Raw genomic sequence first — 57,671 nt, forward strand, 5'->3', positions numbered from 1 at the left:
ATTAAAGATGGGCTAGCTATTTCCAATGTATTAGCAGGTTTTATCACAACAATCCCACTGATTGCGTTTGCGATTATTTCACCGGTTGCACCTAAGATAGCAAGACGTTTCGGGATTGAGTTAACATTATTCCTCTCCATCCTTTTATTAGCTTTCGGAATTATCGTCCGGTCTTTAGGAAACACATCTTTACTGCTAATCGGTACAGCTTTAATAGGCACTTCCATTGCATTTGGCAATGTATTATTACCGAGTCTGATCAAGCTAAAGTTTCCATTACAAGTGGGTTTAATGACAGCGGCTTTTACATTATCGATGAACTTCTCTGCAAGCATTGGAGCAGGTATTAGTTACCCAATAGCTGAGAATACAACACTTGGTTGGCAAGGGGCACTAGGCTGTTGGGCAATATTATCCGCTATCGCAGCGCTCATTTGGTTGCCACAAATAAAAAATTCCAAAAGAATAGCGGAGAAAACGGAGTCCCTTGCCTCTTCTAGGTCAAAATCTATTTTATACAATCCAATAACTTGGACGGTTACGCTTTGTATGGGACTGCAATCACTTATTTTTTATACGACTGCAGCCTGGATTCCTGAAATCCTACAATCACAAGGAATAAGGGCGGATAAGGCCGGTTGGATGTTATCGCTCATGCAATTTGCACAATTACCGCTAACGTTTATCACACCAATTCTTGCGGGACGTATGAAAGATCAACGATTATTAGTGGCATTATTTACAGTGCTCTATTTGATCGGTTTTGGAGGGCTTCTATATGGAAATGCTTATTTTACCGTCTTATGGATGATATTCCTTGGTTTAGCTGGAGGCTCCTCCTTTAGTTTGGCGATGATGTTGTTCTCCCTTCGCACACATACCCCGATGGAATCAGCAGAACTATCAGGAACTGCGCAATCGTTTGGCTATTTGCTCGCAGCAATTGGTCCCGTACTATTCGGTTATTTACACGATGTGACGGCAAGTTGGTCGGTGCCTATTATTTTGTTTATGGTAGCGACGATACTATTATTCGTTTCTGGGATGCATGCTGGTAAAGAAGGATTTGTTTCAAGTGTTGAATAAAAAAAGGAATCAGCATGTGCGTTAGCTGATTCCTCTTTTTTAATAGGGGTCTTTTTGGTAAAAGTAATTGGGCATTTTCTTTTCATTTGGATAAGGTTTATGAAAAATATGAGTCGTAGCGGGAGATAACGGAGGAATTAGCCAGCTCCAGTTACCTGTTACATCCCGTCCCGCTTCGATTTCATTTGCCTCAAAGCGCTTAAATTGCTGTGCTGCAGTATGGTGATCAACGATACTCACCCCATCTTCTTTATACGAATATAAAACGGCAGCATTCAATTCTACTAATGCACGGTCTTTCCATAAAGATGCATTGGATCTCGTATTCAATCCCATATATTCCGCAATGGTCGGCAGCATATTATAGCGATTGTCATCCGCAAGATTACGTGCGCCGATTTCAGTTCCCATATACCAACCGTTAAAGGGAGCGGCCACGTAAGTAGTTCCGCCCACTTCCAGCTTCATACTTGAAATCATCGGAACGGCATACCATTTCAGCCCCAAATCCGCAAACCAGTCGAATTCTGGATGTCGAATAGGAACTTCTAGTACAGATGTTGTTGGTATCTCAAATAGTTTTGGTGGATTGTCTTTTACTTGAATAACGAGAGGTAGCACATCAAATGGTCCATTATTTCCTTTCCACCCGAGATTCTCACAAACTCTTGTAAACTTTACGGAATCCGGATCTCCAATTATGCCATTCTCTGTTTCGTAACCTGCATAACGGATCAATTGATGATTCCATATACGAATATCCTGAGCAGAAAATACCGTAATAGTTGGACGAATTCTGCCATTGTTCGTTGCGTATTCTATATGCGCAAGAAGCGCTTCAAAAATGGACTCCTCTGTATGTAAATCTCTTTTATCTAGCACATGCAAGCTTTGCCAAAAGAGTCGACCAATGCATTTATTGCTGTTGCGCCAAGCCATTTTTGCTCCGTATGAGAGCTCATCTAGTGTTTGTTCATAGGTACCTTGTGTTAAAATTTGTTGTTCTACTTCTATTAAACGAGTCGCCAATTCCTGCTCCGATCGACCCATTTCCTCATAATACGTTTGGATAAAATTTTTCGCTTCATTGAGCATGTCAAAATCCCTCCTGCTGTCTCCCTCCATCATAGAAGAAACGGTGCACCACATACAAGTGCCAATCCATCAGAAGTTGTGAGGGATTTATGACAGGAATAGGTTTGCTTGTTTCTTCAAGTAAGATATTTTTCTTTGAATATAGGGCTTAGTTCACTCCACACATCAAATTTGTTTCCAGCTAAATCATAGAAAACAAAATTCCTACCTGCATGTCCTCTGTTTTCTATTTCTCCAACTTGAATCTGTTTATCTATAAAGTCTTTGTGTATATTCTCTAATGCGCTCAATCCATTCACTTCAAACGTCATGGAGAATCGTTCCTCTCCGTTCATATCAACAAAATTAGAGCTTTGATTTTCATTTGACTTCACTAGAAAAAAACTTTGGTTGGCTAAGTTCAGAATGGCTTTGTCCTCGTCTTTATAGCTCAACTCTGCTCCTAATTTGTTCACATACCATTCTGATGCACTTTTAACATTAGTTATTGGAATATAAATAGTTCCTACTCTTAATAAATTCTCACCCATTGCTATCCCTCTTTCCAAAATAAAAGTAATGTTGTTATTGAATATATTTATCCCGCATTAACGGGCAGTAAGACTACCACTTCAAGATTTAAGAAAAGCGAAAAGATAAGTGGGAGATCAACTGCTGGCATTCGCCCGATAAAATGATCCCAGACTAAATACGCAACATCGTGTTGATCCTGCGCAAAGCTCATCGCAAAATAAAAGAGCGTTTGCAACGTCTGTGTGACCCACATCGTGTGGGTCACAACTAACAATCAGCGCGGGATGACGGCGACTAAAAGCGCGACGTCCATGTCGCAACGTCCCCACTAGCACGTCCTGTGCGTCGAAAAACCCCCACTGATTGAAGTTTCGCTTTATCGTTCAACTCATTAATCAGTTGAATTGCTTCATCTATATGATAAACATCAAAAATTTGAATTTCCTTGTGATGCTCCTGTTGAATTTTTGCTGCTTCCTCCGCATTTTCGCTCGGTATGATCATATAGGAAAAACCAGAAACTTCAGCGATGTGTATTTTTTCTTTGATGCCCTTTACCTTTAGTACATCTCCTGTTTTGTTAATTGACCCAGTAACCGCAAATTCTAAATTATTTTGAAAGTCCCCTTCGATAAAGAGTCCAGTTAGCGCTAGACCTAACTCTGCACTATTCGAATCTGTATGATCCCGATTGATAAACTTGTTTAAATTTGGATCTTCATGTCCTAAGTATTGATATACAAATTCCCGTAATCGTTCTCCACTATTCTTTCTGAGATGTAGCAACTCTAATAATTTTCGATTTTTACTTCCGTATAGTTCTCGATTCGTAATTTCGTGAATATCCAAATATTCCGCATTTTGTTTATTTAAAAGTTCCTCTACTGATTTTTTACTCTCCATATTCTCAAAATCTATCTTATTTACACCTATCAAATATATTCCTGAATTTACGTAAACAGTTTCCGGCTCGACATAAAAGGAAACCCGATGCGTATAACCCTCATAAAAAATAAGCAGAAATTCAAAACAAAACAACAAAAGAATCATGCAAGCAGCAACAGTAATTTTCCGTTTATAACTTTTTTTCCGAAGCACAATGCGAGTGATTAATAAGATAAGTAAGCTCAGCAATAGGAAAAAGAGAAATGTAACTCCACCGATTAAATCTTGGAGATACAGGATTAATAATAGACCGTAATAAAGAAATGAAAACAAACCAGTCAAAACGTAAGCTATATCGCTTCTATTAATAATGATTTCTTCTCCCCTTTCTTTTTGTAAAACTATTATCTAGCTATCTCTTATAAAGACTAGAATGAAACTTAAAGAAATCAATATGTTTCTACCTCATAATTTATTGCTTCGTCATCGTCATTAAACCAAATAACTAAGTACGTGCCATCCATCCTAATCCACCCCAGCTCAGCACCAAGGAAATAAGAAATAACATTTTCAGTTGTAGCGTAAGAATGATTTTCATCTGGTGCTCCTAAGAGTTTGTGAATGTCTTCTTTTGACTTACCCACCATTTCATATTCATCCAAAAAATCATAGACAAAATACACTCGATCATCCGGTTGATTCACCCATTTTTCTATCGTAAAGTTTAACTTTTCTTCATTTTTTCCTAACAAACCTACTAAAATAAGAGCTGGAATAAAACACAGAATTGCAGTAACCAGTAAAAGAAAATTGCCTTTTCGCTCATTCGACAAATAACTACGTTTCCAAAGAACAAATAATACTACTAGAAGTAAAATTAATGGCAATAGAACTGCCGAAAGACTTAATAAGCTATAGGTGGAATAAAAGAAAGTGATGAATAAAGCAAGACCGAAAAAAACCGATATATACACAAAACCACTGATGGCTAATATACCTAGTGCCCAATCTTTCTTAATCAATTTTTCACCTCCAGCTAATTATTAATGTTAGCCCTTAATTCTTAAAAAACTGTGCGATCGCTCTCGGAATCAAAAGAATGAAATCTATCATCGTCAATGATTTATCCATTTTATCAAATTTCTCATCAAAGGGATCTTTATAATCTAGTGGATTTACTACTGTATCCCCTTGGATTGGCTCATTTCCATCTTTAAACCGGATACGAATCGAGTTACCATTTCAAAATCAGGTGAATCCATTACTTGAAAATGAATATGAGGTTCAGATGAATTACCTGAGTTACCACATTTCCCAATCAGCTGCCCCTCTGTCACGACCTCTCCCACTTTCACTAAAATAGAATTCTGTTTGAAATGGGCAATCATACTAAATTCTTTATTGGCGTGCTCTATCACCACATAGTTACCTGCTAGATTATTCGTATCCATTTCACCGGGGATATTATCTTTTAGTCCATCTACTACTTTTACAATTTTCCCATCTCCCGGGGCTACTATATCTTCCCCAAACGCATAGAAGTTATTATTCCCAGTTTGTGTATTTCTGTAAGACAAACCATCCTGCACTTTGACGAGGTCATAAGCATAACGCTGACTTTCGTATGGATAATGACAATTAATGAATTCATTTGCCCACCCCAAAACACAAACCATTCGCCTTTAACCGGCATTGTGTACAAGTTGACTGTAAATCGATTATCACTCTGTTCATATGTAACAAATGGTTTTAAATATAAGCGTTGAATCCTCTTTTTCTCATCAAAAAATACAGATATCGCCTTTTCTTTTTGATCATCTACCCAAATGTAATGGGTCATATCTTGGAAAGGGAGATTAAATTCAATTTGATAATAATTAACTCCTCCATTAAAAGTAGCGGCTAGTTCAACAAATTGTTCTAAAGAAATTAGCTTTTGAAAATCAATTGAAGTGCAATAATAAATATTCTCATAGTCTTCGTTAAGAAATATAGTTCGAAAATCTTCGGGATCGGCTAAACTACCATACATTTGAATAACCTCCTAAGAAATCCACAAAAACCTTCTTAACGATTACTACGAAATTATAGTTGGAAAGTTTCAAAATAAAAAAATCTAATTGATCAGAAGTAATATGATATGATGAGTAATATAAGTTAACTTAATATGCTACCGTGGTTAACATAGATATTTCATTGATTGTATCTATATGATTAGGGGGGAAGTTATGTATACACTAAGAGGTCATCATCTTTTTTGCCTTTTGGGTTATCGTGGAATGGGGTATTCCGAAGAATATACAGAAAATATGACAGCTCTTCATCAAACATTGAGAGACAATCCGAAAACAATGATCAATATTATAAATGGTCCCGATTACTTGTGTGAAAAATACCCAAAATCAGCGGATTACCACTGCCAAAACGATGATATTTACAAAAGAGATACTGCTATTTTAGAAATAATAGGGCTTACAATAGGACAAGTTCTGAGATGGGAGGATATTGAATCACATATTCGCAACTACATCGTTCCCGCCGACATACAGCTTGTATGCGAAACATGTTCCTGGCGTTCATATGGAGTTTGTGAAGAAGGAATCAAAGTAATTAAAGAAGGGAAAGGGTTAAGGAAAATAAATTAACCCCTCCCCTTTCTATTAAGCCTAATTTAAAATGGACTAATCCTTTAAACCTTTTCCATCTAGAATTTTCTTTGTGTATTTTTCAACCCTTGCAGTTCGAGTTTTAGATTGTTTCGCTTCTGAAAAATAAAGAATGTAGGCTCTTTGCCGACCTGGTGTCAAAGCTTCGAAAGCTGATTTTAAGCCTGCAATTTCCTCGAATTTATCTTGAAGCTCATCTGGAATGATAAATTCTGTATGCTTCTTTAAGTTCACTTCCAAACCAGCTTGTTCCACTTCAATAGCTTCTTTAATATATTCTTTCAAGATGGCATCCATTTCAATTATTCCTTCCATATTCGTAAATCGAATCTGACTGGCCGCTTGTACATTCTCCGTTTGCTGAATTAAAATTCCTTGGCTGTCTTTTAATAATGCCCCTTTATGAAACAGGACTGCACAATATTCTTTAAACCCGTGTATTAACAGGATATTTTTATTCTCCAATGTGTAACAAGGATGCATCCACTTAAATTCCTCTGTCAGCCCACAGTCTAGGACAATACTTCTTAACTGTCCATATTCTTTCTTCCACTTATTTGATTTACCTATGAATTCATCTACTTTAGGATTCTTTTTACTCTTTTTCATTTAGGACACCCTCTAGTAATTTTACGATTTTCACTAAAAGTTAACTAGTAACGTAAGAAACGCCTATATAAAAGAGATTATTGCAACGATCATCGAAAAAGTTAATCCAACGCTCCATACACATCCTAGCACTTTTTGGTTATGTATATCTTTTCCCTGTTTTAGTTTTTCTAAAAGCTGGGCTAAATTCAGAAACCATAATACCGAAAAAAATGGTACTGCTAATAAATATATAAATTCCATATCATTCCGTACCTCCATTTTTCGTGCTTATCCCACTATAAAAAATATACTTAGAAAAGAAAATCGCTAAAGATCTTCTTTTCTAAGCATCACTAAAGAGCAACTAGCCGTCCCTAGCTTCGGACCAAATACTCCGAATCAATACCTAGCAGTAACGGACTTGGCTCTCCCACACTGTATAGCTGCAAGTAATGCATCGCCCGAGTGCAGGCTGTGTAAAACAATCTGCGTAAGCTCTCATTATCGTACACTTCAGCTGAAGCGTCATAGATGATAACAGCATCGAACTCAATACCTTTGGCTAAATAGGCAGGTATCACCACAACTCCTTGTTCATACTCCAAGGAGTTACTCTTCACAAGTTTTATTTCATCGATATCACCTAAAGCTTTGTATGCAGCGGCGCTTTCCTCAGCGGATTTACATATAATAGCGATTGTACTAAACTCTTGCTTTTGCAAACTGGGTACTTTAGAAACGATTTGTCGATGTAGCTCTTCCCTATTAGTCAATTGAGTCAATACAGGTACTTCGCCTTCGCGGTCGAAAGCGACAATCTGTTTCCCGTTAGGCACAAGTCGTCGTGTTAATTCAACGATTGGTCGTGTGGATCTGTAACTACGTGTCAGATTAATCGTATTCGTTTCATTTGGGCCATATAAGTTCGTAAGTGTATCAAAATCCACCGTTTCGCTTGCATGAGCGAATATCGCCTGGTTAAAGTCGCCAAGTACCGTCATTTTTGCGGAAGGAAACAATCGTTTCAAAAATTCAAATTGAAACGGAGAATAATCTTGCGCTTCGTCTATAAGCACATGTTTAATGGAGGTGTTCGTTTGAAAGCCTTGTATCAACTCTTTTAAAAGTAAAAATGGAGTAGCATCCTCGTAGAACAGCTTACCCTCATCTAGCATATTCAAAGTCAGCTGGCAAATACCCTCCCATTCTTCCTGTGTTTCTCCCTTCATCCACGTCAAGTTGGTGAACAGCTGTTTGTATATTCCCTTGATGTCTATGAAGTGGAGCATCTGAATCCCTTTTCGTATCGACTTAAATTTCTGGCGAACGATCAATTGTGCTAGGGCTTCCGGTTCCATCTCGTAATCGTCAGCGGATTCTCCTCTAAAACCACGCTTCTTCCGTAAGTAGTTATAAGCCTTTTGGTAGTCATCTTCACTGAGCAGCTCAATTTCTTCCTGTACCCAAGCCTTACTTCGCTCGCGCCTCATCGCTTCTTCGACCTGTCTATTTAGCCATTCCGTTAACTTTTCGATTCTGTTATGAAAACGAAGAGAGGTGTCCTTTCTGTAAAACCGTTCATTGATTTGCTTGGCAGTTACAATCGATTCCCCTCTAAATGTAATCCCTTTGAATAGCAATCCAGCTGCCTCAAGTGATTCTCGGTATGTTTTGATTGCCTCAAAAAAACGAACGGAAGCTTTGAAACGGATGCTCGCTGTTCTAACTTGGTATAAAGGCTGATCGGTTGCAGTCAACACGTATTCTAATTGTTTAAAAGGACCCTCTACTATAAATTCATCGCTTAACCGGTGATTCAAGTATTCTTGGAATGTGACCTGCTGCATATTCTCTTCCCCAAGTTCCGGCAATACATTGGAGACATAGCTGTTAAACATCGAATTAGGTGAAAATAAAATGATTTGGTCCGCTTTCAATTTATCTCGATATTTATAAAGTAAATAAGCAATCCGCTGAAGAGCAGCTGATGTCTTGCCACTTCCTGCCGAGCCTTGAACGATGAGCAGTCGCCCATGATCATGCCGGATGATCCGGTTTTGCTCCTGTTGAATAGTAGAGACTATACTATGCATATGTTTATCTGTACTTTTACCAAGTACCTGCTGTAAAATCTCGTCCCCGATTGTAAGACTCGTATCGAACATGGATTCCACAACACCACCACGGATAATATATTGCCATTTTTGCTCCAACATGCCGCCGATGACTCCTACGGGCGTAGTGTATTCAGCTGGACCCGGTGAGTAATTGTAATAAATACTCGAAATTGGCGCTCGCCAGTCATAGATCAAGAAGTCCTCTCCACTTGAATCCATCAGTGTAGCAGTGCCTATATAAATTCTTTCTGCTTCGGAAGTTCCATCCTCTGTGAAATCGATACGGCCAAAATAAGGTATCTTCTGTATACGCTGAAGTGCGGACAGTTTATTGGACGCTTGCCTATGTGTGCTTTGGCTGACGGAAAGGTTCTGAGCCTGCTGTCTTAAGCTAATAATCGTCTCCAAATAATCATCGAACGTATCCACATTAACCTTGACGTCATCCCAAAAGTGCTTGCGAAAACTAACCACTTCTTTACGGTGCGTGTCAGTTTCTTCTTGCAGCTTCTCCATTTGTTCCGCAATGACCTCCATTACGCTGTCTAATCGATCTTGTTCCTGGACAAGTTCAGTATTCATATCAAGCACTCCTTTATAAAAATAAAAAATGGGGGTTGACGAGAAAAAAATCTTGCGGTATACTTATAGTAGGGAAAATATAAGATAACGAACTAAAAATGTGTTTCTTTATAACTTTATCATGTTTTTTTCATATTATCAATCTATTTCAAACAAATATATTAGGTGGCAGATTCTTTCGTAAAGGAGAATCTGCCACCTTTCTATTTGTTGGTTTTTTACTCATTTGGCACAACCGGTTATGTTTAGGTAAGTAATAATATTATAAAAATAAATGTCATAATAATAATGCTGGCTAATGAAGCAAATTTTACATATCGAATAGCACTTGTCGAAATTTCTGGCTCTTCTTTATACATCCACCGTTTTCCCCATAGCATACTTTCTTTCGGACGAAAATAACTCCAGATCAACACCCCATAAATGGGAATCATTAAAATAAAACCCATAAGTATATCCGCCATTATCAGCATCTCCTCGAAAATCAGTAATTAATTTACGTTTGGATTTTCGAATAGTTTCAGTATACAGCCTTACTATTTATCTTAAATGGTGGAATGACAAAAAGGGAACACCCGTTAAACCAGGGAGTTCCTTTTTTTAATTTCTTCGTAACAATAAAAGTTCCACCGCAAAAATCCTGAAATCATCACATTGTTAAGCTCCCTAACCCCTATAAACACTATCACAAGTTCCAGGTGCTGGTTCATAAAAACAATGTTGCTTAAATTGACCAGTTAAAGGCTGATCGTACCATGTTGGAGGGCAAGGACCATAGGGATTAAAATACCAAAGTGCATATTTGGCTGGGTGATCTCTCCAATAATCTAAAACCTGTTTGGCTAATTTTTTCTCGACACCTCTAGCTCTTTCATAAAACAAATTACCTTTCTGGACAGCTTCAAAAGAATAATTTCCACCCTGCACTTGATAAATAACATCTTCAATGGATCTTAAATCTCTAAAGTCTGTACACTCGGCTAAAACGCGATTAACAATTACATTTCCAACATATAACATGCCTTGTTGCCCTTCCCCTTCGGCTTCCGCTCTCATCATCCTTGCCACTAAATCCACGTCTGAGTTTTTGTATTTTACTCTTGGCATTTATTCACCTCAACAATATAGTATGATAAAAAGTATCTATTGTTGTCATTGTAAAAAAATATGAAAGTATTCTTTATATATATGTATCTACGACTAAACTTTTGCCAAGGAAACTCCATATGAACCCATGGAACATGAGCCTATGTCTATACAGAAACGCCATACAATTGTGGAACCGCAGAAGCAGTTTCGCTTCACGCTGGATTATTACTTCATATATTTAGCAACTAACAGATAACATCTTTCTCTTGTAAGACCTGCTTGCGTAGCCACATACTCTAATGCTTCCATAGTACCACCTTTATACTTTAATGATGCTTCTTTAGCAGCTTCATCTCTGTATTTTATCCAATTCCGTTGTTCTTCTCTTAATTGATCCATCTGTTCAGCACTAAGCTGTTCTTTCAACACCCCGTAAATTTTGTTCAATTCCGCATCCCATTTTTTATATCTCTCCGCCTCTTGTTCTTCCAACTCTAACGTCGTGGTTCCAACCTCTGAAAATCTATCCGCTTCTTCCATCTCATTAAGCTTTTTAAGATACTCATCTTTATTACTTATTTGCATTTCGTCGTCACTATTACTGGATTTCAAAGGCTGTCCATCATCTGACTTTCTAGAGGTATCTTCAGCTGTATCTTCTTGATCATTTAGTTCAGTGTTGCCAGCTCCCTCAGAAGAGCTTTCTGTTTTATCCGTTAAATCCTTATTTGTTGCGTCATCTTTTGTACCCTGAGTAGAGTTCTCGGTCGATTCGTCACTTAATACATCAGAAGCGTTACCACAACCTGCTAATAGTGCTGATATTAAAGTAAACATTACTATTAATATTTTTCTATTCTTCCTCAATTTAAAGCCTCCCTTTTATTTTCTATATTACCTGCTCCTTAACTTTATAACGTTCGAGAGGAATGGAGGTTCCAGTTTATAGAGAAATCTTCCAGTTAGTAATAACTATGATTTCTTTTACTTATTTGCTTTATTAGAACAAACGTATCCAATACGGATCTTTTAAATCTGTTTTGGAAGGCTTTCTTACAAATTCCACACAATCTTCTTGGCATGCGCCAAACATGATGTAATTTTTTGCGCTTGCCTTAACGAAACAACATTTGCCCCTCCTTCATAATCCGGGTCCCGAAATTGAACCCCATCATCTTCCCAAAAACAAATCTTACAAATTTCATATGTATCAGTTGGTTCTTCGTCTAAAGTTTTATAACCACAGCAAGGACATGTATATTTCATGAAATCAGCTCTTTTCTAATAAATTTAATATAACTCTTTGCAGTACATAGCTGCCACTTAGTTAAACAAAAATTCACATTTTGCCAGATAAACCTCTTCATTATAATCAGCAAAGAATTCTTTCAAAACTTTTGCATCAGCTGGTAAGTTTTTTTCTAAGCATGTCCATCCTACGAAATGTATTTGCAAAGGTAGTTCAACAAGTCCAGTAATTGAATCCCACAAAGCATCCCAATTTTCTCCGTAAAAATTAGGAAAACCAAGTTTTTCTTTTAATAGAGAATGTAAATCTGCGGAAGATTTAATATTTGATACATCTATCCTCACAAAGGGCTTTCGTTCGTTTATCAAATAAAACACCTCGATCAATTTGTAATACGATACCTTCCACTATTTACGTAAATAACAATAAGAGCAGTCTCCTGACAGCTCTGTTCTGCTAAAGGCATAGCTAGCCTAGTATCTATATGCTTTCAATTTCTTCTGAGTAGATATACATATCAACGTCGATAGTTGTACCTGTTAAATAGCAAAATTCAATCACCTCTTCATTAAAGTTAATAAATGGTTGTTCTTCCCCATAAATACTAGGTACAATCATAATTACAAAATGCACATCATATTGTTCCTCAATTTCTTTCAGCAGTGATATTTTATTTTTAAGATTTTTAATAGTATCCATGCATTGTGCCGCAACATCTAACCTTCCTACATTTGATTTTTCAGCAGACCAATTAGAAAACAAATACTTTGAACCATTCTTTCTTACATCACCATAGTTCCAACTGCTAAATGGTTTTATTCCAAGTAGTCCCGTTATATCGTCTGGATTAAAAATAGCTCTTTTATCGGCAAATAAGCCCCCTGGTCCTATTTCCCCTTTACCCCCTATTGAAAAATAAGTATAACTATTTGTTTTCTCCATTTTTCACCTCTTAAAGTTTTGGACATCATTATGGATCATTGAAGTATGTTGCTGCATAGCTAATTCACTCATTTTTTCATAAAGCCATTTAATTCTTATGAACTTTTACATAAACGCTTCCAAATAGTCTGTCTCCAATATAAGCATCTAATTTCCACATTCCACTTTTAGAGAGCATCATATTTGTTGGTGAGTGCTGATCTGCACCATTATTAGGACTCAGAAAAGTATTTTCTATTTTAGGTACAATTATTATTTCCTCATTACTGTTTTCGTGCATTCCTAAAACTTCAAAGTCTCCAATTAGCTCATCTTCATTTCCCCAAAAGTGCCACATATACTTTTGTGTTTTATTTGGATAAAATCTAGACACCTCTCCATCATCGTAAATAAAACCCAAACGTCCTTCCTCACCAATCATCGTGTAATTTCCTGATTTAAAAAGAGGGCTTTCCTTCCAATCATGTTGAATAGATTCTACTCTTTTTTCATTTGGCTCATCGTTCTTACAAGCCGTACTCACTAAAGAAATAATTACTGCGAAGATTAACACTAAACTTTTTTTAAGCATAGACACACCTCCCACGCTCTCTTTTTAGAATATATTCCTCCTTAGCTTCAAATATCATTTTGTTGAACTGAGATTCTGCATTTGTTTAAGTGTAACATTTCCCTTTGCTCCTCCAAATCCTTTTTGATGTTTAGCTAAAGAACTCATTTGTAAAAAAGATTTAAATACGAAAATTTCCCTTTACCAAAGGTTAAAGTATAATTTTTCAAAGGAGACTGATAGCAGAGCTTTAAATAAATAAAAAGACTTAAATCCAATTATAAAAGGATTTAAGTCTACTATCGTACTTACTCTAACTGGTCTTTTTTGGCGTAAACCATGTAATGATGAATGCTATTGCAGAGATAACAAACATATAGATATACGTGTTACTCGCGCCACTAATATAACCTATCTTAGACTCTAAAGAAACATTCGATAATTGGATCGTATATATCGTCATGATAACTGCTGTACCAATTGCGCCAGCTAATTGGCGAATTGTGTTGTTAATAGACGAGCCATGAGAGGCTAATTCCCTTGGTAGTGCATTTAAAGCAGCTGTGTTTAATGGCATTGTTATAAATGCCAAGCCTATACGCAATAAAATTGTACGAACTAAAATATATACTGTTGTTGTTTCTGGTGATAAGTCAATTACTGCAAGCATCGATATCGCGATTAAACTTGTTCCTAGTATGAATAAAGGTTTTGCACCAAATTTATCGAAAAGCTTACCAGTTACCGGGGACAGCATGGCATTGAAAATAGCACCTGGTAATAATAACAATCCCGCTTCTAGCGCTGTAAACCCTCTTCCATCCTGCAAATAAATCGGCAGTAATATTAAGTCGGCATACATTAGAATGGTAATAGCGATATTAACTACTGTGGTCATTGTAAATGTGTTAAATTTGAAAACATTTAAATTCAATAAAGGTTCAGTAGACTTCATTTGTCGATGACAGAACATGATGGTTACAAGCAAACCGACAACAATGGATGTAAGGACAATTAAATCATCCCACCCTCGGCTGCCCGCACTACTAAAGCCAAAAAGAAGAAATCCAAAGCCAACTGTAGAATAGATCACACTGACTATATCGAGCTTTACTTTGGACGTTTCCGAGGCATTAACTAGATATTTACTTGCTAGCATGATAATTGCTGCGATGAATGGGATCATGATGATAAATAACCATCGCCAGGATAAATACTCTAATATAAATCCTGCTAATGTTGGTGCAATGGCTGGTGCAAATATAATAGCAAAGCCAATGTTCCCCATAATCGCGCCGCGTTTTTCCGCAGGATATAGATAAACAATTACAGTCATCATTAACGGAATGATGATTCCAGCACCTACTGCTTGAATCATTCTACCTGTTAATAGTACGCCGAAATTATTTGCACACGCGGCAATTAAAGAACCGATTAGTAAAAATAACATAGAGCTGATAAATAACTGCCTTGTTGAAAAACGTTTCATTAAGAAAGCAGTAATAGGTACTAACACACCATTTACAAGCATAAAGCCTGTAGCTAACCATTGAATCGTTGCCGTATTTACATGAAAAACTATCATTAAATCACTAAATGCCACGTTTAACAATGTTTGATTTAATGTAGAAAAAAAGGTTCCCGTTATCATGATGATGAGCAGCAACTTTTTGGTACTACTCGCTATTTCATTTTGCATATAAAATTCCTTCCCCTATAATATAGATTGTCGACATACTGTCTAGAAAATATAATAGCAGAAGTATAAAAACAACCATCTACAATCGGGTCATTTCTGTCGATTAAGAGACAAATTCATACGATAAAGGGATGATTTTCATGACTATTAAAGAAGATCCTCGCGCCATTCGCACACAGGAAATGCTTAAAGAAGCTTTACTAACACTATTGCAAGAGGGTAACTCGCTACATCAAATTTCTATTCATAAATTAACGCAAAGGGCTAAATTGAACCGTACCACCTTCTATTTACACTATCAAAATATTAATGAGTTAAAGGAACATTTAACTCATGACATCTTACAAGGGCTAACAGACAAAATAGAAAATTTAACTTCCATTTTTGATAGGAATAGATAAGAGCACTTGATACAGCTATTGGATTATCTCCTGGAACAAAGAAATCACCTACTTGCTTTAGTCCAGTTTGAAGAGGTCGAAAAACATTTACTAATGTTGATGAAGGATTTAATAGTAACCAGAAGAAGTCAATCAAAGAATGTAGGAAGAAAAGCTATTGTAGATCCAGACATTAAGACTGCTTCTATTATCGGCATCATTATGTGGTGGTTAAAAGATGGCTTACATCTGGATTCTGCATATATTGCGGAGCAAATTAATCTTATGTATCGGGCATGGATTTTTCTTTAAAAAAATCCATGCCAAAACATTGATTACACAACATTTTGGCATGGACTAGGCTTATTTTTTTAAACCCTCAGCGAGCCGCGGAAACCCCTTGCAGCATAGTAGGAATCTGCTCCATTATGATAAACAAAAACAGTATCGTAGCGCCAATCACAAAAAATGGCCCCGCCGAGTTTTCTAATATTAGCAGGTGTTTGCACCCAACTCGACGTTTTCTTATCAAAGCTTTCCAGTTCCTGTAGCTCTCGGTATTGCTCTTCCGATAAAATTTCGATACCCATTTCAGTCGCCATATCAATAGCGCTGTTTTCTGGTTTGTGTTTCTTTCTTGACTCCAGCGCCTCTCGGTCATAGCAAACACTTCTGCGACCTTTTGGACTCTCCGCAGAACAATCATAAAAAAGGTATTAGCCCGTCTTTTCATCATAGCCAACGACATCCGGTTCACCGCAAGTCACTTCCATTTCATGAAGGGACCATAATTTTTCAGGATTAGCTTCGAGCTTAGCTTGTACATCATTCCATTCTAGATCTTGATGACGGTGCATGTTTTTCTCAAAACGTAGTTTTAATGTACTGAGAAGTTCTTCAAGTTGTTCTAGTGATAACTCTTTGTTTCCGTTTGACATATTCGTTTCCTCCTTGGTATTTCGACTCCATATATAGAAATCCTCTCGTTAGTTCAATTTTAATAACTAATTCAGATTGTGTCCATCAATCTAAATATCATAAGCCTTAAAAATTCTTGTTATCCATATGTTTAGCCATATTCTAAAAGGGAATATTTTCATATAAGTCAAATGAAAAGGAGTTTGAATATGCTTAATCATACAAAACACTATATTAATGGTGAGTGGGTGGATTCTACTGGTTCGGACACAATAGAAGTGATAAACCCAGCAACTGAAGAAGTGATTGGAAAGATTAGCAGTGGAACGGAAGAAGATGTCAATCAGGCGGTTCAAGCAGCAAAAGAGGCTTTTCCTTCCTTTTCTCAAATGCCAGTGGACGATCGGGTAAAACTTCTAGAGAATATTGCGAAAGAATATGAAAATCGCAAAGATGATTTGGTCAAGATAATGACTGAAGAGCTAGGATCCCCAATAACAAAATCGGAGCAAATTCATTATCAAATGGGACTTGCCCACTTTAAGCAGGCTGCAGAGGAATTAAAAACTTTCCAGTTCACAGAGGAAAGGGATAACTCTTATATTATAAAGGAACCAATTGGCGTCTCTGGACTGATCACGCCATGGAATTTCCCTACCAATCAGATTTCTACGAAGCTAGCGAGCGCATTGGCAGCTGGTAGCACCTTAGTGGTGAAACCTGCATCTCAAACACCATTTGCAGCTATTATCATCGCGGAGATTTTTGACAAGGTTGGCGTCCCTAAAGGTGTCTTTAATCTTGTCAATGGTTCAGGTTCCGTCGTTGGAGAGGCCATTAGCTCTCATCCAGATATCGATTTTGTATCCTTTACTGGTTCAGGAGCAGTTGGAAGCAGTATAATGAAAAATGCTGCAGAGGATATTAAAAACGTTTCACTAGAACTTGGAGGAAAATCTCCTTTAGTTATTTTAAAGGATGCAGATGTGAAAGAAGCAGCAAGAACAGCTTTAACTCAAATCGCAACAAATACGGGTCAAGTTTGCGCAGCTGCTACACGAGTAATTGTACCGGAAGAAATGCATAAAGATTTCATCCAAGCAATGAAAGAATTAGTGACAGAGTTCCCTGTTGGAGATCCACAGGACAAAAATACATTTACCGGTCCTCAAGTATCCGAAGAACAGTGGAAAACCGTTCAATCCTATATCAAAAAAGGAGAAGAAGAAGGAGCCACCCTTGCTATCGGCGGTCCTGGTAGACCAGATGGAATCGATAAAGGATTCTTTTCCAAAATAACCGTTTTCACGAATGTGCAAAATGATATGACGATTGCACAGGAGGAAATCTTTGGACCTGTCATGTCGGTCATCACATATAAAGTTCTGGACGAAGCAATTGAAATTGCCAACGATACCGTATACGGCCTTGCCGGATATATAGTTGGAAATGATAAAGAAGAACTGAAAAAAGTTGCTTCCAGCATTCGAGCGGGTCAAATAAGAATCAATAATAGCAAATCAGATCTATCCGCTCCCTTTGGCGGCTTTAAGCAATCTGGGATCGGTCGTGAATGGGGTAACTATGGAATCGAAGAATTTATGGAGCCAAAAGCGATTATGGGAATGCCTTCTAATTAAATAGAAGTTAAGCTGTCCAAGAAGTGTTTGGGCAGCTTTTTTTAGTGTGTTCTGACTAAGAATGAAAGGATTCTTGTAAAACTAAGCATCTAGAAACACCTTGGTACTATTGAATCCACTCCATAACATACACCAATAAAAGCGGAATGAAAATACGAAAAAGAGACTGTTCACTTAAAACAGCCTCTTTTTCCGTTAATTATTAACCTTCTAGATAATCTCTTGAATATTACATTGGTGCCTTCGGCGGTGTCTCCAAAATAAAACAACCACTCTCCTTAACTTAGGAGAATACTGCAATTTTCCGTGCGATTGATTCAGTTAAACGAGATGCTACTTTAGGAACAGCCCATTTAATAATTGGCGTTAACATTGCGCCAGATAATCCTCCTGCATGAACTTCCACTGTACAAGTCATTTCAGTTTTTCCGTTAAGATCAGTAGCAGTAAAGTGACCGCTTCCTTTAAAGTTGTCTGTTAATCCTTTTAGTTCAAACATAATATTGGAAGGTTCATTCCATTCAGTGATGTCTACCTGTGCCTGTATGGTTTTCTTAATACCTTTCACGTTACCTTCAAATGTCCAAATAGATTGCTTATCATTAATAATTTCATGTTCTTTATAGGCTGGTACTGTTGTTGCCCATTTTTCAAGATCACTGACATAATCCCAAACTGCTTGTACATCTACTGGAATTTCAACTGTATGTGTTCCTGTTGCCATGATGATCCCCACTTTCACTACGCCAAAATTGTAATTATACATTTCTATGAAATAATTAGTAAGCGTAAGCTTACATCTCTCATTATACAGGATTGATCTTCGGTAAAAAGCATTAATAATATTTTTTCTATTAAAAAATGCACTATAAGAATCTATTGAAGAACAACGAAAAAAATCTAAAACTTAAACAAGGCTTACTAATTCAGGATTTAATATAACCATATGAAACGTCCAACAATCAGAGTATTCTGTACCAATTTCGTGATCATGGAGGCAGACCCTGTTCATTCCATCACAGCCGTCAAGACCACAACAACCATTTAATCTACTGCTATCTGAATGGCGATTTGAATTGATTAAATCTTTTATGTTTACAATGATCGAACCTTTTAATAGATTGTAAGCTGTTTCCTCCTGAATTAGATAAAATCCTCTCGGAATATAATCTTGACCATCCTTTCATTAATCAAATTCAGGTCCTTCAATTCCGATAATGGTTCAGAAATCTCTAAATTACATGCTTTACAAATTAGTTTCAACTTGTCGCTACCTCCTTTATACAATACTAAATTTTCGTTTCTCTTCATCTAAAACGCCCATTAGTTTAATAAGGGTTCCAATTTAAAGTACTCCGTTAATGGCACTTTTCTACCTTCTTTATGCCATCTATGATAGGTATCAAAAACCTCCTTCACATTATTATTCGCCCGAACTTCTACTAAATACTTTATAGAAAGATAACTTCGCCAATAATCAAACATAATACTTGATAAGCTACCCAGGTATGAACTGCTGCCAAAGTTATCTAAAGAATGATTTCCATATTTGTTCTTGAAAGCTTCAAACAACTCGGCTTCTGCATTTGTTATTTCATTGAATTCCTTCTCACTTAATAATATCTTTCGAGGTAGATAAAAACACATTCCTTCCTCGAACCATATACTATCTTCTCTTTCATCATCAAATTCATCTAAAAATAAATCAGAATGGTGAGTAAGTTCGTGTGCTAATATTATAAATACCTGATTTTCAGAGTAGCTTTCATAAAATTTTTGTACATTAGGAAGTGCTTTTCCGTCCAATTGTCTTACAAGAATTTTCCGCCAAGTTTCTAGATCTGGTGACATATAAATTAAATCTTTATTAGTGTAAGCTGGTATTGGTATATCGGAAAAAACCTTAGTTGCTAATTCTTCTGAAGTCCATAAAATACCTTTTGGTAGTTCTGTCAAAGAATAATGATCCTCAAGTATTTTTTGGTACGCATTCAGCTTCTTACCAAATCTATGTATAATATCTTGATACTTCTCATATTCCTCTTTGTTTTCAAAAGCATATACTTGTCTCATTAAGTTATCTCCCCTTCGTTTAAAAATGAACTAACCTGCCACGTTAGCACAATTTTAAAAAGCTTTACCCCTTCTTGAAGTGAAGTGCCTGTCAGTTTAAAAGAAAAAGCGACGTTTACTCCACAATCGCAATCGATTATTGTACAGGTTCGTACTTACTTTTTGGGCATAGTGTATGTCACAGAAAAACCATTGCTTTCTTCAATCTTTGTAAAAATTTCACGAAGAATTTCTAATGCTCTCTCATTTGATTCGTACTTACCTAAAATTTTACTCCAGTGAATTGCAGCACTACCAATTACTCCTTCTATTTTCTTTCCATTTACTGTAATCTCTTTAGCGTTTATCAAACTTTTATCATCTTGTGTTGCAATCCAAAGCATAAATAATCATCCTTTTTGTTTATTCTTTCTCATTTGTGAATACAACAATCTGGTCCTATTACTCCTCCATTTACCTGCTCATTAGTTAGAATTAAAGACTTATAGAATAATTGCATATTATATAAATGATGTGACAATAATTATTTATCTCTTACCTTTAAGCTCTAAAAGTATAGGTGCTATATTTAGTAAGATAGAAACAATTGTCAAAAACCATAATGCCCTTTCCATACCAGGTACTACATCCATTAAAGCTGACCAATCTTCCACTTTTACCCACCCAGATATAAGACTATATTCTGAACAAAGTGTTAATGCTGTAAATGATAAACCTATCGCCATAGCAAGCTTATAATCTTTTCCTGCTTTATACATATAGAGATTTATAATAGTTGCTATTATTGCGATAACCCCAAATATTATCCACATAACTATACCTCCATATAATTTAATTTATGTTGTATAATACTAATGTGCATCAACTCAATTTTTTGCATTACTTTTTTATTAGACATTAATACGTATAATCTTACTTTACAGTATATGCTCTTACTTTTTGATTTCTTATTTAACAAACCTGCCGTTTAGTTCAAGATGAAATTATCCTTTTCAAAATGACTAACCCTAAAAATTATTTAAGAAGTAATTATATCGAGAATCTTATTTGATAGATCTTCACTTTCTAAGTGGCTAAACGTTTTAGTATCCGCAGTTATAATAACCGAAATTTTTTCCATAGGATATATAAGAATTTGTTGACCACCTGTACCTAAAGCTCGATAAATCTCATTACCTCTATAACTTTTTAGCCACCAACCATATCCATAATCACCATAACTAAGATTTGTTGAAATGCGATTTTCAACAGAAGTTTTTATCCAATCATTCGAAATAATTTCATTGTTATTAACAAAACCATTATTGTTAAGTAGCTTTGATATTTTTATTAAACTTTCAAATGATATCTTTAAGCCTGTACTCCCAACAGTTACCACCTTGCGGGTCACTTTCCCATTCGACATCATTTATTCCTAGCTCTGAAAAGAGATTAGCCTGAGCATAACTGGACATCTTTAAACCCGTTGACTTACTAATAATTGCAGATAAAAGGTGATAATCAACGCCTTTGTATCTAAAATTCCCATACCCAGATAAGGGAAGATCCAATATACTCGTCACCCAATCTCTACTACTTAGAATTAATCCGTATAAGTTTTTATCATCAATATCGAATCCTGAGCTCATTGTAAGCAAGTCTCGTATTACTATATGACCAGGAGCATCAGATAAATAGTAATTAATTGGAGTTTCCAAAGACTTTATATGTTTTTCTTTAAAAGCAATCCCAATCAAAAGTGAAACTATGCTTTTTGTCATTGAACGAATGTTTATTAATTTAGAAACATTCTTTTGCTGAGTATTAAATATTTCTTTGTTTGAAACTGATACATATAAATTATGAATTGAGTCACTTTGTTCATATAATCTAAGAATTGCTTCACTCATACGACTCTTCCCCCCAGGAATATATCATTCTTAAATGAAAGCTTAATTACCTCCAAGAATTGTTACCTAACTTGTTGCTTACTTTTATTAATTATTGAAATGATAGTCTTGTTTAACCAAAAGCACTTCGTTAGTTTAAGTGCCATTCTCTCCAATGTATCTCAAATGTTGTCAATAACCCTTTTTATTGCACTAATTACTAGTTCTGGTTCATCATTCTGTATATAATGGGCACTATTTTCAGCAATCACAAATTCGCCTATCGAGGAAATTTTAAGAATCTCTTTTTGCATCTCATTCCATAACGCTTGTGAATCCTCCGAATAATGAGCTTTCTTGCCCGCTGAAAGAACAACTAATGGAATATTTAACTTTCTTATTGATACCTTCAACTGTTTTAAACTTTCCATAAATTCATCATAATTACCTTCGTATACAAATTGCTTATTATATGCTTGTTGAAATTCATGTGGCATCGTCGGTAGAAAAATCTCCCTATAATCCTCTGGGGTAGAATCGACCAGTACAAGACCACAAACCTCTTTTGGATATTTAGTTGCATACAAACGTGCATTAACTCCACCAAATGAATGGCCAACTAATATGTATGGGGGTTTTATTTTTGCTCCTTTAAGAAGTTCGTGCAATTCTCTTACCATCTCACGACTCGTCCTGGAATTAGAACTTGATTCACTCTTTCCAAGCCCTGCCCTATCATAAATGAAAACATCGGACAGCAGGGATATATCATCAACTACTGAATCCCAAACCTTAGAAGTATTTCCATAACCAGCATCCAGTACAATAGTTGGTCTTCCCTTATTTTCTCCAACCAATTTAGCGTATAGTTTACAATCACTTATCTGAACAAATATCTCTTTTGTCATTAAGTCCTTTCCCTCTCTTTTTATTAATCAGTTGGTTTAAGTACTTATCAGAATACCTCTAAACCTTATCTTATTCTGCTTAATACATTAACGTTTTTCTCGGAAAAAAGTTCATTTATCAGAAAGTTTGCACTTTATAAATATTTTCCCCATTAAGCTAAACTACCCCTTACTTCAATAAAAAAGACTTTACTTCTTCTTGAAGTAAAGCACCCTTTAGTTGAAGAAGAAACGTGAAGCTTATTCAACAATCGCGTATGAAAAACCGATATTATGCAACTCTGTATAAAAAGTTGCATAATATCGGCCTTTGTTACTTTAATAAAGCCTATCCAATTAAAAAATGATAGGAAAAGTAAATATTACGAAAGCTGCCCAAAGTCCGTAGATCGGCAAATACTTAGTGACAGCGTTTTGGATAGTGGAAGGTCCAGATTTGTTTTGAAGAAAACGGATATAGGAGAACATAATCCAGATTAGATTTGCCCATATTAGCATGTTTACTCCTAAAACAGCAATTCTATTAGGCGTAATCCCATAAGAAGATAGTCTGAACACGATGGCTGACAAAGCCACACTGTCAATGATAAGCGCAAGAACAATTAAGGCTACATTTATATAATCGGAAATGCTCTTTTTCTTGTCTGAGTCCTTCTCGATGATGGAAAATATAGTAACGGCCAATACACCAAGGAGTATTCCGTTGAAGGCTATCAGGAAATTACGGTCCAAGAATGGATTTTTTCCGACCCATACAACCGTTATAAGATAGACCAACAATGTGACCAGGACAAGAGGACTAAAAATTTTAGCTATATATGGTGTAATATTCTTAGCAAGTTTAAGATTCATGGATACTAGGTATGCAGCCACAATTGCGAGAGCGGCAGCACCAAATAAAACGACGTTGCTAAAATAGAAGTCTTCAATATCCAACCCAACAAAGCTAAATAACTGCATGGTTAATGCTGCTAGTACCATTCCGCTAACTGCCATGCTGGCATAGAGAATACCATATTCCAAATTAAATTTAATATAGGCTAATCTTGCACTGCCTTTTGCATATTCATTTCCTGTAAATGCAAGCCCTACCAATCCCCATAAGAATATGGGAAGGTGCAAATAAGCAAGGATAACACTGTCTTTATAATTCAATGGCAACATATTAAGATAAATCCCGGAAATTAGGAACAAGGCTACAAGGGAATAAATAACACTTTTTTTCGGAGTATTATTGTAAACAAAGTAGGCAGCGATAAAGGGAATTATACCAAAAGCCAGGTTAATTGGAGCAATTGCTTCCTGTTCTACAAAATGGAAAATGATCCGAGTGCTAATCCCAGCGAGAATGGCTAAAATGCCCATGAATAAGAATCCTTTTTGAAGCATGGAGGATTTTTCGTTATTTACCATCTCCTTGAAATGCAATCTTTCATACCAAACACCAAGAACCTGGGAATCAGGATTTAGTTCCCATGCCTGTGAGAATGACTTTTTAAAAGTTTTTGGATCTTTTCTATACATTCTCTCCAGCTCCTGAGGATTAGCGATATTTTCAATTATCAAATTGTTAATGTCCATAGTTATACCTCCCCTTTTTAACTGTCTTCGTCATTTTTGTATTCTAAAATATCTCCTGGCTGGCATTCTAAAGCCTTACAAATTGCCTCTAAAGTAGATAATCGAATCGCTTTTGCCTTTCCGTTTTTCAATATAGAAAGGTTCGCCATTGTTATTCCAACCTTCTCCGAAAGTTCAGTTACGCTCATTTTCCTTTTTGCTATCATTACATCAATATTGATTATAATTGCCATTGTTAGTCACCTCAGACCGTTAAATCATTTTCTGATTTCATATTGATTGCTTCTAGTAAAAGTTTTTGGAGAACAGCCGCAAATACTGCGATAACCATCGATGCAAAAGGAACAACCAATCCGACAAAGACAACTCCTGGTGCATCGTCTACTTCCGCAAAGATATAGAAGAGCGGCCAAACTAGCACATGCAAAATACTAATTGTGATGGCACAGTATTTGATTTTCTTTAAAGCATTTACAGATAAATCGGAGAAAGCTTTATTTTGGTCAATATAGCGTAAGAGTTTAAAGGCCTGATACAAAGCAATGTAAAAAGGAATAGCAGACGTATCAAAAACGATGAAAACGAAATATTTTATATAAGCAAACTCTGGAAGCAATTTTGCTGCAAGATTCGCCATCTCAGGCACCAAAAAGATGCACAGAGCAAGAACTGGGAGTCCTAAAAGAATAACAGCTATTTTTAAAAACAACGTTGTTACCTTTTCCATAAAAAGCACCTCACTTATTTTTTTCTGATTTGATTTTAATATAAATTTTATCGTTTTACAATATCTTTTTATTCATTTATATAATATTTTTATTGTATATTTTTGTTTTAAGCAAAATAAAAAGTATTCCTCATTTAAAGAAATACTCGATAACTTTAAAGCATTAAATTTTATAACTTGTACAGCTAACCTGTAACATTTCGCAATGAATTTCTATGATAGATCTACTCGATATTTTGGACAAAAAATAGACCATCGGAAATGATCGTCTAAATTACTAAAGGACCTAGTACATAACTACTTTACTTAAATTCGTTTACCCAAAACCAATATCGACCAGTGTTTTTTTATTATTTGCAATCAAGAGGATAAAAGGAATAATTCCTAAAATAATATATATAGTTATGAATATCGATGTTTGGAGAATTTTCATGTTCTCAACTATACTCATAAAAATTATTAACGTTCCTAAAACAAATAAGGAAAAACTAAATCTTTCTGATAAGATTGAAACTTTATCTCGCCTAAAAGAACTCTTGTTTTTTGAGACAAAAAAATTCACTTTCCATTAGGAGGCTAAACCCTATAATCATCACCGATATTCCAAATACCAATTAAATCCCCTTCCTCTTTATACTAACCAACTTCGTTAATGAAATAAGAAAAACTAACTGTCTTGGCAGCCCTACGTAAAGCACCCCTTAGTTTTACAAGGAATAAGTAGTATTTTACTTTTCGTTCAATCTTTTTAACAATTCAATTATTTGTTTGTTTTGTTCACTTGTTTTTCTTATCTTCACTTCAATAGATAAGCAAGTTATTGCTATTACAATAACACCCACTGTTATAATAAACTCCATTTTTTATTCCCCCTCACTCCCTCTAAAATACAGCATAATAACGAATACTCTTGTTTGCTGCTTAAGTTCATTAAGAGTAAAGCTTTATTCATTTTGAAGGAAAGCACCCAGTGCAAGCCCTCGTTACTCTATTAAGAATATTACTTATGTATACTAGTTACAATTCGAGAAACAAAGTAAGAAAAGCCACTTAGACCTACATTTCCTACTAAAATTAATAAAGGCTCTTGTTCCGCATACAACATACCTATACAAAACAGGATAAAACATACTAGTGAACCTGTAATATTTAATAAAATGTTTTTTATCATTGTTTAAAACCACCTTTTATTTCACTAAATTGCTGCGTTAGTTCGATTAGAAAAAATGACTTGTATTTATCGATAATTACTAATTTTTGTCTTAAATTTAGAAGAGAAATGAAACATTAATAATATTATAAATGCGATTATACAAGGATAGCCAATGAGCACCACTGGATTCATATGTTCGACTAAACTAAACTCCCCCCATTCAAGCCATAACCCCCATCCCATTCCTAAAACACTAAATATCAAAGAGAGTATAAAAACCAATGGCCGTCGTTGTTTAAATAGCCCTACAAATATATTGACAACTCCAAAATAGATCAAAAGTGCCGAAAGGAAGAAATACCATTTGAAACCTTGTAACCCAGGGATTACAAAAGTAAATGTGATACCAGAAAAAAATACAATTGCTAGAATACTATAAATCAAAAAGAATAGTGGTTTCTTTTGTACCTCTTCATAGAATTTTTCACCTAACATTATTTTATGCCTCCTTTGACTTCCATACTTTTACCATTAATCTTCAACTAGCCTGCTCCTTTATTTTATTAAAAAAGCTTTACCCCTCGAAGTAAAGAACCCGTATGTTACTTAAATGGTCCTCTATAGTTAGGCCTTGAAACATCCACAACTGTAAAAGAAAATAAGATAATATTTACAACTAATAACAAAAATGGAAAACATAATTTGAATTTCCCTGACATCATATAAAAGTAACTCCCCTCTTAAAACCATCAAGTTTTACCTAAAATTAAAATGAAGTAGGATTAAGTAACACCCTCGTTAATACAATAAGAACTGAGCTTCTATAAGTCAGCTTACCAAGCTTGATAAATCTGTTTAATTGTTATTCAGAATGGCTTCGAGTTTATTTACTAAACAAATTCGCGTAGGAATGGCATAACAACCCCCATGACAAACAAAGCGATGGCGATGTAAAGGATGGTTCCACCTATTGGTAGAATCCATTTTTGCTTCTTGTATTGGAACCAGTAATTAACTGCCCACATGACGAGCAGAAAACCAAAAAGACCTAATTTAAATATGTCAGAGATGGGGTCATGGACTGGAGGGCTAATATTTACCACAGAGAAAAACGCTAAAATACCAATAGCACCCAATAGGATCAAATTGACGACATGCACGAAAATATTATAATAATGGTTATTCATTAAATCTCCTCCCCGAACATTTATAGTTCACAATCTCAACTATTAAAGAACATTTCCTCATGATCTCCTCTCCTTCCCAGCTGTATTAAACAAACAAGCGCCTAAAAAATCCTTCGTATCCTGGTGAGTAAGTATATCTAACACATCGTCTTTTTCCATAAATTCTATGCTACTAATTTCATTATCCTTTGGATTAAGAGAGTCTATATCTCCTAAAAATTCAACTAGAAACATAGTTGTTTCCTGTTTAGCGTATCCGAGTTTGACTTTAAGTTCATCCGGAAATTCAAAACGAATTTTTTCAGGAAATTCTTTTATGATTTTATAATCTGTTGATCCCGTCTCTTCTTGCAATTCCCGCAACAGTGCATGGTATAGTCCCTTATCTGTTTCTTCTACTCCACCTTTTATGAAGTCCCACTCACCTTTGATATTCCGTTTTCCCTCTAAAGTATTTATATTCGTCTTATGTACAATTAAAAATTTATTTCCTTGAAAAACAACTGCACCGACAGCCCTTCTGAGCATTTCTATCACTCTCCTATTTGTCGATGGGATAAATCACCCTCTAGGACGATGTTATTTTCTTTACCGCTTAACTCGACGATCGTTAGACTTGTATCTTTGATATAAGGTGGTTCCCATAGCTTTTCTAAAGGATAGTCTTTGAAGAAAGCCAATAATGTTTTGATAACAATAGAATGAGTAACGATGAGAACATTTCCTTCCCTATTTTTCTCTTGAATAGAACTAATAGCTTGCAATACTCTCTTTTTAAGCTCATCAAAATTTTCACCATTTACTGATTTATATAGATGGGGAGTATGCCAAAAGGAGTAAAATTTTTCGGGGTACTTATCCTCTAGGGCAGAAAGAGTTTGACCCTCCCACTCCCCCATATTAATTTCTCTTAAATTTTCTTCGGGTATGATAGGAATCTCTCTTTCTCCTTTAATCAAGTAAGCCGTTGATACAGTTCTTCTACTTGGACTTGTATAAATGGCATCAAAGTGTATTTCTTTAAGCCTATTTCCTAAAGATAAAGCATTACTTATCCCATTCTCAGTCAGTTGCGAATCGCACCATCCTTGCATTCTTTTTTGCGTATTCCATACAGTCTCACCATGTCTAGTAATATATAAAGTTAACAACTAATTACCCCACTTTCATGTTATTTTTAACCCTAGTAGAGCAAATGCATGTCAATGTCGAATACTTTCTCGGTGGGTAGTTCGTCCGCCACAGCCCCCTTAGTAAAAAGAGTTTTTAATTCGAAAAAGTCTCCCCTTTATCTAAGTTCAAAGTGTGCTTGTTGATTGTAACAATGTGTTTGTTTACTCAAACCACTTCTGCCTTGTGCATAGGTTCATCAAAGTAGAAAGTCATATGAAACAAATGTGGACCAATTACTTTTCCAACTATACTAATAGAAGTAGCTGCTCCACCATTTGTTGAGTAAAATTCAGATGACGTTTTAGAATCAGGTAATTCTGTTGTTGCAATTGTTCTCTTGCGAGTTTACTCAAAAATTACTCCGTTTCAAATTTCATACCAGTTCATCTCATTTACCTGCCATAGGTCTTTCGGATTTCTTTATTTTTATTAATGAATACACACTTCTAAAAAAGTTGATGTACATAAGTAAAAGCAGTAGTAGCATGCCATATGCCTGTTTAGGGAAATGCTCGAACATATAATCTTTCTGAGTAATTCCAAAATAGTTTGTCATTATTAGTAAAATCAAATTAAAAACTAAGTAAACTAGTATCTTTTTATCTTTAAATAAGAATGCAAATAACAATATTAATACTGCTAAGAGTGTAAATAACTGCAAAAAATTGAAAACAAAATCAGCAAATTCCATATTTACTCCTCCTACCTTTCAATCCCTATTAAAAAACTTCCTTATACACCTAAACTTTTTCTTTACTTTAATACGTTCCCAAGAGAAAAGAAGTTCCAATATTCAGCAAAAAACCATTAGAAAAATAGAGCTGCTCTTAATTCAATCTTCCTTGAGTGTGAAAGTTGTTCTAGGAATTATATCGTGATTTGGGGGAAATTGATTTCTCTTATTCTATTTAGGAAAAAAAAGATATTTGTTTCTAATATTTGAATATTCAGCAAAGTAGTATACAATTAAAGCAGGAAACAATCTAAAAGGCGGTGGATGTTTTGTTCGTTCTCATTATTCTCGGAATATCAATATTAGTAACCGTTTTCGGTGTTGTATACGATTATTTGGTTCGCAAAAGCTTCACTGAGGCAAATAGAGGTCCTGCTAATCAAAACGACGGACGAGTAAAGGTTGATGTAGCAACAAACCAAGCTGTAAATACGATGAACATGCCACAGTAGAGTGACACTAACGTCACACTTTTTTGTCCTAGAAATAAAATCACAGTAAGTTATATCCTCAATCCACAGATCAGTAGTTCATTGAATGAAAAATGATTGCTACAATTCATATCCATTGCAGGTTTTCAAAAGGTATTTTCTAACTACTTTTAATATAATAAAGTACTTTATTAAACTACTTGCCGCATTAGTTTAGAAAAGTTGTCACCAAGCTATTCTGTTTTACTAAGACGGCACGATAGCCCTGCTTAACAATTTCTTAATTTATTATTCCTCTTCATCTCTATATATTCTAATTGTCTTGCCGTTTTTAACCTTAGCCCATTGTTCAATCTTGTCCTCTTCATTCAAGTATAATCGGTATTGTAAATCGCTTTGCTTATCATCTAACCGTTTCACGAGATACGTTCTTGTTGGCGCCTTCAATGTGCCATGTGATTGTCTATCCAGTACTTTAACCTCAAAACCTAATTTCAACTCGATTTGCTGAATTTCCTTAGACCTTTCATTCGAATCCCATATACAAAACTCTGCCACAACGAGAAGTACTATTCCTATGCCAATAAACGTAATCCACTTTAAAGAACTCCTTCTTTTTTTCATCCCTTTACCTCTCCTTTCTTACGCGATAAATCAACATGAAATCCCCTTATATATGCAACAGACTTTTTCACATAGTTTGTTTAATGCATTAGCTTGCTGCTTAATTCCAAAAAGATAAAAAGCTTTACCCCTTCTTGAAGTAAAGCACCCCTATCTTATTTAGTATCATTGGAAGAAGTCAATTTTATATATTCCTCCACATCTTTCACACATAATGCCATACCTTTTTTCCAGAATTCCTCTGAAGTAATATCTTCCCCTAAATGTTTTATCACTAAATCCTCTGCAGTCATGCTCCCTGAGTCTCGAAGTAAGTTCAGATAATCTTTTTCAAACTCTTTTCCTTTCTCCTTTGCCTTCGCAAAGATACTTAAAGCAAATAAGTACCCAAAAGTATATGGAAAATTATAAAAAGGAGATTTCGTAATATAATAATGAGGGGTCCATACCCAAGAGTATTTGGAAGGTTGCTCTAGCGATCCATCATATGATTCATATATTGCGTCTTCCATTAACTGATTTAGACGACTTGATGAGACAATGCCTTCATTACGTTCTTCATAAAACCTCTGCTCGAATAAAAATCTCGAATGAATGTTCATAAAGTTCATGACACTACGTTTTAATTTTTCATCTAATATAATCAATTTCTCTTCTTTCGATTTTGCCTTTTTCAGAGCAGCATCAAAAATTATCATTTCCGCAAAAGTTGAAGCAGTTTCAGCAATACTCATGGGATAGCTTTTATTCAACCCATTAACAGACTTCATCGCATAGTTATGGAAAGCATGACCCAATTCATGAACAAGCGTTAACACATTTAAAAAAGTACCCCCAAATGTCATAAAAACTCTTGATTCTCCTGTAAGTGGAAAACCAGCACAAAACGGAACTGCGGATTTATTAGCGCGGTCTTCAGCTTCGATCCAAGCTTCATGAAAAGCCTGCTTAACGAAAGCTTCTAATTCAGTTCCAAACTGACTAATATGGTTTATAATTAGTTCAGCCGCTTCGTCATATCCTATCTTTTGAACACTATTATTAATGGGAGCCCAAAAGTTATAAGCTTTCATGCTCGAATCACCCATCATTTCTGCTTTTCGATTCAAGTAATTGGAGAAGGGTCTTTTGTATTTACTAACTACTGACCACATAGCATTCATTGTTTCTTCCTTCAATCTGTTATCTTTTAAAGGCATTTCTAAAACGCTTTTTACTCCAGACTTTTTATATACTTGTAAACGGAAGCCAGCAATATGATTTAATATTTTCGCAAATAGCTCTTCTTTTTCTTTCCATATAGATTCTAAAGCATGATGAGATTCCTTTCGTACTTCTTCAATAGGATGAGAACGTAAGTTAATTGCTTGTCCTACTGACAGATTTTTTTCTTCTCCTTCCACTTGAACTTTTACGTTAATACTACCCACTAATGCAGTGTAAAAATGACCCCAAGCATGATATCCATCAGCCATTAAATCAGCTATTAGATTTTGCTCTTCATCTGATAAATGCATATCTGTATTTTCACGCCATTCATTTAATATAAATCTATAATCCTCTAATTCTCTGGCTTCTATCAAAACTTCCCATATATCCTGCTTTGTATTTGCTAGTACCTTTTTCACTTTAGATACTTCTTTCTCAAAATAAGAAACTAATTGAGCTACTTTACCTCGTAGTGATACAGCTTCTTGATCCTTTGTGTTTTGTGCAAGAAGACAAGTGATAAATGAATTTGCCTGTGACAAGTGAATACGAACTTCTCCAATATCTTCTACTATTTTTAACAAGTTAGCTACTTCATTTGTTGCTAATGGTGTAGTGAATGAGTTAACACATCGTTGTAAATCTTGTAGAAGTATTTCTAATCGCTTTAAATGAATAAAAAATTCATCGGATTTGCTTTCTCCCTGAAAAATCTCATCCAAATTCCAATTTTTTTGATACCCCATTTTCTCCATCCTCTTCCCCCTATAACAATAAACAGAACGTACATTCTTATCTTAACATATTTTGAAGTAGCAGAAGTCTGAATTTACTTCCTGATTACGGGTATACAACACTTCATTTCTGAAATCTATAAATACGCAGAAAAAATGACTGGGGGATCGCTTCCGGTATTGAATATTTATAATTTATTTCCAGGAACTATAGAAATAGACCTAAATTGTTCAAAGTGATAGCGATATAAGAATGATATAATGGAATTTCGATAATCAATTAGGTTATATTGGTTAAGTGTATAAATAAGGAGCTATAAAATAAAATGAATAAGCAATCACAAAAGACCTTATGGGCGCAAGTAGTTAAAACAGGGATCATTAAGTCAAATCTAATTCCGATGGTCGCAGGATTAATGCTTGCTTTGTTTACGTATCAATACAGTTTTGTAGATAATATTTGGAATATAATTTTTGCATTTTTAGGGACTGCAGCGGTTATTGCAGCAGCTGGTTCGTTCAATAACATTTACGATCGGGATATTGATGCCATAATGGCCCGTACAAAAGTTCGCCCGACCGTTACAGGTGCCATATCGATTAAGAAAGTTTTAATAGTCGCAATCTTGTTATTAGTAGTTGGTTTAATATTATTGTATCTAGCTTCTCCGTTAGCTTCTTTCCTTGGATTTTTAGGGGTATTTTTCTACGTAGTCCCTTATACCATGTGGACAAAACGCTATACCATTTGGAATACGGAAGTTGGAAGTATCTCCGGTGCTATGCCTCCTTTAATCGGTTGGGCAGCAGTTGCTCCAGATATTTGGCATCCTGCGTGCTGGGCATTATTTTTAATAATGGTCATTTGGCAAATGCCTCACTTTTATGCGATTGCTATTCGTAAGAAGGATGATTATGCTGCAGCAAAAATTCCGATGCTCCCTGTTGTAAAAGATCGAAAACGGACCTATATCCAAACTAATTTCTATTTAATTTTATTAGTGCTATCTAGCTTTTTATTTTTGCCGTTAAGTTTAGGTCTCACTTTGGTTTCGCTCGTTTTGGGTCTATTTTGGTTGGGCTTAAGCTTATTCGGCACGCGGAAAATGGATATGAAAGACTGGTCCAATAAAATGTTTATATTCTCCTTAGTGCATATGATGGTTATTTACTTTACGGTAATTATTTACTCTGCAATCGGCCTAATTTTACAAGCAATTTAAAGATAAGCAGGCTTAAACATGAGTTAGTGTATCATCTCAGAATGGATTTCTGAGCTACTGGATGTCTCATAAAAATAAGAATAACGAAATATTAGGCTTGTTTAACTAGTTGAGAAGAAGAGAACCTCTCTAACTTAAGGTAGATTGTGTTCCTTCCTCCTCACTGAAACCCCTAAAACCTCTTAAAGTTTTGTGCAAATATACGTCGAACCTTTGTTTAATAATTGATCAATATTTGAATGAAGGGTTTTCTTTTATATGAAGAAGGATTTCCCCTAAATCCACTGGATGTAAGGAGTTTGTATCATAGAAAAAGCACTTATCTATTCTTTTACTTTCAAATTCATGCACTAATTCCAAACATCTCTCACCCATCTGATGTTCTTTTATCCTTAAAGCATCTCTTCTTAACAGTTCATCTTTATCAACCCATAAAATAACATATCGAATTTCTACATTTTGAACCTCAGCAAAAATCCTTTGAGATAGTTTTTCTACTTCCTCTGGAAAAGCAACGTAATCAATGATTACATTCTTATTCGCCTTTACAAAATTGATACTAAGATCAGCTATATTTTCCCACACTAACGCAAGGGATTCTTCACTTTTCCAAGGTGGAAGATATCCACCCACAACCATATGATTAATTGAATCCCCTTCAATATAGGCACTTTGATCAAACTGTTCAGCAAGACCCTTTGCAGTTGTTGACTTCCCAACCCCTGCAGGTCCGGAGATAATATAAATTTTATTCATTGTTTCCACCTTTTTTATATGAAATAATTTATTGCAATTTTGTAACCACGAAGCCCTTCTTCAGCTTATGAGGAGTTTTTTCTTTCTTTTTTCTGTTTCCTCCGGTGAAAAAAACGCCATATATAAAAAATCGTCCAAAACACTAATAAAGGGATAAATTGATAGTTTTTTTCACTATAAAATATTAAGATACTTACTAGGATAATTGTTGGAATAGCCAAATAAAGATAGACTCTTACTTCCTTATTTTTAAAACTTAAATCAAATCGTTCACTCATATATAGCACCTCATTAATAAATACCAAACACCTTATATAACTCTAATACGTTTTAATTTGTTATAAGTTCCAATATTCAGATAAACAGTTAAAGCTAACAACTTTATATACTTTTTTGAAACCCCACCAAGTGAAACTGAGTAATCAAATATAAACCGAACTTTACATTTCATTTATAAATGCTAATTTTTATCAGAGATATTGCATAGGAAGTAACATGAGGATATAATTTTGGAGGATAATCATCAGAGGAATTACACTATTGTCGAATTAAAAATAGGATAAAAATGCTCAGAATTTTTCTCTGAGCATTTTCCTTTGTTTACAGTCCGTTATCTCTCCCAAAGTTCAATCAATCGTCCTTCAGGATCCTTGATCCAAACAAACTTACCATATTCGCTAACCTCTTTTTCCTTAGCAAGTGTTACACCAATAGATCCTAGATGCTCAATGGCCTCGTCTATATTTTGTACTTCAAAATTCAACATCACTTGTTGTTCTGCTGGAAAATAAGTATCATCTTCGGTAAAAAAAGAAAAGATTGTTTCGTTTCCTAGTTCAGGTTTAATAATCGTCCCATTCCAATTATCTATTTCAATTTGCAACACTTCACTGTACCATTTTTTCACAGCGTCCAGATTCTTAGTTCTCCAGAATACTCCTCCGAAACCTTTTATCATCGTTTTAAACTCCTGTCTGTCTTTAAATTTTAGTCTAAAAAGCTGACCAGCACTCCATTTTCGTTAATAAAAACACCAGTCATACACAAGTATTTTACAATCAAACCAGCCACCAGTTAATCTTAAAAACACTTTTAAAAGGTATTAAGTCAGTAAAAGTTTAATATGTAATAACCCCAGATCAACAGATGTCTCTACGTAACCAATTATCTGATCTAAAGTAAAAACATCAAGTTTTTCATTCACTACTTCCTTGTCATATTCCATATCGCCTAATACATAAGGGATAAACTTTTCAACATCTTCCGACTTAACCTCTTCCAAATCCAAGATTGCAGGTAAATTAGTTATTGCTACTTTCAAATCATTCTTGAAACCGTAATATTCTAACAATTTACCGTTCAGTAATCGGAAATCATTATGGTAAAGATTTAGTATTTCTTTATTTTCTTCCATCCTGTTTTTCAACCAAGGTAGATAGAAACCTTTCAGCCATATATCATCAGCAATTAAATGCGAAAAATATCCTAAAATATAGGGATTTTCTACATGGGAACTATATTTATGCATAAATCCTTTATAATCCACGCTTCTTGAATAATCCTGTACCTCACCTTTAAAGAAATGGGATATGTCTTTCGTGGTAACAGCATCTGCTGCAATGCCGCCAAGTAAAAAAGTTGGACGATCTTCTATTGTTAGACTCTCTGCAATTCTATTAGCTATAACTAAGTGCATTATCCTTGAACCCAAAACCCACTCACACCCTTTTGTAATTACTTTACTATTTGTCTGTCCTTCGTAATTCATCTGCCTTTTTTGTAATAGAGAATTGATTCCAAAACAATTAGTATGTGCAAAATACTAGGTTAATGAAGTGACACATTCATCACAAAAATTTGCATCATTTGAACTTAATTGTTTGCAACTACTACAAATCCGTCCTATTTTTTCTCCACATTCATTACAAAATTTTGCGTTAACAGTGTTTTGCTGTTTACAGTGCGGACATGCAAAATTATCTGTCGAGGCACTTTCCAACTGTAACGCATTAGAGATTTCTTTCACTCCGGAAGTAGTTTCTTTGGCTAAATAGTTAAATGTATCCTTTGCCACTGGAGCATATTCTCTGCTTTGATACTTCGCAATAAAACCACCAAAGCCTAAACCCGATAGTATAAATCCAAGAAATAGAAGCGGGATAGCTACAAAAAATAACCAAAAATATTTAGGTTCCTCAAAACCTTGCAATGTAAAAAAGTCTATGAAAGCCACAAGCATCATAGCTCCCCCTACAATTAAAAGTAAAGGTCCCAGAAAACGGAAGAATGAACGTGTTTTCCTGTGTTGTTCAGTAATAAACTTTTCTTGACCCATTATTACTATCCTCCTTTTTAATAACACTTAATTGGATACGTTTATATGATCCTTTTAGTTTCAAATAGCAAATTAGATATTTTCTTAAACTAACCTTTTCTAATAAGTAAAATTTAATCCTCCAAAAAATAACAATAGCTTTGAAAATATTTTATCTCTATACTTATAGTGAAATTCATAAAAGGGGTCAATTTATGTATATTTGGAATATTAATGCGCTTGTTAGAGCTTTAAAGGAAGATTCCTTTAGTGAACAACAGAAGAAGAGTTATCGAATAACCTTTTGGATTATAGTAGCTATTACTGTCTTTTCTTTACCGATAGTTGATAATCCTTTTTATATGAATAAATATGATATTATTGATTTCAAATGGGCTAGTGTGTTTTGGGGATTGATAGGTTTTAAGATGTTCTTAATTAGTGGTTTTATTTTTAATTCAGCTACCATTGGTGGGAAGACTTTTGAAAGTAAAGCATTCGTTAGCTGAAGATCGATTAAACCTTGGCGGTAATCGTTTTAAATATGCCGATTCCCGTAAGTTTCAACGTCATTTTTTCATTTGTTGAAAGATGTTTTTCCACAAAAACAGATAAATTGTCCACCTTAATTTCATGATATTTATGCGAATCTTTTGGCTTTCCTAGATGAGTCATTAATTCTTGGATAGGAGGAGCACAGCAACCATTAACTTGAATAGATTTTACTGTAATATGCTCACCTTTTGACTGAAGCCAATTTTTCACTTTTGTATCTAACTCTACATGCATGAAGATCACTCGCTTTCACCTTTTTTTTATTTCAACAAGAAAAAAGACTATACTCCTTCTTTAAGTAAAGTATCCTTTAGCTTAATAAGCTTCGTCTTTTTCTCCTTCAGATATAATACATTTCCTCACGTCTTTTGGTGTAATATCGTAACCTGTTGCTGTTTTTCCACTCCAATTAACTCCTGCATATAATCTATCTGCTTCGAGACCAATTAACCATTTGTTAAGAAAATGATTTAATGTGATTTCATGTACTTGAAAATTACGATATTCAGGTATATTTTTTAGATTTTTTCGGCTCTTGTTTTTAATGACCAGAACGGCATTGCCGTTTCGCCATTATTATTTGTGAAAGAAGGAAACCCTTGGTCATCTTTTATTGTCCATACTTTTTGATACTCTAATACTTCCCTTATAAAAGCATGATATTGGGCTGATGATTGACTCATTTAAATACCTCATAAACAATTATTTTTGTCTACTGCATTAGCATTCATTGTTCTTATTCTATAAAACACACCGTTACTTGTAGAGGTCATGAATTTATTCTGTTTCTTCTTTTGGGTTGCGTCTGCCGATTAAAAATCCTAAAATAAGTCCTGTTAAAAGCAAGCTATATCCATCTGCAGAAAAATCCTTCGTAAAAATCCCCCATATAAACCAGCCCACCAAAGAACCCAATATTAAATAAAATAGATATTTCACTTTCCTACCTCCTTATGCTAAAAGGATAAATTGCTGAATCCGGCAAACATTCAAAACCAGTCCGTCTTGCCAATAAAAAAACCTTGCTAGCTAGAAAGAAGAGCTTATTGCTGCTTACTCTCTTCCCAAAACCTAATGAGTAGTCTATCTATTATGAAGAAGATTGTTGCATAAGCAAATGAAATAAGTAATGCGGTGACTAAAAGATCAAAAACTGTTAAAGAGAAAATGAAGGCACAAACTAAGGCACATCCTAAATGCTTTAAATAAGACAAACCGATATTCTTACTTGAGCTAAAGGATTCAATTGCTATTGAAGAAAGAACTCCAACAATAAAAAGAACAGGAACTGTCACAATGCTCACTGCCAATCCTATTATAAAATATGAATTAGAAGCATCACGGAAAAATACTGGCACAATGAAATATCCAATTATGGAAGTGAAAAATGCTGCAAATAGTTTTCGGTCAAGCATACTTACATGGATACCTCCAAAATTTGAGCTTGTTTGTTCGGTTTGCACTATTTTTTATAACCTACAACTTTACCTTCACCTTCTTCCATTGGCAAAACTCCAAAATCTCTACTATCCGTCCCTCTCCACCATTGATCCACTAAAACAAAAATCTTATTTTCTCTCACCTCTACGGGATTCATATTATAGTCTTTAGGCGATTCAGGGTACGCTCATAGACAAGCAGCATGTGTTTTGTAGAAAATCACATCTCCGCGATCTATATCTGAATAAGCAAGGTTCACGACCAATTCACTATGAGCCAAGGTATTATAATTATGACTTCCTCTGTCCATAGCATCCGAACACCATTCCAATAAAAATGACTTTTCATCAGGTTCTACCACTTCAACTTCTAGTTTAGTATTTGTGCCTGTAATCGCTTCCACTTCGTTTGAAGCGTTATCTGATGAACTCGCAGTTAGTAATACAGCGAACCCGATTAAAAAAGTATTTTTTTACACTAGCATTTCCTTTACTAGATTTATTTAGGAGACGTTTTTGTTTGAGTCGATTATGTCTTAGAACTTCATCCACTGCCCAAAAGAAGAACGAAGTCATAATTCCAGCAATGAAATTTATTTTCCCTTCACCCAGCCAATAGTTCTCAAAGTTAGAAAATAGGTCACTTGATAAAAATATAAAGCCATAGATAAATGTGTAAAGCATCCCAAAAAATATATGAATGAACAGTGCTACACATACTCTTGTAAATCCTTTGAATCCTTTGGTTAAATAATCAGACAAAAAGGTTACCGGAACACCATAAGCTAATATAAAAGGTGAAAATAGTAAGCTATACATCCCAATCATAGGTATCAATTCAAATGGTCTTTCCCATTCGCCAAAAACAAAAATCAAAATGAAAGTAATCGACAAAATTGTGGCAAAGAAAAAAGTCAGTGCTTTCCTTTTAATCAACCACTTCCCCCCTTTCTATAGGAGTCCTAAAACCCCATATAACCAATGCACGTCGTATTCTTAAGTTTCCTTGTCACCATCTCTTCTCTTTTATTGTTGTAACCGGTGATACATAATAATACGTTTTCCAATCTACATAAGTTTCAACATTCAGTCTTTTCGGAATAGCGGTGCCCGTTCTCAAGAAATGAATGATAATATAAAACTAGCTATTTAAAGAACTCAGAGTCTTTATTTAGGTATCTCCTACAAATATATATTTTAATTTCATGTCATTCCCCAATGACATATGTACTAATTCTGTTCTTTCAGTCTTTTGATTAGAAATATAATAACTTATATCCATGCCATCCGTATTTTTAATTACCAAATATACCCATTTCATTAACTACTTCTATGTTTTAAATAGTTATAAATAATACTAAAAACCATAATACTCATGATTGGAATATAAAACCGAAAAGGGTAGTTTGGTATAAATATAGTAAATGAAAGTAATATTGCTACTATTATGGTTCTAAAATTCTTTTCTTTATAAGAGAGTTCATTGTATTTTTTCATTATCTAATTCGCTCCTCTATAGATAATCTGCTACATGAAACTTTAATAGAAAAGACATTTTAAATAAAAAGATTTTTTTTACTCGAAAATGCTTAACCCCTTCTTGAAGGAGAGCACCCGTTAGTGGAATAAAACTAACGAATAACTCCTAATAGTTCTGTTCGGCTAAAATCCCCGTTTTTTCAATAACTTCTTAAAAATCTTTATTATTGCTATACCAACTATCCCTATAATTCCTCCTATTAGACCTTGTTTAACTAAATAAAAATCGGTAGTTCCCAATCCTCTAAAAGTCCCCATGTAATTTCAGGATTTCCTTTTGAAGATTTCATTGATCCCACATATACTTTTTCAGATGATTCTCCTGTATTGCTGTAATGATTAACTATTTCGTTGGTAGTGGCAGAAACATTTTTGTTAGCAATATCCTTATAATCCACCCATACTAATGAACCTTCATCACTCTCAATTAGAGTAGAACTTTTAGATACTCTCCCAAAGAAAACATATTGTATTCGTACTTCTTGATTATCTTTCAGTCTAATTAAAATGTACCGAAGTGTTAGATTATCTATGTAATCACTCTTTAAACCCGTTTCTTCTTCTATCTCTCTAAAACATGCTTTTAAAGGTTCATTGATTTCATAACCTTCCATGTGTCCACCTATTGGTACTAATAGACCTGCGAGAAATGTGTCTTTTGGCTTTTTTTTGAAGAAACAAAACTTCTTGTTCCTCACTTAAAAGGAAAGCAACCGCCATTTGTCTAAGTTCCAAAAATCTCGACCTCCAATTATTTACTAACTACATATTCTGCATTTAATCTTCTTGTTCCTTCTTCAACTAAACTGTCGCGTTAGTTGAAGTGTAACATTTCACAATGGTTCGCCGAAATCTACATGATGTTTTTAACATAAAAATAGAGCATCGACAGCTGGTCTTGTTGACTATAGCCCCCTTTAGTTAAAGAAGACATTCTTATTTTTCAATTGCCTTTTTAACTGATTCAAAAGCATGAATTACTGTTGTATCAAATATTGGAACTTCGGAATCCTCTTGTTTTATTAATAATCCAATCTCTGTACATCCTAATATAATCCCTTCGGCTCCCTTATCAATTAGTTTTTTGATGACTTTTTTACATTCTATTGATACCACTTAGGTTTTAATCTGCTAAAGTAATCATGATCTTCTAAATACGTATAAACTTTATCTAACATCTCATTTATGTTGTTTGGAATAGTTTTTAAAGTCCATATAATAGTAGAAAAAACACACATTGCTAGGTAAAGTGAATACAACCTCCAAAAATCTTCATCAGGTTCTTTATTATTATAATATCCTCTGATTTGCCCTATTGAAAAAGGAATGCTTACTTCCCGGCTAAAAATTCCTATCTTTAGAAATTCATGAATTGGATCTCCCCAATCATACCTGTTAAAGTCTATAACTCCAGCGAATTCTTTATTATTCACAATGATGTTTCCTAGGTGAAAATCGTCATGTTGAAATAAGTTCGGGCGTAGTTTCATTAGATGGATATTCTCATTAATAAAATTTATTATTTTATGGTCATTTTTAACCTTTACCTCACATGCTAAGTAAGCATCAATATATTTCTTATGCTTTTCAACTTTCCTTGAATACCAAGAAGAAATATAGTCTGGAGCAGATAATTGATGCATTTTTCTTAGTTCTTTTCCTGCATCAATACCAATATTATATTGTTCTTGGTCCGAGTATTTTGAGATTTCATCCTCAGCATCATTACCTTCTATGTAGGATGTAATCATATACCCCCGATTTGCTACCTCACCAATTGAAATCGGTTGTGAACATGTGACGTTATAATCCTGCATCCTCTCCATAATAGAGTATTCTGTCTTCTTTAATTCCAACTCTTCTAAATTAAACATCCGAAGTAATAGCTTTTTGTTACCATCGTGCATATGTATTACATATTTTTCATCAGTGGAAAAACCCTTTTTAACTTCAATAACTTCTTTACAATTACTTATCAAAGGAATCTGCTTTACTAGTGTTTTACTCACACCCTCACCCCTATTATCAAATTTTGAAACAATTCAATAATCTTAAACTAGTATAATTCTATGAAAAAACTACATTTCCTTCTTTCACTAAACTGCTTTAGTTTAAGTTTAACATTTCACAATGGAGTTCTGAGATTTACTTTATGTTTTGTAGAAATATAGAGACCATCGAAAGATGATGGTCTTGTTCTGGCTAAAGCACCCGTTAGTTGAAGTACAAATATTTACACTGATTGTCAGTGGACTGCTATTGGGTAAGTACCTTACAATCGATAATAATACACCTCCATGAGTTTACAAATTCGTGGATTTTATTTTTTTATAAGAAAAATAATTGTATATAAAATCGAATATTGATACGAAATAGGCTGAACCAGCAAACAAGAATATAGGGGAATCATAAGGGTGGCTAATAAAGCGTTGTAAATCAATAAAGTCTTGTAGTTCTAGATAAAGTAACCAAAATGTTGTGATGACAAAAAGAGAAATATCGTAAGCGATACTTAGTGGGCGTTTAATCTTTTTTAGAGCGAAATTAAAAATGACAATTCTAAAAAAAACAAATAGAAGTAAACAAATTTGATACGCCAATGTAACATAAATGATTGATGGCTGTATTGATTCTGGTATCGTCGGCATCAGCATAAACCCCTTTGAATAATTTAATAAATAGTTTATCGATTGGAGTTGTTATAAAGTAGGAAACGAAATTATGATTCTATAATTGTTATATAATACAAAAAGGTGTGAATTTTGATATTGCATACGAATTAGACGAGTAAAAAGAATCATTATTGAACTAACGTGCCCCGTTAGTTTAAGTGTAATTATTCACAAACTCACTAAACCTTCCTTTAGCTGACTAATGTTGATACAACTTTGATATAAGTTTCCAATTATCAAAATCTTGCTCTTTAGCCATTGTATTCTTAAATTGAAGAAAGCTTAAATTGAAATTTTGTTTATTGAATAGCCAACCCTCGTTACAAAAAAGTTGGCTATTTAAAGATTTCCATTTAATTAATATCAATTTTTATTTTCTCTAACTCAACAGGAATATTAGCGCTCAATGATCCCATATTAACTCTTATTACATAGTCATTTAGGTTAAAATCATCAATTTCACTAATATCAAATTTGCTTGTAAAGCGTAATTTATCTTTGTTAATTACTTCGACTGAGTGTTTAATCGGCTTCTCATAAATATCTTTTTCAGATTCTTTAACCAAAGTGATATCATTGTGGGCAAAATTACTGAAAAACGAGAAGACTTGATTTATGTAATTACCATTATTTATTTGGAAATCAAAAGTAACACTCTTATCTGTTTTGATAATATTTTCTATTCCAACAGCTAAATCTTGCCTTTCAGCATTAACTTCGACAGGAGTTGCTTCATCTAATTTAATATAATGATACGGTTCACTTAATGCCACTTTAGGAAGCACCTCTATATAACTAGTTTCTCCCTTTACCGACTGTGGAATAATACTTCTGCCTTTAACAATAATTCTATTGTTCTCTTTGACTGTTTCTAGATCTATTCCGTCTATGGATATAGCGATTTCTTTACCTTGGTCATCATAAGTCTCTAGTCGAACTTGATCATGCTTCCCTTCAATTGGAAAAGTAGCTGTATAATTAATAGCTGTTGATGCTTTACCTTGAATAATTGAATCGAAATGAACATTTACTTCTGCATTTTCATCGTTAGTTCCTTTGTCAACATTTACTGTCTCATAAGGAATTTGGTTTATCGGAACGTCGAAACGCCAACTTCCTTCCTTTCCTCCTATCCTTTTGAATTCAAGTGGGAAAGAAGTTTCTGAAGGTAATTCTGTTTTTGGATAGCTTAATTGTATATGCCCAATATACCCGTTCACTGATGGCTCCATATATACTAGTTCTTTGCTATCAGAAATGCCACCCTTACCATCAAATATTTCATAAAATCCTTGAACACTTCCATCTTCTTCTGTCCTTACATTTCCCTTAACAGTAAAAGTAACTCCTACTACAGCTCCATCATAATAAGCATTTGTAATAAATACATCTACACCTTTATAATTAGAGGTTTGATTCAATTCTGTTATCAAATCTTGAGACTGTAAGTCTCGGCCTACGGCATCATTAAAAGCAGTATATACATTTCCGAGCAACGGTACTTCCGCCATAACGTGAGATATGGAAGGAGAAATGAAACTTGAAGAAATAAATATTGTTGCTGCAGCAACTGAAAACCATACAACTTTATTTGGACTTTTTGTATTTTTAGGTTCATTATGACCAGCACGTTCCTTTCCGGCCCTAATTGCATTTAAAACACCGTCTTTAGGTACTTCAATTTTCTCATATACTTCTCGAAATGATTTTTTCTCCATTATAGTTCATTCCTCCTAACAATTTTTTTAATCGTTCTTTCCCTCTACTCAAATAAGTTTTTACTGTATTTTCCGGTATCTTCATCACTTTTGCCACTTCACTTATAGGGAGATCATGAAAATAAAAAAGAATGATAGCATTCTTTTGCTTTTTATCTAGTCTATTAATAGCCTCTATTACGTCTAGAATGTCCTCTCTTTTTTCCCTTTTATCCGCAGTAAGCTCGATCATATTATTCAAAGGTAATTCTTTCTTGCTCTTTTTTAAAATATCATAAGAGCAGTTTATAAGTATTTTTGTTAGCCAAGTTAAAAAGAACTCTTCATTTTTCAATTGACCAATTGATAAAAAAAGCTTTGTAGGATGTCTCTTGAACAACATCTAAGGCATCTTCCCGATTCCGAACATACAAGTAAGCAGTACGGTACAATTGATCGCCGTATATAACAAGAAGTTCCTCTAGACATTCCTTGTTTCCCTTTATCGCCTTTTTAATTAGTTTAAGGTCATTCATCTATTTGACCTCCTTTCCGCTTATTAGAGCTAGATTATTATAAAAAAGTTTCAACTTTTTATTTTTCAAGGAAAAAACACGGTTCTGTCAACATTAAAAAAAGAGCGTCTCATGACGGCTCTTATTATATAGCATTCTATATCTTAAATTTTGGAGGTTAAGAAAAAATTACTTCAACTAACCTGCTGTGTTAGTTGAAGTGTAACATTCCACAATGTATCGCCAAAATCTATATGTTCTTTTGCACATAAAAACAGACCATCGAAATGATGGTCTTGTTTAGCTAAAGCACACGTTAGTGTCGAGAATTAATAAAGTTCTTTTAAAAATAATAAAGATTTATAAAATTGAAAGCTTCGTTAAGGCGATTGTTTATACTTTGTTCCCAATAGCATTATCTTTTTCTTCCAATATGCAAAGATACTGCACCATTTGCCGAACTATAAGTAGCAGTTACGGTTCTACCATTGGCAGTAAATTTCTCAGGAATGTCATTATTATTAAAGTAATTCCATACACGTTCCGCATCTTCTTCAAAATACAATTTAAATAATTCTCTTGTTATGACGGGAATTCGATAGGATTCCTCTAGGACTGGATCTGTCCAAAAGAGAAACATAAGAGATACTTCTTCATCTGACCATGGGCCTTCTCCAATAAAATGGATAGCTTTCGGGTAAGAAGGTATTGAATAAGTACCGTCTTTAAAACCCAGTTCATTATGTAATATTTGATAGTTTTTAATAAGATTAGGACTCCACTTTGATTTTAGTACTGGTGCTACCCAACCATCTGGAAAGGGTTTATCTAATGACTTTGTTTGGCTTTGTAACAAGGACAATTTCCATTTAGATGGCGTTTCATACTTTACTTTTGAGCTGTTCTTTTAAACAAAGCTTCCGCCACCTACACCATAAAGTCCCCCATGATTTTTAATACTATACTTAAGAACTAAAATAATTCAGAATGAACTCAATTAAGAGGAAGAAACTTAATTAATTATTCAACTATCCTGCCCCATTAGTTTAAGTGTAACATTTCACAATGGATCGCCGAAATCTAATTGATGTTTTGGACATAAAAATAGACCATCGAAATGATGGCCACATTTTGCTAAAGCACCCGTTAGTATAAGTAAAGCACTTCACAAACTTCGATAAAAAAGAGAGTTGCCAAGCAACTCCATAGATAAGTACAAAATCCTCGTACATTATACAATTTAAAACTTCACCACCACGTACTCTTCTTGAAGTAGTGGTGGTGAAGTTTTAAAATTATACAAGTCAGTCTTGTGAGTGACTCGTTTCGTTTACATATATTATATCGGAAGTGAAATGAGCTTACACATCCAAACTGTTGATGACAGCTAGTATTTGATGATCTGTCCATTTGCCATTAATCTTTAGATTTTCTTTAGCTATACCTTCTTTTTTAAACCCTCCTTTTTCTAATACACGAATAGATGCTGTATTGTCAGGCATAGCTCCTGCTTCAATTCTATGTAGTTTTAATTCTCTAAAAGCAAAATCCACAACAAGCTGAAGAGCTTCTGTTGTATAGCCCTTTCCATTATACTCCTTATCTAAAGTAAAGCCGGTATAACAGCTCTGGAGGTCTCCCCTAACAATTTGATTTAATGAAATGTCTCCGATAAGTTTATCAGTTGTTTTTAAAAAGATTCCAAAAGCATATAATTGCCCTTCATCTGTCTTTTTTAATGCCTGTTCAATGCGTATTTTTTGATGTTCTTCTGTATAAAAGGCTTCTGTAAGTAATGGGCTAACTCGTTGAAAAAATTCGCGATTTCTAATATGCAAGTTAGTTAACTCTCTGACGTCAGAAGTTTTGTAAAGTCGAAGATATATTTCTTCCCCTACTAGCTTCATAAAATACCCTCCAATATCTTTTTACTGCCATTATATTCAAATTAGGCAAAAGTATTCTTATTGCACTAAACTGTCCCTTTAGTTCAATAAGAAAAATGGCTTTACCCCTTCTTGAAGTAAAGCACCCGTTAGTTTAAGTAAAATACTTCACAATCTTTTATACAACTTTATAAACTTAATTCCTTAAATGCGTTATCAATGCAAAATTACGAAATCTTTTTGGGTTCTCACCAGATTTTTGTGGATTTACAACGATAAGTAATATGCAAAGTCGTATGCAATAACTGAGATTGTACAGCATTGTTCAAAATGCTTCCAAACCGTCGTTGTAACTGACTTTCAAAGAACTTGCATAAAAAGCTGTATAAAGAATGGGACAAAAAAAGAGACAAACACTGAACTAACAGTGTTTGTCGCCTTTTAGTGTATGTCCAAACTTGTATTTGGGAACGTTATTAGTTTAATTTTGTATGCTTTATAAATTCTTATTCAAATACAACCATTTCTCCTACATCTATAAATCCAAAGCGCTTATAGATATTTTTTCCATCATCTGATGCTTGTAAGACAACGGGTTTTTGTTTATCTTTTGTTTGTGTAAGAAGGTATTGAAACATTTCACTGCCATGTCCTTTACCTCTAAATGTTTCTTTTGTCATAACATCATAAATACCATAACTTTCTTTGCTATCTATTAATAAACCAGTAGATACAGCTATTTCACCAACACGTCCAATAAACATTTGAATTTCAGAACCTAAATTTACTTCAGAAAATTTATTAAAATATTTTTCTAACGCATCTTTTTCCGTTGTACCTTCAAATAGGCTTAAAAAAACCTCTTTATATTCATTAAGTTCTTCAAAATTTCCCACAGGAGTAATCATAAGCTGTTGAGATCTTCTTTGACCGACATTAAGCGTATTTTCAAGTTTCATCATCACATTACGTTCTGTTTCTTTTAGGTCGTATTCTTGCATCAGGTCTTGCCAGCGAGCGTTCAAATACCGAGAGTCAATCCACGTACTAAAGGGATATTCTTTAAGAGACATATTTTCGATGCTGCTTCTAATATTAGATGCATTTTTTATATGTGCAGACTTCGGCAAAAGTATATTGAATGTATCAGTGGGTATTTCTGTATTTGCCAAAACGAAATCTTCTTCTTCGACAAGATTTCCATTAACTGCATAAGTGAATATTCTTAATTTTTCTTCTAGATTATTTATAACTAATTGTTGATTTGCAATCATTTCTTTGCCCCTTCCCATTACATAGAGCGCGCGCTCTTTTTATTATAGGAGCAATTCAATAATAATAATACATTGTTCACAGTTTTTATATCCTCCCATAATTTTCAGAAAGCTTAAGGCACATTTGTTTATTTACTCCAAAGTCCCGTCTTGTATTAAACTTCTTCGTTGAAAAAAGTCCCCAAAGCGTCGTTTGGTAAAATTTCTTTACTTAGCGTTGTAAATCTGATGGTAGTCCTTGTTGCACTAACCTGCCTCTTTAGTTTAAGTGTAACAATTCATAATGCATATCTGATCAACTTAATGTTTTGGACATAAAAATAGACCATCGAAATGATGGCCATATTTTGCTAAAGCACCCGTTAGTTGAATAATAAAAGGGGCTCTTATTAAACAATCGCGCCCGATTGTTGAAGATTATTATAAAGTAAAGCTCCCATTTATTTTTATTTGCGCTATTGTATGTTTTTCTTTATAAGGGATGCAATTTGTAGATTATTTTGATTAGAAGTGTTTTCTAGACGCTTAATAATTAATTCTTGACGTTCCACAGGATGATTTTGACTTAACTTAGCTTTTACTTCCATTTTTGTTATGTTTATTTTGAATGCTACAATCCCATTATTCATTCCTTCGATAAATTTTGAATCCACATCTTTTAACTTATACGAGCTATCTGCTATTTCATATTTGTTTACCATGTCATTTAAAGAATTGAATATTACGTTTGGATTCTCTACAATCTCCATCTCTCCGTATAAATGGATAGACACATAATTCCAAGTTGGTACTGCTTTTGTTGTTTCGTACCAAGACGGTGAGATATAACAGTGTGGACCTTGAAAAACTACAAGAACCTGTTGGTCCTCTATATCCTTCCATTGTTCGTTCTGACGGGCGAAATGACCATATAAAACATGTTCAGATTTAATTAGTGTGAGTGGCAGATGGGTAGCGTAGGGTTATCCATTGTGCTGAGAAAATAAAGTAGCAAAGCTGTATTTTTCGATAAAATCATAAATTATTTCTTCATCATTCACTTGGAATTGTTTGGGGATATACACTCTTTAACGCCTCCTGAATTTGCCCTAATAATTGGGGTAATGTAGAAAATTCAAAAAAAAAGCTTCGATATGAGATAGTCTGCAATGCAATTTGACATCTACAAAGATACAAATACTTCTATGATGAGGAAACGTTATTTTCATAATGTGACTCCCTCTTTACCACGGATGCATTCTTCCCCATTATTACGCAAATCACAACTATAAAAGCTAAAACAATCGTTAGCCAATTAATCGATTCTCCTAAGAATAATACAGAAAATCCGATCATTAAAAAGGGTTGTAAGTATTGAATCTGCCCTACTCTAGCAATGCCTCCTAAAGACATCCCACCGTACCATGCAACATACGCTAAAAATTGACTTACAACACCTAAATAGAACAAACTGATCCAAGCTTCGATAGGCGCTTGTAACATATTAACTGAGATGCTGAAGGCAACAGGAACAATAAAAAACGGGGCGCCAATTAATATAGCCCAAGCAATCACTTGCCAACTACCAAGCTCTTTTGAGAGTTTTCCACCTTCTGCATAACTTAACCCGAGTAATATGACAGCCGCAATTAGTGCAAAATCTCCTTTTTGTAGTTGCCCTAAACCTAAATATACGGCATACATAAGCACTGTAATAGCACCCATTATACTCGCAATCCAATAGCGTTTCGAAGGTCGCTCACCTCCACGCCACATAGCAAAACCAGCCGTTGCAAGTGGTAGTAAAGCAATTTCTATTGCACCATGAGATACAGGCAATGATTTCATTGCAAATGTTGTTAATAATGGAAAGGCAAGTACAGCCCCTATAGCGACAATAACTAAGCTCATGAATTGTCTTTTATTCGGTAATGATTGCTTTTTTATAATAAAAATAGTCCCTACGATGATTGCTGCAATAACTGTCCTACCTAAACCAACGATTATCTCACCAAAATAAGGGACAGCAATACTTGTAGCTGGTAATGTAAGACTAAAACAAACTATCCCTATAAACCCTAATACCATTCCCCTTTTTATGTTGTTCTCCATACAAATCCCCCTTCACATTCATAAAAATATATCCCATAATCATAGTTAAAAGGATAAGCTAATTAAACATGATTGTACTGAATATCAACTCTTTTTAATATAAGGGAATTCCACATCTGTCATGGTACAGATAACCAAGGAGAGTATAAATGACAACAAAATTTAGAGGAATTTTAGAATGGGTGAAACAACAAATTGAGGAAGAGAAGTTAAAGGCAGGAGACAAATTACCATCGATTCGTCTGCTCGCTGAACAATTTCAATGTAGTAAAAATACGGTAGTTAAGGCATTATTTGAATTGGAAAAACAGCATATTGTGTATGCCAAACCTAAAAGTGGCTATTACGTTGTTGATGATTATCAAACACCTAGTACACATGAAAATGGTATTGATTTTTTATCGGCTGGTCCAGATCAACGAATCATGCCGTATGAGGACTTTCAGCATTGTATTAATCAAGCCATTGACCATTATAAAGAGCAATTATTTACCTATAGCGAGCATCAGGGACTTTTCTCTTTACGAGTGGAGCTTGTAAGGTATTTAAGACAATTACAAGTATTCACGAAACCTGAACGACTTGTTATTACTTCTGGGTCACAACAAGCACTTCATGTTCTGTCCAATATGCCCTTTCCAAATGGGAAAAAGAATATATTGATTGAACAACCTACTTATTTTGGCATGGTTGATATATTAAAGTTAAATCATATACCTACTTTAGAAATTGAATTATCAATGGAGGGCATTGACTTTGAAAGACTTGAGAACTTATTTCGAGCTAATGATATTAAATTCTTTTACATCATTCCAAGATGTCATAATCCACTAGGACATCATTATACAAATGATGAAAAGAAAAAAATCGTTGCTCTTGCAGAAAAATACGATGTGTATATCGTAGAGGATGATTATTTAGCAGAATTAGATCCGAATACAAAAGCAGACCCTTTGTTTGCTTACGAACCTAACGGAAGAGTTATTTATGTAAAGAGTTTCTCGAAAGTATTTCTGCCAGGACTACGGATTGCTACTGTTGTACTTCCTGAAAAAATGATTTCCTCATTCGTACGCTATAAATTTAGCACCGATTTTAATACATCTCCACTTTCACAAGGAGCATTAGAAATCTATTTAAAGAGTGGTATGTTTCAATATCATTTAGAAAGCGTAAAAGAATTGTACATCAAAAAAATGAAAACATTATTAGAAGCTTGTTCATTGTATTTACCGAACTATGTGCAATTTACAAAGCCAATAAGTGGTTTTTATCTCACCATCTTTTTGCCTTCCCATATAGATGTCGAGAAATTGATTTACCTATTACATGAAAAACATATATACCTAGACAACGCTTCAAGAATGTACTTAGCCGAAAATAAACAGAAGGCAATTAGACTAAGCATTTCACAAGTAAATGAAAATAAAATCCATTTCGGTATTCAACAATTAGCTACTTTTATAATCGATATGTGTGAAAAAAAGAAATACAATCCACTCTCGTTTAAATCCTATCATTAAAGTCAATAAGACATCTTTGATTCAATCTATCTTATTTATAATCAAAGCTTTAGCTATTATACAAGAAAAATAAAAAAAGTCGATTCCTTAATGTGCAGAAGGAATAGACTTTTTTAAGTTGAATTCTGCTTAGCTTACAAAGTTCCGAAATTGGTATTCCTTATAGCAGTTATTCAACAATCTGGCCCGATTGCTGAACAACACTCTTCAACTAAACTGCTTCTTTAGTTCAATTAGAAATAAGCTTTACTCTTTCTTGGAGTAAAGCACCCGTTAGTTGAATAAGTGCCTTTTTTTCTATTGCACATTTTGGCCGAAGTACGATTTAATCTTCTTCGCATACTTTTTTTGTTTTTTTACCTATCAAGATGGCTAGTATTGACTGGTTAAAACCAAGCTCGGAAAAGAGAATGAATCCCCAAAACGATATCTTCATTGCTTAATCCGCCAAAACCGATTTGTACCATTGACGCCTCAGCCTGGGTTTGATTCTCCCAATAAAGAGATACTGCGTAAACCTTGACTCCTTTTTGAGCTGCCGCTCTAATTAACTCCTCTTCACCCATACCATTATACACGCAATAAAATATGCAGCCCAGCACTCTCTCCTATTACCGTAACCTTTTCACCCATTAACTTCCGAACCGTCTCAATCAGAGTGGATTGTTTTTTATGATATACAATTCCGCATTTTACGAATGTGAGCTTCCCAAATGCCTTTACTCATAAACAGTTCTAGTGTCTTCTGATGAAACCATGATACTGTTTGATCATACAATCTATAATCTTGCTTATTATATAGTGCCATTAAGTCTGGAGGCAGTATCATATAAGCGATGCGCAGAGAGGGCAGAAGACATTTGGAGAAGGTTCCAAGATAGACAGTACGTTGATTTGCATCTAGACTTTGGAGAGAAGGAATTGGTTTTCCGACATATTTAAACTCGCTGTCATAATCATCTTCAATGATAATGCCATCTAGGTCTTTCGCCCATTTAAGTAATTGTATTCTTTTGGCGATTGGCATGACCATTCCGTATGGAAACTGGTGAGATGGGGTAATGTAGACAACCCTAGATTTGCTCTCATATAACTTGGAGATGTTAATGCCGTCCTTATCTAAACGTATAGGATGGATACTGAATCTATTATTACGAAAAATCGTACGAACTCCATCGTAGCCTGGTTCTTCAATCGCAATGTTGTTGTTAGTACTTCCAATTAAACTAGATAACATGTTAAACAGATACTGAATGCCTGCTCCTATAATAATTTGATCAGGTGAGCAGTTTACCCCCCTAGAATCATACAGATATTTAGCAATTTCTAAACGAAGACCATGTTCCCCTTGAGGATTCCCATAAGAGAACAACTCCACTTTTTCGGGTTGTAAGCTTAGATTAGATAATTTGCGCCAAGTAGCAAGCGGAAAGTGAGCTTTATCCACACCACCATATCGAAAATCATATTGAATCGGAGCAGTGTCCGGCTCGATTAATTCAACAAGCTTTCTTTTAATTGAATACAGCGTTGGTAACTTGTTCAACTCCAATTCGACTACATATAACCACTCCTTGGCCTACTTTGAACATATCCTTCGTCTATCAATCTGTGATATGCCGATTCAACCGTATTTCGGCTAATATGTAGATGTGATGAAAGCGCACGGATAGAAGGCAATCGTGTCTTAGCCTTCAGTTTGCCTCTTATAATATCTTTTTTGATGTGCTGATATATTTGGAAATATAACGGCTCTTCAGATTTTTCCTTTAGTAATAACGTAATTTCGATCATACTAGCCTCCTTACTCCCTAAACTGACCCCATAATAACATTTAGATTTGTCACTACTCACGGAGCCAGTTAATTTTAAAATTATATCATTACCAATGAAATATACGACTTTAGTTACTCTCGTATTGTAAAGGAACAGCGTGCCTGTAACTGATGATTAGTTAACCCATTGTTTAGGAAGAGAATGAATTGGAAACAAAATCAAAGAATAAAAAATCTCATCATGAGAGACAGCAATTAACTTCAACATCAGGAAAGTTCAACGAACACCCAGGCTATCGCCGGATGTTCGCCCCAAATAAACTCACAATCGGTTTTCCTGCCGATTAATTTCTATACAGGCCAGATGGATGATTTAAAAGACCAAGCTGATATCGTGGAAATGATTGATCAACGTAATTTTGCATCGATTTGGGTACGGGATGTACCCTTATTTGATCCTAATTTTGGGGATGCTGGACAGGTCTTCGATCCATTTGTCTATTTAGCATATCTTGCTGCGAGGACAAAGAATGTATCCTTAGCAACAGGAAGTGCAATTTTCACACTACGCCATCCCATGGACTTGGCAAAATCAGCATCATCTATCGATGTGCTGTCTGGTGGGCGTCTTATTCTTGGAATTGCTTCAGGTGACCGAGCCATAGAATTTCCGGCTTATGGAATCGATGCCAATCACCGTGATGTGCGGTTCCGTGAGACAGTTGAATTTTTCCGCAACTTCATTCAACATCCGCGACCATCAATTCAATCGTCCCTTGGGCAAGTAAAGGGGGTGGAAATGCTTCCTAAACCTGCAACTGGTGATATTCCACTTATTGTTACAAGATCAAGCCAACAATCGGATGGCTGGATAGCGGAAAATAGCGATGGTTGGCTAACTTTATCCGGGAGCAACAGCAGATGCATCTGGTCCCCAGAGGCTCTCAGAAAAAATAGACTCCTGGCGTAAAAAAATACCAGACGGATTATTCAAGCCGCACATGACTAACGAATGGATTGATCTTGTGGAAGATCCCGATTATCCAAGAACACCGATCCGTGGCGGATATATTTTACGGACAGGTCGAAAGGGTTTGATTGAACTTTTGAAAGAATGGCAGGCAGTTGGTGTCAACCACGCTGCACTCGGAATTCAGTTTTCGAGCCGACCACCTGCTGATGTGATTAAAGAGTTGGCAGAGGAAGTACTACCGCTCTTCCCATCGCATGAGGGGCCTAATCCTCTACACACTAAATGGTGATATATGTCTTTCCTGCTAGTAAGACAAACTAGAGACTTTTTTATTATACGTTTTGCGACCGTATTGTTATTTCAGTATAGGACCAAGATAAAAATTAAGCCATCTTGGTCTTTATCTTTACAGCTTGTGTTTTAACGCACTTTCCAGTTGATTTTCATAATCTATCACCTTAAACATCTTAGTTCTATACAAACTTGGAATCGTCCTTATTAAACTAACCTGCTACTTTAGTTTAAGTGTAACATTTCACAATGCATATCTGAGATCAACCTAAAGTTTTGAACATAAAAAATTGACCATCAAAATGATAGCCATATTTTGCTAAAGCACCCTTTAGTTTAAATACATTGTCTCATAATCTCACTTAAACTTCTTCTTTTGTATATTCAGTAAATGAATCGAAATCTCCACAACCCAATATAAGTTCACAACTCTCTGGGTGAAGCATAATCCCTTTAGATTGGACTACATATTCTTTGTTTATCGGTTCTATATGGAAGTGCTTTCCATTACCATAATCGTGTGCTAAACGAATTAACTCAGTACCTAATCCGAGCAAAGCATTTTTACTTAGAGTAATTTGTACTCTACAATTCGGCGTTATATCATTTCCGCCACTATCCATAACGGATACTAATGCAATGTTGTCTCCTTTTATTTCAAAAGCTTCTTCTTTATCAAAATCGTTATCTAAATCAATAATGTAATCAGACATAATTAACCCACATCCGTTCTAATATAAGTATATAAGTTTAATTTCCCCTAACCCGTTAATTCAATGAGAAAAAGCTACCCTTACAGGCAGCCACTTGCTTAACGCTGATTGGTCACATAGGAAAATAAACATAACTATGCTATGAATTTTAAACACCCCAAAGCACCTCATGAGGGATAGCTACCTTCGTTTAAGATTATTATGAAAAGGTAGGAGCAGGGAATTCATCAATTCTCATACGAAGTAAACTGTATGGTTTTTCCCGCAGGTCTCTTCCATAATGAAATCTCGCCTGTCGATGTAATTGATTCACTATGACATATAAGTATTGATCGGGGCCAATAGAAAAAGTATCCGGCCATAAAATTCTCGGGTCATGTGCGATGGTTTCCATCACGCCATTCGGCAATATCTTCCGGATACTGTTGTTTTCATAGTCTCCCGCATAAATGTTGCCTTTTGCGCAGGTGATCATTCCATCAGACGCGCCTTTTTCCCCCCAATACTGCACATATTGGGATAAATTAATGTCCTGTATCCTTCTGTCTCTTAGGGCTTCTGTTGAGATCGAGAACAGCTGACGGCTGGTTAGCGGAGCATAAAATAAAACGTTTCCATCAGGAGAAATTGCTAAACTATCGGAAGCCAATCTAAATGGGGAAGTCGAGCCGTCAGGGTTTCGATTCATCAAAATTTCACCTTCTACTTTCGGTAAAAAATAGGGATCTGGTGAAGTTGATGTTGCCCCATTTAACCGTCTAAACGCGTTCCCATTTTCTAAATCTACGACGATAATGCCCCCTGGTCCTCTGGAAGAAGAATCCGTTATATATGCATAGCCTGCTCTTCCAACCCGAAAATCCAAACGGACATCATTCAAATAAGTTGTTGGCAAGACAACATCTTCTGTAAAGGTATATACTCTCCTTATTGTATTCGTGCTTAAATCAACAGTAACTAATTTTGCTCCCCCCTGAACAGGTTCAGAAAAATTTGGTGCCCCTGTGTCTAGTACCCAAAGTGTTCCTCTTCCATCAGCAACGATACTTTGGACACTAACGAAAGACATCGAAATATTTCTAGTCTTAACCAAATTAACTTCTAAACTGGGATAAGGCTGCAATTCACCCTCAACAATTTCCGCCACAGTAAATTGAACGTTGTCTCCCCATTTCGGAAAGCAAACAAAAATACGACCAGTTTCGGAAACGCTGACACCTGTAGGCATAGCCCCATAAAAAGCATGCACCAGTTCAAACTGCCCAAAATATTTTTCCATAGGTAATATAGGTTGCATGATATCCTCCTCATCAAATTCGATCGAATATACCTATATATGTTGAGATTTTCTTTTAATGCCTGGTTCTTGATAATTTTTTCTATCGTGATTGGATGGGACAATCCATGTATACAAAAAATTACAAATGAATCGATTGCACTGATTAAATAATATTTCATTATATGCATGTTAAGGAATACAATTATTATTCTCTCCAAAATCTAAAAAAGCACCTCAAAAGAGATGCTCGAAAACTAACCCGCCATATTTACGGTTTTAATACAACTTTTATACAGTCTTCCATTTTGGTGTCAAATACTTCATAGCCATGCTTAGCTTGATCTAAAGGAAGTACATGAGTGATAATATCACTTGGATCAACCTTACCTTGGGCAATTAAATTATATAAATGCGGCATGTAGTGAATAACTGGAGCTTGACCTGTCCTAATATTAACATTTCGTTGGAAGATGTCACCTAATGGGAATGCATTATAACGTGCCCCGTAAACTCCTGTAATTTGAATTGTTCCACCTTTGCGAACAGCTTGACTTGCAATTACTAGAGCTCCCATAGCTCCTCCTTGTAATTTCAGACCAGATGCAAGAAATTCCAGTGGAGTCATTTTTCCACTCATTCCTACGCAGTCAATGACTACATCTGCTCCCCCCTGGGTTATTTCTTTTAAATATTCACCACAATTTTCATGATCTTCAAAGTTAACAATTTCCACTTTATTCGTACGTTTTGCAT

70 protein-coding genes and 5 pseudogenes (2 of these 75 only partly in view) are annotated in these 57,671 nt (G+C 34.9%); 12 read left to right on the plus strand and 63 right to left on the minus strand.

Annotation, left to right across the window (positions count from 1 at the left end):
* Positions 1–1,086, plus strand: the 3' portion of a protein-coding gene (locus OR571_RS15605; protein WP_282243999.1) for a CynX/NimT family MFS transporter. Its footprint begins 117 nt before the window's first position; only the last 1,086 of its 1,203 coding nucleotides appear in the window; its start codon lies off the left edge, out of view; it ends in the stop codon at positions 1,084–1,086.
* Between the two features lie 39 nt (positions 1,087–1,125).
* On the opposite strand, the gene OR571_RS15610 is transcribed toward OR571_RS15605, so the two are convergent.
* The 6 genes from OR571_RS15610 to OR571_RS15635 form a co-directional block, all read right to left on the minus strand.
* Positions 1,126–2,181: a nitric oxide synthase oxygenase gene (locus OR571_RS15610; RefSeq protein ID WP_282244000.1), complete on the minus strand. Its 1,056-nt coding sequence runs from the start codon at positions 2,179–2,181 to the stop codon at positions 1,126–1,128.
* Positions 2,182–2,297: 116 nt separating this feature from the next.
* Positions 2,298–2,711, minus strand: a complete 414-nt coding sequence (locus OR571_RS15615; RefSeq protein WP_282244001.1) for a VOC family protein — start codon at positions 2,709–2,711, stop codon at positions 2,298–2,300.
* Between the two features lie 277 nt (positions 2,712–2,988).
* Entirely contained in the window at positions 2,989–3,921 is a 933-nt protein-coding gene (locus tag OR571_RS15620; protein WP_282244002.1) for a S16 family serine protease, read from the minus strand.
* A 107-nt stretch (positions 3,922–4,028) separates the two neighbouring features.
* Positions 4,029–4,601 (minus strand): hypothetical protein, encoded by a 573-nt coding sequence (locus tag OR571_RS15625; RefSeq protein WP_282244003.1) that lies wholly within the window; start codon positions 4,599–4,601, stop codon positions 4,029–4,031.
* A 156-nt stretch (positions 4,602–4,757) separates the two neighbouring features.
* A complete protein-coding gene (locus tag OR571_RS15630; RefSeq protein WP_282244004.1) occupies positions 4,758–5,156 on the minus strand; it encodes a M23 family metallopeptidase in 399 nt (132 codons plus the stop codon).
* Positions 5,096–5,611 (minus strand): hypothetical protein, encoded by a 516-nt coding sequence (locus OR571_RS15635; protein ID WP_282244005.1) that lies wholly within the window; start codon positions 5,609–5,611, stop codon positions 5,096–5,098. The genes OR571_RS15630 and OR571_RS15635 overlap by 61 nt, the downstream gene beginning before the upstream one ends.
* Before the next feature lie 196 nt (positions 5,612–5,807).
* Between OR571_RS15635 and OR571_RS15640 the strand changes: the two genes are divergently transcribed.
* A complete protein-coding gene (locus OR571_RS15640; RefSeq protein WP_282244006.1) occupies positions 5,808–6,224 on the plus strand; it encodes a DUF1284 domain-containing protein in 417 nt (138 codons plus the stop codon).
* A gap of 36 nt (positions 6,225–6,260) precedes the next feature.
* Here the strand turns inward: OR571_RS15640 and OR571_RS15645 are convergent, their stop codons facing one another.
* From OR571_RS15645 to OR571_RS15695, 10 genes and pseudogenes are all read right to left on the minus strand, one after another.
* Positions 6,261–6,854 (minus strand): YdeI/OmpD-associated family protein, encoded by a 594-nt coding sequence (locus OR571_RS15645; protein WP_282244007.1) that lies wholly within the window; start codon positions 6,852–6,854, stop codon positions 6,261–6,263.
* 356 nt (positions 6,855–7,210) lie between these two features.
* Positions 7,211–9,535 carry an RNA polymerase recycling motor HelD gene (gene helD, locus OR571_RS15655; RefSeq protein WP_282244009.1) on the minus strand — a complete coding sequence of 775 codons (2,325 nt, stop codon included), beginning with the start codon at positions 9,533–9,535 and terminating at the stop codon, positions 7,211–7,213.
* Between the two features lie 245 nt (positions 9,536–9,780).
* Positions 9,781–9,999 (minus strand): hypothetical protein, encoded by a 219-nt coding sequence (locus tag OR571_RS15660; protein WP_282244010.1) that lies wholly within the window; start codon positions 9,997–9,999, stop codon positions 9,781–9,783.
* Positions 10,000–10,201: 202 nt separating this feature from the next.
* Complete coding sequence (locus OR571_RS15665) at positions 10,202–10,642, minus strand: cell wall hydrolase (protein ID WP_282244011.1); 441 nt, start codon at positions 10,640–10,642, stop codon at positions 10,202–10,204.
* 207 nt (positions 10,643–10,849) lie between these two features.
* Positions 10,850–11,491, minus strand: a complete 642-nt coding sequence (locus tag OR571_RS15670) for a lysozyme inhibitor LprI family protein (RefSeq protein WP_282244012.1) — start codon at positions 11,489–11,491, stop codon at positions 10,850–10,852.
* 133 nt (positions 11,492–11,624) lie between these two features.
* A pseudogene (locus OR571_RS15675) lies at positions 11,625–11,890 on the minus strand (CPCC family cysteine-rich protein).
* 57 nt (positions 11,891–11,947) lie between these two features.
* Positions 11,948–12,241 carry a barstar family protein gene (locus OR571_RS15680; protein WP_282244013.1) on the minus strand — a complete coding sequence of 98 codons (294 nt, stop codon included), beginning with the start codon at positions 12,239–12,241 and terminating at the stop codon, positions 11,948–11,950.
* A 112-nt stretch (positions 12,242–12,353) separates the two neighbouring features.
* Positions 12,354–12,815: a DUF4279 domain-containing protein gene (locus OR571_RS15685; RefSeq protein WP_282244014.1), complete on the minus strand. Its 462-nt coding sequence runs from the start codon at positions 12,813–12,815 to the stop codon at positions 12,354–12,356.
* Between the two features lie 88 nt (positions 12,816–12,903).
* Positions 12,904–13,386, minus strand: coding sequence for a hypothetical protein (locus OR571_RS15690; protein ID WP_282244015.1), 483 nt, complete (start codon positions 13,384–13,386; stop codon positions 12,904–12,906).
* Between the two features lie 292 nt (positions 13,387–13,678).
* Positions 13,679–15,064 carry a DHA2 family efflux MFS transporter permease subunit gene (locus tag OR571_RS15695; RefSeq protein WP_282244017.1) on the minus strand — a complete coding sequence of 462 codons (1,386 nt, stop codon included), beginning with the start codon at positions 15,062–15,064 and terminating at the stop codon, positions 13,679–13,681.
* A gap of 140 nt (positions 15,065–15,204) precedes the next feature.
* On the opposite strand from OR571_RS15695, the gene OR571_RS15700 reads away from it, so the two are divergent.
* Positions 15,205–15,465, plus strand: a complete 261-nt coding sequence (locus OR571_RS15700) for a hypothetical protein (protein WP_282244020.1) — start codon at positions 15,205–15,207, stop codon at positions 15,463–15,465.
* A 6-nt stretch (positions 15,466–15,471) separates the two neighbouring features.
* Positions 15,472–15,756 carry a TetR-like C-terminal domain-containing protein gene (locus tag OR571_RS15705; protein WP_348775050.1) on the plus strand — a complete coding sequence of 95 codons (285 nt, stop codon included), beginning with the start codon at positions 15,472–15,474 and terminating at the stop codon, positions 15,754–15,756.
* Between the two features lie 59 nt (positions 15,757–15,815).
* On the opposite strand, the pseudogene OR571_RS15710 reads toward OR571_RS15705, so the two are convergent.
* Positions 15,816–16,382: pseudogene (locus tag OR571_RS15710) on the minus strand (DUF4256 domain-containing protein).
* Between the two features lie 189 nt (positions 16,383–16,571).
* On the opposite strand from OR571_RS15710, the gene OR571_RS15715 reads away from it, so the two are divergent.
* Positions 16,572–18,002: an aldehyde dehydrogenase family protein gene (locus OR571_RS15715; RefSeq protein ID WP_282244022.1), complete on the plus strand. Its 1,431-nt coding sequence runs from the start codon at positions 16,572–16,574 to the stop codon at positions 18,000–18,002.
* A gap of 283 nt (positions 18,003–18,285) precedes the next feature.
* On the opposite strand, the gene OR571_RS15720 is transcribed toward OR571_RS15715, so the two are convergent.
* The 16 genes from OR571_RS15720 to OR571_RS15795 all read right to left on the minus strand — a co-directional run bounded on the left by OR571_RS15720 (position 18,286) and on the right by OR571_RS15795 (position 29,363).
* Positions 18,286–18,768, minus strand: a complete 483-nt coding sequence (locus tag OR571_RS15720) for an SRPBCC family protein (protein WP_282244023.1) — start codon at positions 18,766–18,768, stop codon at positions 18,286–18,288.
* Between the two features lie 557 nt (positions 18,769–19,325).
* Entirely contained in the window at positions 19,326–20,075 is a 750-nt protein-coding gene (locus tag OR571_RS15725) for a hypothetical protein (RefSeq protein WP_282244024.1), read from the minus strand.
* 155 nt (positions 20,076–20,230) lie between these two features.
* Positions 20,231–20,458 (minus strand): hypothetical protein, encoded by a 228-nt coding sequence (locus tag OR571_RS15730; RefSeq protein ID WP_282244025.1) that lies wholly within the window; start codon positions 20,456–20,458, stop codon positions 20,231–20,233.
* 144 nt (positions 20,459–20,602) lie between these two features.
* On the minus strand, positions 20,603–20,887 hold the full coding sequence (locus tag OR571_RS15735) for a hypothetical protein (RefSeq protein ID WP_282244027.1): 285 nt from the start codon (positions 20,885–20,887) through the stop codon (positions 20,603–20,605).
* 206 nt (positions 20,888–21,093) lie between these two features.
* Positions 21,094–21,453 (minus strand): serine hydrolase domain-containing protein, encoded by a 360-nt coding sequence (locus OR571_RS15740; RefSeq protein ID WP_282244028.1) that lies wholly within the window; start codon positions 21,451–21,453, stop codon positions 21,094–21,096.
* Positions 21,413–21,964 carry a serine hydrolase domain-containing protein gene (locus OR571_RS15745; protein WP_282244030.1) on the minus strand — a complete coding sequence of 184 codons (552 nt, stop codon included), beginning with the start codon at positions 21,962–21,964 and terminating at the stop codon, positions 21,413–21,415. The genes OR571_RS15740 and OR571_RS15745 overlap by 41 nt, the downstream gene beginning before the upstream one ends.
* A 161-nt stretch (positions 21,965–22,125) precedes the next feature.
* Complete coding sequence (locus tag OR571_RS15750) at positions 22,126–22,851, minus strand: alpha/beta fold hydrolase (RefSeq protein WP_282244031.1); 726 nt, start codon at positions 22,849–22,851, stop codon at positions 22,126–22,128.
* 336 nt (positions 22,852–23,187) lie between these two features.
* Positions 23,188–24,432, minus strand: a complete 1,245-nt coding sequence (locus tag OR571_RS15755; protein ID WP_282244033.1) for a DUF4153 domain-containing protein — start codon at positions 24,430–24,432, stop codon at positions 23,188–23,190.
* 17 nt (positions 24,433–24,449) lie between these two features.
* On the minus strand, positions 24,450–24,665 hold the full coding sequence (locus OR571_RS15760; protein WP_282244035.1) for a helix-turn-helix domain-containing protein: 216 nt from the start codon (positions 24,663–24,665) through the stop codon (positions 24,450–24,452).
* 11 nt (positions 24,666–24,676) lie between these two features.
* Entirely contained in the window at positions 24,677–25,159 is a 483-nt protein-coding gene (locus OR571_RS15765; protein ID WP_282244037.1) for a DUF2975 domain-containing protein, read from the minus strand.
* Between the two features lie 728 nt (positions 25,160–25,887).
* Complete coding sequence (locus OR571_RS15770; RefSeq protein WP_282244039.1) at positions 25,888–26,019, minus strand: hypothetical protein; 132 nt, start codon at positions 26,017–26,019, stop codon at positions 25,888–25,890.
* Between the two features lie 377 nt (positions 26,020–26,396).
* Positions 26,397–26,807 (minus strand): ABC transporter permease, encoded by a 411-nt coding sequence (locus OR571_RS15775; protein ID WP_282244041.1) that lies wholly within the window; start codon positions 26,805–26,807, stop codon positions 26,397–26,399.
* Positions 26,808–27,202: 395 nt separating this feature from the next.
* Positions 27,203–27,499, minus strand: a complete 297-nt coding sequence (locus OR571_RS15780) for a hypothetical protein (protein ID WP_282244042.1) — start codon at positions 27,497–27,499, stop codon at positions 27,203–27,205.
* A gap of 57 nt (positions 27,500–27,556) precedes the next feature.
* Positions 27,557–28,027, minus strand: coding sequence for an NUDIX domain-containing protein (locus tag OR571_RS15785; RefSeq protein WP_282244218.1), 471 nt, complete (start codon positions 28,025–28,027; stop codon positions 27,557–27,559).
* Between the two features lie 5 nt (positions 28,028–28,032).
* On the minus strand, positions 28,033–28,650 hold the full coding sequence (locus tag OR571_RS15790; RefSeq protein ID WP_282244044.1) for a histidine phosphatase family protein: 618 nt from the start codon (positions 28,648–28,650) through the stop codon (positions 28,033–28,035).
* A 410-nt stretch (positions 28,651–29,060) separates the two neighbouring features.
* A complete protein-coding gene (locus tag OR571_RS15795; protein WP_282244046.1) occupies positions 29,061–29,363 on the minus strand; it encodes a hypothetical protein in 303 nt (100 codons plus the stop codon).
* Between the two features lie 311 nt (positions 29,364–29,674).
* Here OR571_RS15795 and OR571_RS15800 point away from each other — a divergent pair, with 311 nt between their 5' ends.
* A complete protein-coding gene (locus tag OR571_RS15800; protein WP_282244048.1) occupies positions 29,675–29,857 on the plus strand; it encodes a hypothetical protein in 183 nt (60 codons plus the stop codon).
* 267 nt (positions 29,858–30,124) lie between these two features.
* On the opposite strand, the gene OR571_RS15805 is transcribed toward OR571_RS15800, so the two are convergent.
* Together OR571_RS15805 and OR571_RS15810 are read right to left on the minus strand one after the other, a co-directional pair.
* On the minus strand, positions 30,125–30,460 hold the full coding sequence (locus OR571_RS15805; protein ID WP_282244050.1) for a hypothetical protein: 336 nt from the start codon (positions 30,458–30,460) through the stop codon (positions 30,125–30,127).
* 155 nt (positions 30,461–30,615) lie between these two features.
* Complete coding sequence (locus OR571_RS15810) at positions 30,616–32,424, minus strand: M3 family oligoendopeptidase (RefSeq protein ID WP_282244052.1); 1,809 nt, start codon at positions 32,422–32,424, stop codon at positions 30,616–30,618.
* Between the two features lie 305 nt (positions 32,425–32,729).
* Here OR571_RS15810 and cyoE point away from each other — a divergent pair, with 305 nt between their 5' ends.
* On the plus strand, positions 32,730–33,626 hold the full coding sequence (cyoE, locus tag OR571_RS15815; protein WP_282244054.1) for a heme o synthase: 897 nt from the start codon (positions 32,730–32,732) through the stop codon (positions 33,624–33,626).
* 228 nt (positions 33,627–33,854) lie between these two features.
* On the opposite strand, the gene OR571_RS15820 is transcribed toward cyoE, so the two are convergent.
* The 4 genes from OR571_RS15820 to OR571_RS15835 all read right to left on the minus strand — a co-directional run bounded on the left by OR571_RS15820 (position 33,855) and on the right by OR571_RS15835 (position 36,717).
* The gene (locus OR571_RS15820) at positions 33,855–34,382 is read right to left on the minus strand and encodes an AAA family ATPase (protein ID WP_282244056.1); all 528 of its coding nucleotides are present in this window, start codon (positions 34,380–34,382) and stop codon (positions 33,855–33,857) included.
* Between the two features lie 610 nt (positions 34,383–34,992).
* Entirely contained in the window at positions 34,993–35,340 is a 348-nt protein-coding gene (locus OR571_RS15825; protein WP_282244058.1) for a VOC family protein, read from the minus strand.
* Positions 35,341–35,484: 144 nt separating this feature from the next.
* Positions 35,485–36,093 carry a hydrolase gene (locus OR571_RS15830; protein ID WP_282244220.1) on the minus strand — a complete coding sequence of 203 codons (609 nt, stop codon included), beginning with the start codon at positions 36,091–36,093 and terminating at the stop codon, positions 35,485–35,487.
* A 111-nt stretch (positions 36,094–36,204) separates the two neighbouring features.
* Positions 36,205–36,717 (minus strand): zinc ribbon domain-containing protein, encoded by a 513-nt coding sequence (locus OR571_RS15835; protein WP_282244060.1) that lies wholly within the window; start codon positions 36,715–36,717, stop codon positions 36,205–36,207.
* 194 nt (positions 36,718–36,911) lie between these two features.
* Here OR571_RS15835 and OR571_RS15840 point away from each other — a divergent pair, with 194 nt between their 5' ends.
* Entirely contained in the window at positions 36,912–37,205 is a 294-nt protein-coding gene (locus OR571_RS15840; protein WP_282244062.1) for a hypothetical protein, read from the plus strand.
* A gap of 7 nt (positions 37,206–37,212) precedes the next feature.
* Here the strand turns inward: OR571_RS15840 and OR571_RS15845 are convergent, their stop codons facing one another.
* From OR571_RS15845 to OR571_RS15925, 18 genes and pseudogenes are all read right to left on the minus strand, one after another.
* The gene (locus OR571_RS15845; RefSeq protein ID WP_282244064.1) at positions 37,213–37,485 is read right to left on the minus strand and encodes a CC/Se motif family (seleno)protein; all 273 of its coding nucleotides are present in this window, start codon (positions 37,483–37,485) and stop codon (positions 37,213–37,215) included.
* Positions 37,486–37,566: 81 nt separating this feature from the next.
* Entirely contained in the window at positions 37,567–37,803 is a 237-nt protein-coding gene (locus tag OR571_RS22970; protein WP_481900405.1) for a DUF2750 domain-containing protein, read from the minus strand.
* Complete coding sequence (locus OR571_RS15850; protein ID WP_282244066.1) at positions 37,770–37,934, minus strand: DUF2750 domain-containing protein; 165 nt, start codon at positions 37,932–37,934, stop codon at positions 37,770–37,772. Before OR571_RS15850 ends, OR571_RS22970 begins: the two co-directional genes overlap by 34 nt.
* A 94-nt stretch (positions 37,935–38,028) precedes the next feature.
* The gene (locus tag OR571_RS15855; protein ID WP_282244068.1) at positions 38,029–38,190 is read right to left on the minus strand and encodes a tRNA U-34 5-methylaminomethyl-2-thiouridine biosynthesis protein; all 162 of its coding nucleotides are present in this window, start codon (positions 38,188–38,190) and stop codon (positions 38,029–38,031) included.
* Positions 38,191–38,294: 104 nt separating this feature from the next.
* Positions 38,295–38,714 carry a hypothetical protein gene (locus OR571_RS15860; protein ID WP_282244070.1) on the minus strand — a complete coding sequence of 140 codons (420 nt, stop codon included), beginning with the start codon at positions 38,712–38,714 and terminating at the stop codon, positions 38,295–38,297.
* Between the two features lie 164 nt (positions 38,715–38,878).
* On the minus strand, positions 38,879–39,052 hold the full coding sequence (locus OR571_RS15865) for a hypothetical protein (RefSeq protein WP_282244072.1): 174 nt from the start codon (positions 39,050–39,052) through the stop codon (positions 38,879–38,881).
* A gap of 55 nt (positions 39,053–39,107) precedes the next feature.
* Positions 39,108–39,626, minus strand: a complete 519-nt coding sequence (locus OR571_RS15870) for a hypothetical protein (protein ID WP_282244074.1) — start codon at positions 39,624–39,626, stop codon at positions 39,108–39,110.
* An 818-nt stretch (positions 39,627–40,444) separates the two neighbouring features.
* Positions 40,445–40,927: an NUDIX domain-containing protein gene (locus OR571_RS15875; RefSeq protein ID WP_282244075.1), complete on the minus strand. Its 483-nt coding sequence runs from the start codon at positions 40,925–40,927 to the stop codon at positions 40,445–40,447.
* Positions 40,928–41,165: 238 nt separating this feature from the next.
* Positions 41,166–41,327: pseudogene (locus tag OR571_RS15880) on the minus strand (aspartate/glutamate racemase family protein); the annotation flags it as partial.
* Positions 41,328–41,332: 5 nt separating this feature from the next.
* Positions 41,333–42,238 carry an aminoglycoside phosphotransferase family protein gene (locus OR571_RS15885; protein ID WP_282244076.1) on the minus strand — a complete coding sequence of 302 codons (906 nt, stop codon included), beginning with the start codon at positions 42,236–42,238 and terminating at the stop codon, positions 41,333–41,335.
* Positions 42,239–42,532: 294 nt separating this feature from the next.
* On the minus strand, positions 42,533–42,877 hold the full coding sequence (locus OR571_RS15890; protein WP_282244078.1) for a hypothetical protein: 345 nt from the start codon (positions 42,875–42,877) through the stop codon (positions 42,533–42,535).
* A gap of 377 nt (positions 42,878–43,254) precedes the next feature.
* Positions 43,255–44,619 (minus strand): DUF4179 domain-containing protein, encoded by a 1,365-nt coding sequence (locus tag OR571_RS15895; RefSeq protein ID WP_282244080.1) that lies wholly within the window; start codon positions 44,617–44,619, stop codon positions 43,255–43,257.
* A pseudogene (locus OR571_RS15900) lies at positions 44,588–45,134 on the minus strand (sigma-70 family RNA polymerase sigma factor). Before OR571_RS15900 ends, OR571_RS15895 begins: the two are co-directional and overlap by 32 nt.
* A 394-nt stretch (positions 45,135–45,528) precedes the next feature.
* The gene (locus OR571_RS15905) at positions 45,529–45,969 is read right to left on the minus strand and encodes a hypothetical protein (protein ID WP_282244081.1); all 441 of its coding nucleotides are present in this window, start codon (positions 45,967–45,969) and stop codon (positions 45,529–45,531) included.
* Between the two features lie 505 nt (positions 45,970–46,474).
* Positions 46,475–47,020: a GNAT family N-acetyltransferase gene (locus OR571_RS15910; RefSeq protein WP_282244083.1), complete on the minus strand. Its 546-nt coding sequence runs from the start codon at positions 47,018–47,020 to the stop codon at positions 46,475–46,477.
* Between the two features lie 485 nt (positions 47,021–47,505).
* Positions 47,506–48,273, minus strand: a complete 768-nt coding sequence (locus OR571_RS15915; protein ID WP_282244084.1) for a GNAT family N-acetyltransferase — start codon at positions 48,271–48,273, stop codon at positions 47,506–47,508.
* Positions 48,274–48,728: 455 nt separating this feature from the next.
* Positions 48,729–49,337, minus strand: a pseudogene (locus OR571_RS15920) (FMN-binding negative transcriptional regulator).
* 118 nt (positions 49,338–49,455) lie between these two features.
* On the minus strand, positions 49,456–50,364 hold the full coding sequence (locus OR571_RS15925) for a DMT family transporter (RefSeq protein ID WP_282244085.1): 909 nt from the start codon (positions 50,362–50,364) through the stop codon (positions 49,456–49,458).
* Positions 50,365–50,513: 149 nt separating this feature from the next.
* Here OR571_RS15925 and OR571_RS15930 point away from each other — a divergent pair, with 149 nt between their 5' ends.
* Positions 50,514–51,887 (plus strand): aminotransferase-like domain-containing protein, encoded by a 1,374-nt coding sequence (locus OR571_RS15930; RefSeq protein WP_282244086.1) that lies wholly within the window; start codon positions 50,514–50,516, stop codon positions 51,885–51,887.
* A gap of 386 nt (positions 51,888–52,273) precedes the next feature.
* On the opposite strand, the gene OR571_RS15935 is transcribed toward OR571_RS15930, so the two are convergent.
* From OR571_RS15935 to OR571_RS15945, 3 genes are all read right to left on the minus strand, one after another.
* Positions 52,274–52,465: a hypothetical protein gene (locus tag OR571_RS15935; RefSeq protein WP_282244087.1), complete on the minus strand. Its 192-nt coding sequence runs from the start codon at positions 52,463–52,465 to the stop codon at positions 52,274–52,276.
* Between the two features lie 92 nt (positions 52,466–52,557).
* Positions 52,558–53,433, minus strand: a complete 876-nt coding sequence (gene pdxR / locus OR571_RS15940; protein ID WP_282244088.1) for a MocR-like pyridoxine biosynthesis transcription factor PdxR — start codon at positions 53,431–53,433, stop codon at positions 52,558–52,560.
* Between the two features lie 11 nt (positions 53,434–53,444).
* The gene (locus OR571_RS15945) at positions 53,445–53,681 is read right to left on the minus strand and encodes a GntR family transcriptional regulator (RefSeq protein ID WP_282244089.1); all 237 of its coding nucleotides are present in this window, start codon (positions 53,679–53,681) and stop codon (positions 53,445–53,447) included.
* A 188-nt stretch (positions 53,682–53,869) separates the two neighbouring features.
* Between OR571_RS15945 and OR571_RS15950 the strand changes: the two genes are divergently transcribed.
* From OR571_RS15950 to OR571_RS15960, 3 genes are read left to right on the plus strand one after another with little or no spacing between them, the layout of a single operon-like run.
* The gene (locus OR571_RS15950) at positions 53,870–54,010 is read left to right on the plus strand and encodes a hypothetical protein (protein WP_282244090.1); all 141 of its coding nucleotides are present in this window, start codon (positions 53,870–53,872) and stop codon (positions 54,008–54,010) included.
* A gap of 16 nt (positions 54,011–54,026) precedes the next feature.
* On the plus strand, positions 54,027–54,632 hold the full coding sequence (locus tag OR571_RS15955; protein WP_282244091.1) for an LLM class flavin-dependent oxidoreductase: 606 nt from the start codon (positions 54,027–54,029) through the stop codon (positions 54,630–54,632).
* A 31-nt stretch (positions 54,633–54,663) separates the two neighbouring features.
* The gene (locus OR571_RS15960; RefSeq protein ID WP_282244092.1) at positions 54,664–54,924 is read left to right on the plus strand and encodes an LLM class oxidoreductase; all 261 of its coding nucleotides are present in this window, start codon (positions 54,664–54,666) and stop codon (positions 54,922–54,924) included.
* 364 nt (positions 54,925–55,288) lie between these two features.
* On the opposite strand, the gene OR571_RS15965 is transcribed toward OR571_RS15960, so the two are convergent.
* The 3 genes from OR571_RS15965 to OR571_RS15975 all read right to left on the minus strand — a co-directional run.
* Positions 55,289–55,639 carry an Imm32 family immunity protein gene (locus tag OR571_RS15965; protein ID WP_282244094.1) on the minus strand — a complete coding sequence of 117 codons (351 nt, stop codon included), beginning with the start codon at positions 55,637–55,639 and terminating at the stop codon, positions 55,289–55,291.
* 199 nt (positions 55,640–55,838) lie between these two features.
* Positions 55,839–56,936 carry an L-dopachrome tautomerase-related protein gene (locus OR571_RS15970; protein ID WP_282244096.1) on the minus strand — a complete coding sequence of 366 codons (1,098 nt, stop codon included), beginning with the start codon at positions 56,934–56,936 and terminating at the stop codon, positions 55,839–55,841.
* A gap of 250 nt (positions 56,937–57,186) precedes the next feature.
* Positions 57,187–57,671, minus strand: partial view of a zinc-dependent alcohol dehydrogenase gene (locus OR571_RS15975; protein WP_282244098.1) — the 3' end only. The gene runs 652 nt beyond the window's last position; 485 of the gene's 1,137 nt are visible here — the last part of the coding sequence; the start codon falls outside the window, past its right edge; the stop codon is at positions 57,187–57,189.

This window comes from Psychrobacillus sp. NEAU-3TGS, assembly GCF_029955155.1.
GTDB lineage: Bacteria > Bacillota > Bacilli > Bacillales_A > Planococcaceae > Psychrobacillus.

Bases quoted from the DNA above. Each gene is read 5' to 3' on its own strand.
- OR571_RS15610 (WP_282244000.1), bottom strand. From the start codon at position 2,181: ATGCTCAATGAAGCGAAAAATTTTATCCAAACGTATTATGAGGAAATG.
- OR571_RS15615 (WP_282244001.1), bottom strand. From the start codon at position 2,711: ATGGGTGAGAATTTATTAAGAGTAGGAACTATTTATATTCCAATAACT.
- OR571_RS15635 (WP_282244005.1), bottom strand. From the start codon at position 5,611: ATGTATGGTAGTTTAGCCGATCCCGAAGATTTTCGAACTATATTTCTT.
- OR571_RS15640 (WP_282244006.1), top strand. From the start codon at position 5,808: ATGTATACACTAAGAGGTCATCATCTTTTTTGCCTTTTGGGTTATCGT.
- OR571_RS15645 (WP_282244007.1), bottom strand. From the start codon at position 6,854: ATGAAAAAGAGTAAAAAGAATCCTAAAGTAGATGAATTCATAGGTAAA.
- helD (WP_282244009.1), bottom strand. From the start codon at position 9,535: ATGAATACTGAACTTGTCCAGGAACAAGATCGATTAGACAGCGTAATG.
- OR571_RS15660 (WP_282244010.1), bottom strand. From the start codon at position 9,999: ATGGCGGATATACTTATGGGTTTTATTTTAATGATTCCCATTTATGGG.
- OR571_RS15665 (WP_282244011.1), bottom strand. From the start codon at position 10,642: ATGCCAAGAGTAAAATACAAAAACTCAGACGTGGATTTAGTGGCAAGG.
- OR571_RS15685 (WP_282244014.1), bottom strand. From the start codon at position 12,815: ATGGAGAAAACAAATAGTTATACTTATTTTTCAATAGGGGGTAAAGGG.
- OR571_RS15690 (WP_282244015.1), bottom strand. From the start codon at position 13,386: ATGCTTAAAAAAAGTTTAGTGTTAATCTTCGCAGTAATTATTTCTTTA.
- OR571_RS15695 (WP_282244017.1), bottom strand. From the start codon at position 15,064: ATGCAAAATGAAATAGCGAGTAGTACCAAAAAGTTGCTGCTCATCATC.
- OR571_RS15700 (WP_282244020.1), top strand. From the start codon at position 15,205: ATGACTATTAAAGAAGATCCTCGCGCCATTCGCACACAGGAAATGCTT.
- OR571_RS15715 (WP_282244022.1), top strand. From the start codon at position 16,572: ATGCTTAATCATACAAAACACTATATTAATGGTGAGTGGGTGGATTCT.
- OR571_RS15720 (WP_282244023.1), bottom strand. From the start codon at position 18,768: ATGTATAATTACAATTTTGGCGTAGTGAAAGTGGGGATCATCATGGCA.
- OR571_RS15725 (WP_282244024.1), bottom strand. From the start codon at position 20,075: ATGAGACAAGTATATGCTTTTGAAAACAAAGAGGAATATGAGAAGTAT.
- OR571_RS15730 (WP_282244025.1), bottom strand. From the start codon at position 20,458: ATGCTTTGGATTGCAACACAAGATGATAAAAGTTTGATAAACGCTAAA.
- OR571_RS15735 (WP_282244027.1), bottom strand. From the start codon at position 20,887: ATGTGGATAATATTTGGGGTTATCGCAATAATAGCAACTATTATAAAT.
- OR571_RS15745 (WP_282244030.1), bottom strand. From the start codon at position 21,964: ATGAGTGAAGCAATTCTTAGATTATATGAACAAAGTGACTCAATTCAT.
- OR571_RS15750 (WP_282244031.1), bottom strand. From the start codon at position 22,851: ATGACAAAAGAGATATTTGTTCAGATAAGTGATTGTAAACTATACGCT.
- OR571_RS15755 (WP_282244033.1), bottom strand. From the start codon at position 24,432: ATGGACATTAACAATTTGATAATTGAAAATATCGCTAATCCTCAGGAG.
- OR571_RS15760 (WP_282244035.1), bottom strand. From the start codon at position 24,665: ATGGCAATTATAATCAATATTGATGTAATGATAGCAAAAAGGAAAATG.
- OR571_RS15765 (WP_282244037.1), bottom strand. From the start codon at position 25,159: ATGGAAAAGGTAACAACGTTGTTTTTAAAAATAGCTGTTATTCTTTTA.
- OR571_RS15770 (WP_282244039.1), bottom strand. From the start codon at position 26,019: ATGGAGTTTATTATAACAGTGGGTGTTATTGTAATAGCAATAACTTGC.
- OR571_RS15775 (WP_282244041.1), bottom strand. From the start codon at position 26,807: ATGTTAGGTGAAAAATTCTATGAAGAGGTACAAAAGAAACCACTATTC.
- OR571_RS15780 (WP_282244042.1), bottom strand. From the start codon at position 27,499: ATGAATAACCATTATTATAATATTTTCGTGCATGTCGTCAATTTGATC.
- OR571_RS15785 (WP_282244218.1), bottom strand. From the start codon at position 28,027: ATGCTCAGAAGGGCTGTCGGTGCAGTTGTTTTTCAAGGAAATAAATTT.
- OR571_RS15795 (WP_282244046.1), bottom strand. From the start codon at position 29,363: ATGGAATTTGCTGATTTTGTTTTCAATTTTTTGCAGTTATTTACACTC.
- OR571_RS15805 (WP_282244050.1), bottom strand. From the start codon at position 30,460: ATGAAAAAAAGAAGGAGTTCTTTAAAGTGGATTACGTTTATTGGCATA.
- OR571_RS15810 (WP_282244052.1), bottom strand. From the start codon at position 32,424: ATGGAGAAAATGGGGTATCAAAAAAATTGGAATTTGGATGAGATTTTT.
- cyoE (WP_282244054.1), top strand. From the start codon at position 32,730: ATGAATAAGCAATCACAAAAGACCTTATGGGCGCAAGTAGTTAAAACA.
- OR571_RS15820 (WP_282244056.1), bottom strand. From the start codon at position 34,382: ATGAATAAAATTTATATTATCTCCGGACCTGCAGGGGTTGGGAAGTCA.
- OR571_RS15825 (WP_282244058.1), bottom strand. From the start codon at position 35,340: ATGATAAAAGGTTTCGGAGGAGTATTCTGGAGAACTAAGAATCTGGAC.
- OR571_RS15835 (WP_282244060.1), bottom strand. From the start codon at position 36,717: ATGGGTCAAGAAAAGTTTATTACTGAACAACACAGGAAAACACGTTCA.
- OR571_RS15840 (WP_282244062.1), top strand. From the start codon at position 36,912: ATGTATATTTGGAATATTAATGCGCTTGTTAGAGCTTTAAAGGAAGAT.
- OR571_RS15845 (WP_282244064.1), bottom strand. From the start codon at position 37,485: ATGCATGTAGAGTTAGATACAAAAGTGAAAAATTGGCTTCAGTCAAAA.
- OR571_RS15850 (WP_282244066.1), bottom strand. From the start codon at position 37,934: ATGAGTCAATCATCAGCCCAATATCATGCTTTTATAAGGGAAGTATTA.
- OR571_RS15890 (WP_282244078.1), bottom strand. From the start codon at position 42,877: ATGCCGACGATACCAGAATCAATACAGCCATCAATCATTTATGTTACA.
- OR571_RS15895 (WP_282244080.1), bottom strand. From the start codon at position 44,619: ATGGAGAAAAAATCATTTCGAGAAGTATATGAGAAAATTGAAGTACCT.
- OR571_RS15910 (WP_282244083.1), bottom strand. From the start codon at position 47,020: ATGAAGCTAGTAGGGGAAGAAATATATCTTCGACTTTACAAAACTTCT.
- OR571_RS15915 (WP_282244084.1), bottom strand. From the start codon at position 48,273: ATGATTGCAAATCAACAATTAGTTATAAATAATCTAGAAGAAAAATTA.
- OR571_RS15925 (WP_282244085.1), bottom strand. From the start codon at position 50,364: ATGGAGAACAACATAAAAAGGGGAATGGTATTAGGGTTTATAGGGATA.
- OR571_RS15930 (WP_282244086.1), top strand. From the start codon at position 50,514: ATGACAACAAAATTTAGAGGAATTTTAGAATGGGTGAAACAACAAATT.
- OR571_RS15945 (WP_282244089.1), bottom strand. From the start codon at position 53,681: ATGATCGAAATTACGTTATTACTAAAGGAAAAATCTGAAGAGCCGTTA.
- OR571_RS15955 (WP_282244091.1), top strand. From the start codon at position 54,027: ATGGATGATTTAAAAGACCAAGCTGATATCGTGGAAATGATTGATCAA.
- OR571_RS15960 (WP_282244092.1), top strand. From the start codon at position 54,664: ATGACTAACGAATGGATTGATCTTGTGGAAGATCCCGATTATCCAAGA.
- OR571_RS15965 (WP_282244094.1), bottom strand. From the start codon at position 55,639: ATGTCTGATTACATTATTGATTTAGATAACGATTTTGATAAAGAAGAA.
- OR571_RS15970 (WP_282244096.1), bottom strand. From the start codon at position 56,936: ATGCAACCTATATTACCTATGGAAAAATATTTTGGGCAGTTTGAACTG.